Origin of the sequence: Ascidiimonas meishanensis (assembly GCF_037782385.1) — a bacterium.
Taxonomy (GTDB): Bacteria; Bacteroidota; Bacteroidia; order Flavobacteriales; family Flavobacteriaceae; genus Ascidiimonas; species Ascidiimonas meishanensis.
This window is the reverse complement of sequence record NZ_JBBEXD010000010.1, coordinates 115,343-172,265: the sequence shown is the minus strand read 5'-3', so window position 1 is coordinate 172,265 and position 56,923 is coordinate 115,343. Positions and strand designations below refer to the sequence as shown.

The 56,923-nt window shown below is 34.5% G+C and carries 58 protein-coding genes and 1 other RNA gene (2 of these 59 cut by a window edge); 22 read left to right on the top strand and 37 right to left on the bottom strand.

The features are described from left to right. Positions 1–121, bottom strand: partial view of a class I SAM-dependent methyltransferase gene (locus WBG07_RS16270; protein WP_340202765.1) — the 5' end (the start) only. Its footprint begins 611 nt before the window's first position; only the first 121 of its 732 coding nucleotides appear in the window; it begins with the start codon at positions 119–121; the stop codon falls past the left edge of the window. Between the two features lie 57 nt (positions 122–178). Between WBG07_RS16270 and WBG07_RS16265 the strand changes: the two genes are divergently transcribed. Both WBG07_RS16265 and WBG07_RS16260 read left to right on the top strand, forming a co-directional pair. Continuing rightward, on the top strand, positions 179–1,336 hold the full coding sequence (locus tag WBG07_RS16265; protein ID WP_340202763.1) for a THUMP domain-containing class I SAM-dependent RNA methyltransferase: 1,158 nt from the start codon (positions 179–181) through the stop codon (positions 1,334–1,336). Positions 1,337–1,351: 15 nt separating this feature from the next. Continuing rightward, on the top strand, positions 1,352–1,585 hold the full coding sequence (locus WBG07_RS16260) for a hypothetical protein (protein ID WP_340202761.1): 234 nt from the start codon (positions 1,352–1,354) through the stop codon (positions 1,583–1,585). A gap of 15 nt (positions 1,586–1,600) precedes the next feature. Here WBG07_RS16260 and WBG07_RS16255 read toward each other — a convergent pair whose 3' ends face one another. The 8 genes from WBG07_RS16255 to rlmD all read right to left on the bottom strand — a co-directional run bounded on the left by WBG07_RS16255 (position 1,601) and on the right by rlmD (position 9,946). Continuing rightward, entirely contained in the window at positions 1,601–2,605 is a 1,005-nt protein-coding gene (locus tag WBG07_RS16255) for a glycosyltransferase family 2 protein (protein ID WP_340202759.1), read from the bottom strand. 111 nt (positions 2,606–2,716) lie between these two features. Beyond that, positions 2,717–3,277, bottom strand: coding sequence for a hypothetical protein (locus tag WBG07_RS16250; protein WP_340202757.1), 561 nt, complete (start codon positions 3,275–3,277; stop codon positions 2,717–2,719). A 494-nt stretch (positions 3,278–3,771) separates the two neighbouring features. Beyond that, on the bottom strand, positions 3,772–4,668 hold the full coding sequence (locus WBG07_RS16245) for a hypothetical protein (protein WP_340202755.1): 897 nt from the start codon (positions 4,666–4,668) through the stop codon (positions 3,772–3,774). 236 nt (positions 4,669–4,904) lie between these two features. Beyond that, positions 4,905–5,489 carry a hypothetical protein gene (locus WBG07_RS16240; RefSeq protein WP_340202754.1) on the bottom strand — a complete coding sequence of 195 codons (585 nt, stop codon included), beginning with the start codon at positions 5,487–5,489 and terminating at the stop codon, positions 4,905–4,907. Positions 5,490–6,110: 621 nt separating this feature from the next. Then, positions 6,111–6,998, bottom strand: a complete 888-nt coding sequence (locus tag WBG07_RS16235; RefSeq protein ID WP_340202752.1) for a hypothetical protein — start codon at positions 6,996–6,998, stop codon at positions 6,111–6,113. A gap of 287 nt (positions 6,999–7,285) precedes the next feature. Then, positions 7,286–8,017 carry a DUF6048 family protein gene (locus WBG07_RS16230; RefSeq protein WP_340202751.1) on the bottom strand — a complete coding sequence of 244 codons (732 nt, stop codon included), beginning with the start codon at positions 8,015–8,017 and terminating at the stop codon, positions 7,286–7,288. Beyond that, positions 7,998–8,513, bottom strand: a complete 516-nt coding sequence (locus tag WBG07_RS16225; protein ID WP_340202750.1) for a DUF6452 family protein — start codon at positions 8,511–8,513, stop codon at positions 7,998–8,000. Before WBG07_RS16225 ends, WBG07_RS16230 begins: the two co-directional genes overlap by 20 nt. Before the next feature lie 23 nt (positions 8,514–8,536). Continuing rightward, on the bottom strand, positions 8,537–9,946 hold the full coding sequence (rlmD, locus tag WBG07_RS16220) for a 23S rRNA (uracil(1939)-C(5))-methyltransferase RlmD (protein ID WP_340202748.1): 1,410 nt from the start codon (positions 9,944–9,946) through the stop codon (positions 8,537–8,539). Between the two features lie 290 nt (positions 9,947–10,236). Here rlmD and WBG07_RS16215 point away from each other — a divergent pair, with 290 nt between their 5' ends. Beyond that, positions 10,237–11,367: an esterase-like activity of phytase family protein gene (locus WBG07_RS16215; protein WP_340202747.1), complete on the top strand. Its 1,131-nt coding sequence runs from the start codon at positions 10,237–10,239 to the stop codon at positions 11,365–11,367. Positions 11,368–11,369: 2 nt separating this feature from the next. Here WBG07_RS16215 and WBG07_RS16210 read toward each other — a convergent pair whose 3' ends face one another. Genes WBG07_RS16210 through WBG07_RS16200 form a run of 3 tightly spaced genes read right to left on the bottom strand, consistent with a single transcriptional unit; the run spans position 11,370 to position 12,554 of the window. Next, the gene (locus WBG07_RS16210) at positions 11,370–11,792 is read right to left on the bottom strand and encodes a lysozyme inhibitor LprI family protein (protein ID WP_340202746.1); all 423 of its coding nucleotides are present in this window, start codon (positions 11,790–11,792) and stop codon (positions 11,370–11,372) included. A gap of 9 nt (positions 11,793–11,801) precedes the next feature. Then, the gene (locus WBG07_RS16205) at positions 11,802–12,176 is read right to left on the bottom strand and encodes a hypothetical protein (protein WP_340202744.1); all 375 of its coding nucleotides are present in this window, start codon (positions 12,174–12,176) and stop codon (positions 11,802–11,804) included. A gap of 15 nt (positions 12,177–12,191) precedes the next feature. Beyond that, positions 12,192–12,554, bottom strand: coding sequence for a DUF1304 domain-containing protein (locus WBG07_RS16200; protein ID WP_340202743.1), 363 nt, complete (start codon positions 12,552–12,554; stop codon positions 12,192–12,194). A gap of 229 nt (positions 12,555–12,783) precedes the next feature. Between WBG07_RS16200 and rocD the strand changes: the two genes are divergently transcribed. Beyond that, complete coding sequence (gene rocD, locus WBG07_RS16195) at positions 12,784–14,067, top strand: ornithine--oxo-acid transaminase (RefSeq protein WP_340202741.1); 1,284 nt, start codon at positions 12,784–12,786, stop codon at positions 14,065–14,067. Positions 14,068–14,301: 234 nt separating this feature from the next. Here rocD and WBG07_RS16190 read toward each other — a convergent pair whose 3' ends face one another. Genes WBG07_RS16190 through WBG07_RS16180 form a run of 3 tightly spaced genes read right to left on the bottom strand, consistent with a single transcriptional unit; the run spans position 14,302 to position 16,832 of the window. Continuing rightward, on the bottom strand, positions 14,302–14,634 hold the full coding sequence (locus WBG07_RS16190) for a CCC motif membrane protein (protein WP_340202739.1): 333 nt from the start codon (positions 14,632–14,634) through the stop codon (positions 14,302–14,304). 2 nt (positions 14,635–14,636) lie between these two features. After that, positions 14,637–14,942, bottom strand: a complete 306-nt coding sequence (locus WBG07_RS16185; RefSeq protein ID WP_340202737.1) for a DUF2752 domain-containing protein — start codon at positions 14,940–14,942, stop codon at positions 14,637–14,639. A 3-nt stretch (positions 14,943–14,945) separates the two neighbouring features. Next, a complete protein-coding gene (locus WBG07_RS16180; RefSeq protein WP_340202735.1) occupies positions 14,946–16,832 on the bottom strand; it encodes a T9SS type A sorting domain-containing protein in 1,887 nt (628 codons plus the stop codon). Between the two features lie 68 nt (positions 16,833–16,900). Here WBG07_RS16180 and WBG07_RS16175 point away from each other — a divergent pair, with 68 nt between their 5' ends. Further along, positions 16,901–17,158 carry a hypothetical protein gene (locus WBG07_RS16175; protein WP_340202733.1) on the top strand — a complete coding sequence of 86 codons (258 nt, stop codon included), beginning with the start codon at positions 16,901–16,903 and terminating at the stop codon, positions 17,156–17,158. 6 nt (positions 17,159–17,164) lie between these two features. Then, positions 17,165–17,710, top strand: coding sequence for a Smr/MutS family protein (locus WBG07_RS16170; protein ID WP_340202731.1), 546 nt, complete (start codon positions 17,165–17,167; stop codon positions 17,708–17,710). Here the strand turns inward: WBG07_RS16170 and WBG07_RS16165 are convergent. After that, positions 17,707–18,213 carry a hypothetical protein gene (locus WBG07_RS16165; protein WP_340202729.1) on the bottom strand — a complete coding sequence of 169 codons (507 nt, stop codon included), beginning with the start codon at positions 18,211–18,213 and terminating at the stop codon, positions 17,707–17,709. The genes WBG07_RS16170 and WBG07_RS16165 overlap by 4 nt on opposite strands. A gap of 93 nt (positions 18,214–18,306) precedes the next feature. Between WBG07_RS16165 and WBG07_RS16160 the strand changes: the two genes are divergently transcribed. Then, the gene (locus WBG07_RS16160; protein WP_340202727.1) at positions 18,307–19,455 is read left to right on the top strand and encodes a cysteine desulfurase family protein; all 1,149 of its coding nucleotides are present in this window, start codon (positions 18,307–18,309) and stop codon (positions 19,453–19,455) included. Here WBG07_RS16160 and WBG07_RS16155 read toward each other — a convergent pair. The 3 genes from WBG07_RS16155 to WBG07_RS16145 are packed head-to-tail and all read right to left on the bottom strand — an operon-like array spanning position 19,452 to position 24,269. After that, positions 19,452–20,102 (bottom strand): hypothetical protein, encoded by a 651-nt coding sequence (locus WBG07_RS16155; RefSeq protein WP_340202725.1) that lies wholly within the window; start codon positions 20,100–20,102, stop codon positions 19,452–19,454. The genes WBG07_RS16160 and WBG07_RS16155 overlap by 4 nt on opposite strands. Beyond that, positions 20,103–22,517 carry a TonB-dependent receptor gene (locus tag WBG07_RS16150; protein WP_340202723.1) on the bottom strand — a complete coding sequence of 805 codons (2,415 nt, stop codon included), beginning with the start codon at positions 22,515–22,517 and terminating at the stop codon, positions 20,103–20,105. A gap of 60 nt (positions 22,518–22,577) precedes the next feature. Beyond that, positions 22,578–24,269, bottom strand: coding sequence for a M23 family metallopeptidase (locus WBG07_RS16145; RefSeq protein WP_340202721.1), 1,692 nt, complete (start codon positions 24,267–24,269; stop codon positions 22,578–22,580). 186 nt (positions 24,270–24,455) lie between these two features. On the opposite strand from WBG07_RS16145, the gene WBG07_RS16140 reads away from it, so the two are divergent. From WBG07_RS16140 to rny, 4 genes are all read left to right on the top strand, one after another. Further along, positions 24,456–24,746: a hypothetical protein gene (locus tag WBG07_RS16140; protein ID WP_340202719.1), complete on the top strand. Its 291-nt coding sequence runs from the start codon at positions 24,456–24,458 to the stop codon at positions 24,744–24,746. A gap of 10 nt (positions 24,747–24,756) precedes the next feature. Next, a complete protein-coding gene (locus WBG07_RS16135; RefSeq protein WP_340202718.1) occupies positions 24,757–25,047 on the top strand; it encodes a cell division protein ZapA in 291 nt (96 codons plus the stop codon). A gap of 57 nt (positions 25,048–25,104) precedes the next feature. Then, a non-coding RNA gene (gene ssrS, locus WBG07_RS16130) (6S RNA) lies at positions 25,105–25,210 on the top strand. 48 nt (positions 25,211–25,258) lie between these two features. Then, positions 25,259–26,827 carry a ribonuclease Y gene (rny, locus tag WBG07_RS16125; protein ID WP_413788831.1) on the top strand — a complete coding sequence of 523 codons (1,569 nt, stop codon included), beginning with the start codon at positions 25,259–25,261 and terminating at the stop codon, positions 26,825–26,827. Between the two features lie 600 nt (positions 26,828–27,427). On the opposite strand, the gene WBG07_RS16120 is transcribed toward rny, so the two are convergent. Then, positions 27,428–28,255 carry a hypothetical protein gene (locus WBG07_RS16120; protein WP_340202716.1) on the bottom strand — a complete coding sequence of 276 codons (828 nt, stop codon included), beginning with the start codon at positions 28,253–28,255 and terminating at the stop codon, positions 27,428–27,430. Positions 28,256–28,417: 162 nt separating this feature from the next. On the opposite strand from WBG07_RS16120, the gene WBG07_RS16115 reads away from it, so the two are divergent. Together WBG07_RS16115 and WBG07_RS16110 are read left to right on the top strand one after the other, a co-directional pair. Then, positions 28,418–29,296, top strand: coding sequence for a PPK2 family polyphosphate kinase (locus WBG07_RS16115; protein WP_340202714.1), 879 nt, complete (start codon positions 28,418–28,420; stop codon positions 29,294–29,296). Further along, a complete protein-coding gene (locus tag WBG07_RS16110) occupies positions 29,297–30,709 on the top strand; it encodes a M20/M25/M40 family metallo-hydrolase (protein WP_340202712.1) in 1,413 nt (470 codons plus the stop codon). Between the two features lie 28 nt (positions 30,710–30,737). On the opposite strand, the gene WBG07_RS16105 is transcribed toward WBG07_RS16110, so the two are convergent. Then, positions 30,738–31,091 (bottom strand): hypothetical protein, encoded by a 354-nt coding sequence (locus WBG07_RS16105; protein ID WP_340202710.1) that lies wholly within the window; start codon positions 31,089–31,091, stop codon positions 30,738–30,740. 148 nt (positions 31,092–31,239) lie between these two features. Here WBG07_RS16105 and WBG07_RS16100 point away from each other — a divergent pair, with 148 nt between their 5' ends. After that, positions 31,240–32,172 (top strand): peptidylprolyl isomerase, encoded by a 933-nt coding sequence (locus tag WBG07_RS16100; RefSeq protein ID WP_340202708.1) that lies wholly within the window; start codon positions 31,240–31,242, stop codon positions 32,170–32,172. 55 nt (positions 32,173–32,227) lie between these two features. On the opposite strand, the gene WBG07_RS16095 is transcribed toward WBG07_RS16100, so the two are convergent. Further along, positions 32,228–32,869: a peroxiredoxin gene (locus WBG07_RS16095; RefSeq protein ID WP_340202706.1), complete on the bottom strand. Its 642-nt coding sequence runs from the start codon at positions 32,867–32,869 to the stop codon at positions 32,228–32,230. Between the two features lie 113 nt (positions 32,870–32,982). On the opposite strand from WBG07_RS16095, the gene WBG07_RS16090 reads away from it, so the two are divergent. After that, a complete protein-coding gene (locus WBG07_RS16090; RefSeq protein WP_340202704.1) occupies positions 32,983–33,519 on the top strand; it encodes a YfiT family bacillithiol transferase in 537 nt (178 codons plus the stop codon). On the opposite strand, the gene WBG07_RS16085 is transcribed toward WBG07_RS16090, so the two are convergent. Then, complete coding sequence (locus WBG07_RS16085; protein WP_340202702.1) at positions 33,508–34,065, bottom strand: GNAT family N-acetyltransferase; 558 nt, start codon at positions 34,063–34,065, stop codon at positions 33,508–33,510. The genes WBG07_RS16090 and WBG07_RS16085 overlap by 12 nt on opposite strands. After that, entirely contained in the window at positions 34,053–34,610 is a 558-nt protein-coding gene (locus WBG07_RS16080) for a thioredoxin family protein (protein WP_340202700.1), read from the bottom strand. Before WBG07_RS16080 ends, WBG07_RS16085 begins: the two co-directional genes overlap by 13 nt. A gap of 105 nt (positions 34,611–34,715) precedes the next feature. On the opposite strand from WBG07_RS16080, the gene WBG07_RS16075 reads away from it, so the two are divergent. Both WBG07_RS16075 and WBG07_RS16070 read left to right on the top strand, forming a co-directional pair. Next, the gene (locus WBG07_RS16075) at positions 34,716–35,180 is read left to right on the top strand and encodes an Mpo1 family 2-hydroxy fatty acid dioxygenase (RefSeq protein ID WP_340202698.1); all 465 of its coding nucleotides are present in this window, start codon (positions 34,716–34,718) and stop codon (positions 35,178–35,180) included. Positions 35,181–35,238: 58 nt separating this feature from the next. Continuing rightward, on the top strand, positions 35,239–35,574 hold the full coding sequence (locus tag WBG07_RS16070) for a tRNA-binding protein (RefSeq protein ID WP_340202696.1): 336 nt from the start codon (positions 35,239–35,241) through the stop codon (positions 35,572–35,574). 166 nt (positions 35,575–35,740) lie between these two features. Here the strand turns inward: WBG07_RS16070 and WBG07_RS16065 are convergent, their stop codons facing one another. Then, positions 35,741–36,919, bottom strand: a complete 1,179-nt coding sequence (locus WBG07_RS16065) for an MFS transporter (protein ID WP_340202695.1) — start codon at positions 36,917–36,919, stop codon at positions 35,741–35,743. Further along, a complete protein-coding gene (locus WBG07_RS16060) occupies positions 36,909–37,505 on the bottom strand; it encodes an NUDIX domain-containing protein (RefSeq protein ID WP_340202693.1) in 597 nt (198 codons plus the stop codon). The genes WBG07_RS16065 and WBG07_RS16060 overlap by 11 nt, the downstream gene beginning before the upstream one ends. A gap of 40 nt (positions 37,506–37,545) precedes the next feature. Here WBG07_RS16060 and WBG07_RS16055 point away from each other — a divergent pair, with 40 nt between their 5' ends. After that, the gene (locus tag WBG07_RS16055; RefSeq protein ID WP_340202691.1) at positions 37,546–37,926 is read left to right on the top strand and encodes a VOC family protein; all 381 of its coding nucleotides are present in this window, start codon (positions 37,546–37,548) and stop codon (positions 37,924–37,926) included. Here WBG07_RS16055 and WBG07_RS16050 read toward each other — a convergent pair. From WBG07_RS16050 to lysA, 5 genes are all read right to left on the bottom strand, one after another. After that, entirely contained in the window at positions 37,923–40,640 is a 2,718-nt protein-coding gene (locus WBG07_RS16050) for a S9 family peptidase (RefSeq protein WP_340202690.1), read from the bottom strand. The genes WBG07_RS16055 and WBG07_RS16050 overlap by 4 nt on opposite strands. 47 nt (positions 40,641–40,687) lie before the next feature. Continuing rightward, complete coding sequence (locus WBG07_RS16045; protein ID WP_340202689.1) at positions 40,688–41,842, bottom strand: serine hydrolase; 1,155 nt, start codon at positions 41,840–41,842, stop codon at positions 40,688–40,690. Continuing rightward, on the bottom strand, positions 41,826–42,626 hold the full coding sequence (locus WBG07_RS16040; RefSeq protein WP_340202688.1) for a M23 family metallopeptidase: 801 nt from the start codon (positions 42,624–42,626) through the stop codon (positions 41,826–41,828). Before WBG07_RS16040 ends, WBG07_RS16045 begins: the two co-directional genes overlap by 17 nt. Positions 42,627–42,684: 58 nt before the next feature. Next, positions 42,685–43,215, bottom strand: a complete 531-nt coding sequence (locus tag WBG07_RS16035; protein ID WP_340202687.1) for a thioredoxin family protein — start codon at positions 43,213–43,215, stop codon at positions 42,685–42,687. 67 nt (positions 43,216–43,282) lie between these two features. Then, a complete protein-coding gene (lysA, locus tag WBG07_RS16030) occupies positions 43,283–44,509 on the bottom strand; it encodes a diaminopimelate decarboxylase (protein WP_340202686.1) in 1,227 nt (408 codons plus the stop codon). Positions 44,510–44,675: 166 nt separating this feature from the next. On the opposite strand from lysA, the gene WBG07_RS16025 reads away from it, so the two are divergent. The 3 genes from WBG07_RS16025 (at position 44,676) to WBG07_RS16015 (ending at position 47,362) form a co-directional block, all read left to right on the top strand. Then, positions 44,676–45,314 (top strand): LON peptidase substrate-binding domain-containing protein, encoded by a 639-nt coding sequence (locus WBG07_RS16025; RefSeq protein WP_340202685.1) that lies wholly within the window; start codon positions 44,676–44,678, stop codon positions 45,312–45,314. Positions 45,315–45,463: 149 nt separating this feature from the next. After that, positions 45,464–46,657, top strand: coding sequence for an ADP-forming succinate--CoA ligase subunit beta (sucC, locus tag WBG07_RS16020; RefSeq protein WP_340202684.1), 1,194 nt, complete (start codon positions 45,464–45,466; stop codon positions 46,655–46,657). A gap of 297 nt (positions 46,658–46,954) precedes the next feature. Next, the gene (locus WBG07_RS16015; RefSeq protein WP_340202682.1) at positions 46,955–47,362 is read left to right on the top strand and encodes a TerB family tellurite resistance protein; all 408 of its coding nucleotides are present in this window, start codon (positions 46,955–46,957) and stop codon (positions 47,360–47,362) included. On the opposite strand, the gene WBG07_RS16010 is transcribed toward WBG07_RS16015, so the two are convergent. Continuing rightward, positions 47,352–47,786: a DUF2214 family protein gene (locus tag WBG07_RS16010; RefSeq protein ID WP_340202680.1), complete on the bottom strand. Its 435-nt coding sequence runs from the start codon at positions 47,784–47,786 to the stop codon at positions 47,352–47,354. The two genes, WBG07_RS16015 and WBG07_RS16010, sit on opposite strands and share 11 nt — an antisense overlap. A 150-nt stretch (positions 47,787–47,936) precedes the next feature. Between WBG07_RS16010 and WBG07_RS16005 the strand changes: the two genes are divergently transcribed. Beyond that, positions 47,937–48,371 carry an Hsp20/alpha crystallin family protein gene (locus tag WBG07_RS16005; protein WP_340202679.1) on the top strand — a complete coding sequence of 145 codons (435 nt, stop codon included), beginning with the start codon at positions 47,937–47,939 and terminating at the stop codon, positions 48,369–48,371. Between the two features lie 58 nt (positions 48,372–48,429). Here the strand turns inward: WBG07_RS16005 and WBG07_RS16000 are convergent, their stop codons facing one another. From WBG07_RS16000 to WBG07_RS15980, 5 genes are all read right to left on the bottom strand, one after another. After that, positions 48,430–49,398 (bottom strand): YitT family protein, encoded by a 969-nt coding sequence (locus WBG07_RS16000; protein WP_413788830.1) that lies wholly within the window; start codon positions 49,396–49,398, stop codon positions 48,430–48,432. A 23-nt stretch (positions 49,399–49,421) separates the two neighbouring features. Further along, entirely contained in the window at positions 49,422–51,416 is a 1,995-nt protein-coding gene (gene uvrB, locus WBG07_RS15995; protein WP_340202678.1) for an excinuclease ABC subunit UvrB, read from the bottom strand. Positions 51,417–51,497: 81 nt separating this feature from the next. After that, positions 51,498–53,258 (bottom strand): T9SS type B sorting domain-containing protein, encoded by a 1,761-nt coding sequence (locus tag WBG07_RS15990; protein WP_340202677.1) that lies wholly within the window; start codon positions 53,256–53,258, stop codon positions 51,498–51,500. Between the two features lie 37 nt (positions 53,259–53,295). Beyond that, positions 53,296–56,109, bottom strand: coding sequence for a T9SS type B sorting domain-containing protein (locus WBG07_RS15985; RefSeq protein WP_340202676.1), 2,814 nt, complete (start codon positions 56,107–56,109; stop codon positions 53,296–53,298). 70 nt (positions 56,110–56,179) lie between these two features. Continuing rightward, positions 56,180–56,923, bottom strand: partial view of a T9SS type B sorting domain-containing protein gene (locus WBG07_RS15980; protein WP_340202674.1) — the 3' end only. The gene runs 2,007 nt beyond the window's last position; 744 of the gene's 2,751 nt are visible here — the last part of the coding sequence; the start codon falls outside the window, past its right edge; its stop codon occupies positions 56,180–56,182.

Here is a 56,923-nt window from a genome sequence, read left to right as displayed (position 1 = left end):
AATAACTTGTAAGGTTATCCATAAACAATTGTGCTTCTTTATGATCTCGGTCACGATAAAGTGTGTGGTAAAAAGGTGTATCAAACCAATCAGTATACCAATTTTTAATCGGTTTTTGCATGCTTCTTTATTAAAGGTGCTAAATTAATGTATTTTTGCCTCTTAAGAGAAAGTCCTTATGGTAAATAATTATACAATGGTAGCCAAAACGCTCTTTGGTTTTGAAGAACTCTTGGAGACAGAATTGCGAAATTTAGGAGCAATGAATATTAAGAAAGGAGTGCGAAGCGTATCTTTTGAAGGTGATATTGGATTTATGTATAAGGCAAATCTTTGTTTACGTACAGCCATTAAAATATTGAAACCAATAGTCAGTTTTAAGGTAAGAGATGAGCAAGAACTATATGATGCTGTTTATAAAATGCCATGGCATAAATATCTTAGTGTTAATGATACGTTCGCAATTGATGCTACCGTACATTCAGAAAAGTTTAATCATTCCAAATATGTAGCTTTAAAATCAAAGGATGCTCTCGTAGATAAATTTCGCAATATAGAAGGCAGCAGACCCAATGTAGATATTAAGTTTCCAGACTTACGTATTCATGTCCATATTTTTAGAAATGAATGTACTATTTCTTTAGATAGTTCTGGCAGATCTTTACATCATAGGGGCTATAAAACGGCTACGAATATTGCCCCTATTAATGAGGTGCTTGCGGCAGGAATACTTTTGTTAAGTGGTTGGGATGGTCAATGTGATTTTCTAGATCCCATGTGTGGTAGTGGAACTATCCCTGTTGAAGCTGCAATGATTGCATGCAATATTCCAGCAAATATTAATAGAAAAGAATTTGCCTTTGAGAAATGGAATGATTTTGATGAAGATCTTTTTGAAAAAATAATTGAAAGTAGTTTAAAAAAAACAAGAGAGTTTCATTACGAAATTATAGGATATGATAAGGCTCCTTCTGCTGTCTGGAAAGCAAAACAAAATGTAAAGAATGCAAATTTATCTGAGTATATTAAAATAGAACAGGAAGATTTTTTTAAATCTGAAAAATATACAGAAAACAAATTACACATGGTATTCAATCCTCCTTATGGAGAACGTCTGGAGGTAGATATGGAGACTTTGTATGCGACTATTGGAGATACGTTAAAACAGAATTATCCCGGCACAGATGCTTGGTTTATTACCTCTAACATGGAAGCTTTAAAGCACGTGGGGTTAAGACCTTCTCGTAAAATTAGACTTTTCAATGGTAAGCTTGAAGCTAAACTAGTTAAATACGTAATGTATGAAGGAAGTAAAAAAGCAAAATATAATGCGTAAAAACCACATTTTATTATGAAACCTAAATACAAGGCTCTAGCATATAACTTTATAGGTTTCGCAATCTTATTTCTTGCAGCAAGATTTACCTTAGGGCATTTTCTTCCTATTAATCGTATTTTTTTAGCAGTAACTTCTGCTATCATTGCAAATGTAGTTGCCCCTAAATTTGGTGTTGTCAAGAATGAGGATGGTGAAAAAATTTTAATGAAGTGGATTTTCATTAAGGGTTTACGAGAATTAAAATAGCATTCTTGTTATTAATTATCGGAAAAGGTAGAAATCAGTATTTTCAATTAGTTTGTTATTATTTAGAAAAGTAATAATTTCTTTTTGTGCGTTTCGTTGTGCTACGGTGACAATTACCTGCGGTTTTTTTTCAGTAATGATGATTTTATAAGATTCCATTACTTGGTTATATATTTCTTTGCCGTGTTTTTTTGGATTGTTACTTACCCAAATGAACTCTTGATTTAATAGTTTTAATAATTTTGCCATTATTTTTCCTTTAGGTCCCGCTCCCCAGACCACTAGGGGTCGCTCAGGATCACGATCTAATTGAAAAAAGTAATGAAGTTTTATTTTAAAAAAAGCATTTTGTTGGTAGTGTTCGTGATTTCTGCTGGTTCTGGATTGGTGATCTCTCCATAAATGTAAGGTCTCTAAGGCAGAAACTACTTTTAATCCATATTTGTAAAACCTAAACACGAGGTCATAGTCTTCTGGATATAGTGCGGAATTAAACCCTCCTGATTTATCAAAATCATCTCGGTGTACCATCCAACATGGAGATGCAATAACACATTCTTTATAAATAGATTGCCAATGGTTTTGGTTATCACATAGTGCGTTTAACCATTTTTCATAGTTACGATACCCTTCACCGATGCCATTTTTTGAAAAATAACGAACATGTCCGGTAGCTACTGTTTCTTTCCCATGTTTTTTTAAAAGATTATGAAGTGTTTTGAGCTTAGCAGGAACCATAATATCATCTGCATCCATTCTATGTATGTAGATTCCTTTGCTAGCTTTATAGCCTGTTTGCAAAGCGGAAATAATTCCATCTCCTTGGGAAGTAAGAACTTGTATTCTATTGTCCTTAGTTGTATACTGATTTAGTAATGTATTTGAATGATCATTAGAACTATCATCCACAGCAAGTAACTCCCAATTTTTGTAGGTTTGATTTAAAATACTGTCCAGACATTCTTTTAAAAATGGCATCGCATTTTTAACGGGCATTACAATAGAAACCAGTTTATCCATATGGTAAATTTAACCTGAAATTACTAAAAGTTAAAATAGATACATTTATGCGTTCTAGAATCAACTTCCAGAAGAGTTTTAAACCAGAAAATATAGTTTATAAAAATCTTTTTATCCAAACTGCATTGACCTACTTCTTGGATTTTCTCTTTGGTTCTTGGGGTTTTTAGGACTATTTGTTTTTTTCTTGGAAGTTTTTTCTTGTTGATTTTTTGGGTTTGAAACTTGGGACAGAGAATCTAATATGTTTGTTGTTTTTGTTGAATCTTCTTTCTTATTTTCAGTACTATTACTATTTGTCTTATTTGATCTTTCTTTTTTAATTGTTTTGAATCCGAATGCTTTAAAGACAGCAGAGAAGACATTACTGGAAGGTTTTTTTTCAGGGATATTATTAGTGTTTTCCGCTACAGGGTTATTCATAGAATTTCTGTAGTTTACATATTGATTATGTTTTTGAGGGGCATCTAAGAAATTTTTGAGGTATTTAAGTCCTTCTTCTTGCAGTTCCTTTGCTTTTTCTTGTAAGTCTGGTAGTTCTTCAGGATTAATATCTTCCTTGTCAAATGCCGCTGTTATTTTTTCAAGATCATTAAAGAATTCATCAGGAACCGGTAAATTACCTTTTCTTTCGGTTTCAGAATCTGTAAATTCAATTGTTTTATTTTTCATAATATTGTTATTTCAAGCTTTATTAAGTCTTAATCTAGGCTTTTGGAAAATTAGGATAGAATTCTTTAGTAACAGGGGTTTTGAAATTTTCACCGATATTCTTGTCTTATTTCCTTTTATGATTTAAAAATTGTAAAAAATTAAAATAGAAACATTAAAGCAATTCGTTAAAACAAGTTTGTCAGCCTTACTTTGTAATTGTATTCATTATCCCCTTGATGTTCTTGTAATTCTAAATTTCTTTAGTGTAAGTACTTTTATAGGTGAAATACCCCCAGAATAAAATATCACCTCTTTTTTAATCAACGCTAATTATAAAATGGGGACTCAAAAAGATCATTAAAAATTACTGCTGCTATAAGGTAAAATTAACTTGAAAATCGGATAAGTTCCTGAAAATAAATATATTGTTTTGTAACCGTTCTATTAGTGACGGCATCTGGAAGAAATTGTTTAGATAAAAATAACGTGTACTGATCTTAATTTTAAGTAAATTAAGCGATTCCTCTGCTTTTACTTTTTGCTTTTGGGAGTTTAGGTTTTGTAATTTTTACTCTGTTTGAGGTGTTTTGCTTCTCTTTATCTTTGTTTGTGACAACAGTCATACCAATCAAACTATCTTTTGATGTTTGTTTTGGCTGTTCTACTTTTATTTTTTCTAGTTGTTGGGTTAATTGAGCAACCATTGCATTGAGTTCTTTAAGTTGATTTTGGAGTTCCTGCCTGGAAGTAGTGCTCGTTTGTGGCGTAGGAGTGGTTGTATTACTGGTTTGTAAAGTAGTACTGGTGTTGTTTTGAAGGGTATTTGTATTGTTATTTTGTTGTGCAAGGGTGTTAGAATTTTCATTTTGTAGTTCTTGGCTATTTGCTTTTTTATAACCAAACTCTATATCTTCCTCTTGGATATCTGATTTAATATTGTCATACCTTTTAATAATATCTCTAGAGTCTTTTAATGTACTAGCTGTGCCTGCAATGGAAAGTGCAGATATCGCAAGTGCGGGTAGTAAAAAAGCGCCTCCAGTAGCAATGGTTACAGCCGTCATAGCAGCTACCACATATGCTGTTGATGCTACAGACAAAACAGACAGGGCTCTACTAGCAAATTTTGCAGTTTTACTTCCTTTAACATCTCCACTAGAATTAACTTTACCAAAGTTTATTTCTGCACTATGTCTTTCCGGGCGTTCCTGGTGATTTTTGGTATAGCTATTTAATTGGTTATTTAATAACGCCATACGATTTTCTAATGAACTTACCTCGGGAGAATTATTTCCTTGAGCTTTGAGCAACTTAGCGCTAGTTTTAGCGTATTCTTTATAGAATTTTTTAGGTACAGTAGTTTGAACTTCTGTGCCGTTATAATTGCTTGGAATAGTTTTTGATGCCATAAGATTTTTATTTATTCAGATAAGCTTTTCCTGCTATCAGCATTAAGGGTTTCAATTAACAATTATACTAATAATTAAATAAATACATTGATTCATATAATTTAGTGTTATGTTTTACAAAGTGTACTTCTATTTATAAGTATTCTTATCGTTAAAAATCCCCTAGTAAAGATGTTTTTTTATTTGGACAGTTACTATTAGAAATAGTGTTTGATATTCTTCAGTTTCCAGTAAGATCACATTTTTGGTCCGGTTTTAGCACTCTTTTTAGCACTCTTTTTTGGAGCTTTTTTTGGACTTCTTTTCTTTTCAGGTCTTTGACTTTCGTTTAATGGACCACTTGCTAGATCGGAAAATTCCTTTGGAATTGTATTCAATGCTACGAATGTAGCGAATCCTTCAGGAAGCTTCGTGTTAGTAGCAGCTGGTGCCTGTTTTTTATTACGAGGGTCTTTTGTCTCTTTTAGCGGTGCTGTTTCAGATTTTTTAGTTTTAGTAAAACCTGCTTTTATTGCTTCAGAAGCCGCGGAAAAGACTTTTGGACGTTTGCTTACAGTGTTGTTTTTAGCATTTGCCTTATTTACTTCAGCCGTATGTTTCTGTGGGTTTGCCAAGAAGTTTTTGAGGTAAGTAAGTCCTTGTTGTTGAACATTATTCAAATCATTAGTCAATTCCTTAATGTTACTTTTTTCATTTTTGTTAAGAAGTGCTGCCTTAGCATTTGATAAATCATTAAAGAATTTGGTGGGAACGGGCAATTTACCATCCCGTCCAGTGGCAGGATCTGTAAAAGGAATGGTTTTAATGGTTTCACTTGCCATAATAAGCTTATTTCAGGTTTTTTCAACGCTTTAAAAGATAAATATTTACAAATTAACTACATGAATTAAAATGAATAAATGTGTGGTTTTATGTAATAAATGAAGTATTTCTTTTTGGCATAATAAATAGTATGAGAAAACAAGTGCTACAAAAGTTTCATCAATAACTGGGTAGGAATGGGAATCACAGTTTTCTGTAGCTAAGAACTAAATAATTTAGACTAGAATGGGAATTAGTATAATCTTGAAGTAAAATGAACCTGAAAAACTAGATTTTATAAGAGTAATTTACTGGATTGATAATAACTTCTATAAATTTTCTTCATCAGGTATAAAAGTGGGACAGCTCCTTGTAAAAATTTCAATACTTATATTGGTTATGCGTCCTAATATATTGAGTTTGTTTATGAAATACGATTTCTTTCTTTTGGCTTATTGGAAAATTTAGAATTTCTGACTATAATATAGCATCTCACGTTATTACTGTAAATGGAATTTCTTTGGCAGTAACATTTTTAAATTATGTGGCTTGAATGGTCTATAAAATTCATTGATTTCAGTAGATATGAGTTTCAAATTAATTTGTGTAAAGACCAATTTCAAACCAAATATGAAATAAGATTAACCTGCTTTTTTACTCTTAGGTTTTTGTGTATTAGCAGTGCGTGGTGTTTTTTTAACAGTTATGCTTTTAGGAATACCATTACTTTTTAGTTTTTCCATGGAGGGAGACAATTTAGTAAGATCATTTAGGCTTTTGGTTTGTTGTGCGGAATTATTGGCATTGTTAAGTTGCTGTGTTAATAGTGCAACTGTGGCGCTAAGCTCTTTAATTTGATTTTGAAGCTCCTGCATGGTAGGAGCACTATTTTGAATAGCTGGAGTATTACTGGTTTGTATAGTAGCACTGGCGTTGTTCTGAATCGTATTCGAGTTGCTGTTTTGCTGTTCTAACGTGTTGGTAGTATTAATTTCGTTTTGTAAGGGATTTGTTTTTTTATTCCTAACCTCGGTATCTTCTTTCTGAATATCAGATTTCATTTGATTATTCATATCAATAATAGATTTTGAATCAAATAATACCCTTGTACTTGCAGTAATAGCAATAGCAGCTAAAGGAAGCGTTAATGGTGCTGCTAGACCTCCGGAAGCAAAAGTTACAGAGGTTAAAAATCCTACAAAAGCTGCGTTTGCTATTACAGCCGTTGCAGCCAGACCTCTAACTGCTAAATTAGTAGCTCTAGTTCCTTTAGGGGTGCCATTTACACTAACTTTTCCATAATTTACTTCTGCACGATGTCTTTTTGGACGTTCTTTTTGATTTTTGGTATAATCTTTTAATTGATTCCTTAAACCCTCCATTCTATTTTCTAAAACAGCAACCTGAGGAGAATTAGCATCTTTGCTTTTAGCTTTTGCTAGTTTTGCCTTAGTTTTAGTATATTTCTTGAAGAATTTTTTGGGAACCTGTGTTTTATAGTTTTCGCTATCTGTGATCGTAAATGCCATGCTTACTTGAATTTACTTTATATATAAGTTATATTGCCTATAAAATAACAATTTAGGATATATAATCTAACTGTATTTTAATAATGGATGCTATTGGTGTAATAAACGAGATTATAAGGATGCTTATTTGTTATAAGTACCTTTAAAAGTGAAATACCCCTAATGTAACTTTGTTGTTTGAATTTCACAAATACACAAATAATAGAAGAAATCATTAAAAAGAAGTGAGAGATCAAAGACATGATATAAGAACAAATAATCCTGTGATAGTAAACTAAAAATCACCATTATTCCTTTACATCTTTCACTCCTTTTGCTTTCCTATAAATTGGAATTAAGTAACTTAAGGTGTAGTTGAATCCAACTCCAATATTACTGTCGTTATTGACCCGATTAAAACCTGGAATCCATAAATTTGGAAAGGGTTCCGCTTCTTTATCAGAAACCAGAAAATTAATACGAATAGTGGCTCCAAGGTATAAATTACTAAAAAGCTCTACTTTCACACCTAGCACACCTTCTACCCATTGACCATTTAGTCCGCTATATTCCCCGAGAAGTGCTGTGTTGTTTCCGGGTAGATTGCCTTCATTAAAAAACTGATTTGTATTGTAAATATTATAACTGTTGAGGGTTTGAGAGAATGTACTAAATCCATAACGCATTCCCACGGTTACTAAATTTTGCATTCCAAACCAATTGTTGTAGGTGTTATAGTCAAATCCTAGTTTAATATAACTTCCATTCGTTGTGAAATTATAAAGATCTTCTTCGGTGGTATTTTCTTCCGTGCCTAATTCTCCAGCGATATAAAAGTTTTTGCTAATTCTGTAATCTCCAACCAGCTCAAAACCACTATAGTTATCATCAAAAAGTGTTCTTAAGGGTTTGCTTAAGTCGGCTCCAACACGTAAGCCGTATTTTTCACTGAGTTTAGTGGTGTCTTTTATAACGGTTTCCTGTGTCCATCCGATAGAGAAAAATAGCAAGCAGATACTACTAATGCAAAATCGTAACATGTGTTTGTGTTTCATCAGTTATGGTATCTTTATTCACTATAATCGTTTGAATCCAATTGTCAGAATCATTCGTTAGATTAGCAGTTAGTGTTTCATAGTTGGCTACAAAACCGCACGCTCTTGATATAAATACTTCTTTTGTTGTGTAGTCAAAACGAAGTGTATCCATGTTCCCGGTTTCAATTCCTTCAGAATCAATTTCATAATCAGATATCAGAATAAATGTGGTCTCAGAAGAGAACGATCTTAGTGGTATTGAAATGGAATCTGTTGTACTGGCTGATAACCCAGATAATGGGGTTTCAATTCCTTCAGCCAACACCCTTAAATTTGTAACAGATTTATCTTCTTCAGGCTCTTCTGAATCCTGAAATTTGAGAATAAGCATAGGTGTGGTAGGATCTGTTTCTGCACAAAGGTCATCACGCTGGCATCCTGCAACCCCAAAAATTATTAGTGTAATAATTACAATCCCGGTTAGAATTTGGTTTTTCATATACAAAATCAGCAAATGGGTATTTATCTTTTTTCCAAAAGTACAACATTTTCTACGTGATAAGTTTGCGGAAACATATCAACCGGTTGTACTCGTATTACCTGATAATCTTGATCCATTAATGCAAGATCTCTAGCTTGGGTAGCACTGTTACAACTTACATACACAATTCTTTTAGGAGCTACGTTTAAAATTTGTTGCACGACATCTTTATGCATTCCATCTCTGGGTGGATCTGTAATAATAACGTCTGCCCTGCCATGAAGTTGAATGAAATCTTCATTGAAAATATGTTTCATATCTCCAGCATAGAATGCTACATTATTTATAGTATTAACTGAGGCATTTTTTTTTGCATCTTCAATAGCTTCCGGTACGGCTTCTATCCCAATAACTTTTTTTGCTTTTGCAGCAACAAATTGAGCAATGGTTCCGGTACCTGTATAAAGGTCGTACACGAGTTCTTTACCTGTTAAATTAGCAAAATCTCTAGTCACTTTGTATAGTTCATAGGCTTGTTCAGAATTTGTCTGATAAAAAGACTTTGCGTTAATTTTAAATTTAAGCCCTTCCATCTCCTCAAAAATGTGATCTCGTCCATCAAAGCAAATAACTTCTTGATCGTAAATCGTGTCATTAGCTTTCTCATTAATAACATATTGTAATGATGTGATCTCAGGAAATACTTTTTTAATATGGGTCAACAGCATTTCAATAGCTTCTTCCTCCTTCTTAAAGAATTGAAATAGCACCATAATTTCTCCTGTAGAAGAAGTGCGAATCATGAGTGTTCTCAAAAGTCCACTTTGTGCTCTCACATTAAAAAAAGGTAATTTATGTTTGGTAGCAAATTCTTTTACCTCAATTCGTATAGCATTTGAAGGATCTCCTTGAAGATAACATTTTTTAATATCCAGAATCTTATCCCACATACCAGGAATGTGAAACCCAAGGGCATTTCTATCGGTAATTTCAAGTCCCGAATTCAATTCATCTGCTGTGATCCAACGATTGTCAGAAAATGAAAATTCCATCTTATTTCTATAAAAATATTGTTTTTTAGAACCAAGAATAGGCTCAATTTCTGGAATTTCAATCTTGCCAAGCCTAACAAGATTATTAGCTACCTCTTTTTGTTTGTAGTAAAGTTGATGTTCATAGGCCATATGCTGCCATTTACATCCTCCACAAGTGCCAAAATGTTCACATTCTGGAATAGTCCTTTTTGAAGAATATTTATGAAAATTAATCGCTTTTCCTTCGTAATATGATTTACGTTTTTTATGTGTTTGTACATCAACAATATCCCCAGGAACGGCATTACTAATAAAAACTACCTGCCCTGCATCAGTTTTCGCAACGCTTTTTCCCTTTGCTCCCGCATCTATGACTTCTAATTGTTCTAAAACAACTTTCCTCTTTTTTCTTGACATGCGGCAAAAATAGGACGTTTTTATTAACAGCACAATTAATTAGACTGCTAGCTTTAAGTCTTTGAGATGTTTTTATTTAGGTTTTCTTCATAAAATAGTACTTGAAAGAATCTCACTATTTTTACTGAATGCAGAGAAAAAATCATATCTATACGAACGCCTTAGTTAGTGTTGTGAAACTTATAAATCAGGGTGTATTGAAGCCAAAGCTTCATACAAATTTAGATACATAATAACTTTAGCGAAAAACAAGGTAATTTTATATTTGTAAACCAGCATAGTATTATCATATGAATTTAAAGACTATTTGCGTTAGATTTATTATAGGATGTCTTATGGTGTCTTGTAATTCTGTAGATGATAGAGCTGCTATTAATGTGGGTGCGTTACGTTTTATTGGAGAGAAGGTGATTCCATCTGAAGAAGTAAAAGGCACTCTTTTTGGAGGACTTTCCAGTATTGATTATGCTAATGGTTTATGGTATGCAATCTCAGATGATACCCAGGCACCAATTAGATTTTACACTTTGGAATTAGAATATACGATAAATGCATTCACTAAAGCCTCTGTTAAAAATGTGACCATTATAAAAGATGTAAATGGATTGAATTTTGAAAATGGAACCACAGATCCTGAAGCTTTGAGATTGGACCCCACAACAGGAACATTTATTTGGGCTAGTGAAGGCCGGCTAAATCAACATATAAATCCAACAATAAGGGAAATAGATATCTCTGGAACACATATTCGTGAGTTGCCCTTGCCAACCATGTTTTCTCTGGAGGAGACTACAAGAAAAGTAGGGCCAAGACAGAATGGAACCATAGAGGGGTTGAGTCTTAGTAGAGATAATAAAGGGTATTGGATAGGTATGGAGTTGCCACTAAAGCAAGATGGGAATCCACCTTTACTTTTAAATAGTAATGCGCCTGTAAGAATAACACTAATGGATAAGTTTTTGGGAACAGTGCAAAAACAATATGTTTATGAATTGGACAATGTGGTACGAGATTCTAATCCTCCAGGTGGCTTTAAAATTAACGGACTCGTAGAGTTATTGGCTTTAAGTGATCTTAGTTTTTTAGTCTTAGAAAGATCTTTTGCTACCGGATATGAAGATGGAGGAAATAATGTTAAAATTTATAAAGTTGATGCAACTGCTGCTTCCGATGTTAAAAATAGGGAACAACTAAGAGATGGGTTTTACACTCCGGTTACAAAAACATTGTTATTTGATTTTGAGTCAATAAGATCACAACTTACAAATGGAGTAGTAGATAATATTGAGGGAATTACATTTGGACCAGATTTGTCTAATGGAAACAAATCAATTGTGGTGATTGCTGATAATAATTTTAGCGAATTTGGCCCACAATTGAACCAGATCATTGCTTTTGAAGTAATGCCTCAAGAAAGATAGTTTTATCTTTCAAAAAGAGAGATTTTATTTTCAAGTTCAAGAATTCTTTTCTTTAAAAGCTTATTTTTTTCGTTTAAAACAGATACCCTAGATAGGGTTCCTCCATCATACAATTCAGTATAAAAAACTACAAAGAATTGCATTTCCGCTTGCATCCACTGTTTCCACGCCTCTTGGTTGTCTTTAAGCAACTTAGCTGTTGGGGGCTCCAATAATTTCTCTAATTCTTCAACTCGTAGCTTCATTAGTTTTTGATAACTCTCCGTAGAAGCATTGGAGCAGTCTAGTGAAGATTTGGTGGTAGGTATGTTTTGCGTGATACAGCTTTGATACTCTTGAGAAATCTGTTTGATACTTTGTCCAAAAGTAGTTTGCCAAAAGCATATAAAAAATAAGAATAGCAGGTAAGTATGAATCTTTTTCATGTAAAAAAATTAATGTTCTTTTAATTTCCAATGGGAATCTTCTTCAATAACTAATACTTTGAAGGCTTCTTTATTTCTGAAAAAAACCTGTAATTGAGAGGTTGAATCAACATACTTAAAAGAAAAATCTTGTATTTGATAATCTCCAAAACGCTTTTTGAACTTTTCTTTACCTTCATTTAAGCGTTCTTTCCATTTAGATTGCTTTATCTCTTCAGAATCAATTTCTTTACTAAAAGAATTCGCAAATAGGGCAACGGAATCCGACTTAAAGGAAATTAAAATATTCTCAAGTGGTTTGGCTTGTATTGGAATTGTTTGTTGGGCGTATACTCCCGTATATAGCAAACATGATAGCAGCATATATTTTAAATATTTCTTCATAAAAATTTATAGTTTTTAAGTAAAGAGAATAAGTAAAATAGTGATAGTAGCAGGCAATGCTTGTACAAAAAAGATTTTTCTATCTGCGCTAATAGCTCCATATATTCCAGCAATAGCAACACAGCCTAGAAAGAATAAGGAAATATTGATTCTCCATAGTTCATCTGAAATAAAAAACGTCCAGATAAGGCCTGCAGCCAAAAAACCATTGTAAAGGCCTTGATTTGCTGCCATCACCGCAGTTTGGTCAAATGATTCTTTTGGTAATTTTTTAAATACTTTTCTACCTCTTGTCTTCCATGCAAACATTTCAAGCCAGAGAATATAACAATGAATAAAGGCAATTAACCCTATCAGAATACTAATAAGTATTTTCATGATTTTTAATTAGATAGATTAAATATAGGATAAAAAAGCTATTCTGTTTTAAATGGAGCTATAGAATTACATATTTTTTTTTCAAGATGATAAATAGTAGAACAGCCTTAGATTTCAATATTCACAAATGCTTTTATATCCATAAAAAATTACTAATTTTGTCGCACTGCAATGGATGATTTCTCTCCTCAAGAAGGAATTGTAAAGTTTTATTTTAAAGAATTTCAAAATGGCAGTTTTAGAAAAATTAAGTTCTCAAGATGCAATAGCATTAGAGAATAGACACGGTGCACACAACTATCATCCCTTACCGGTTGTGCTGCATAAAGGAGAAGGAGTTTATGTATGGGATGTTGAAGGTAAGCGTTACTACGATTTCCTTTCGGCATATTCTGCGGTAAACCAAGGGCATTGTCATCCTAGGATTGTAGAGGCTATGATGAACCAGGCAAAAACGCTGACACTTACTTCACGGGCTTTTTACAACGATATGTTAGGGCCCTATGAGAAGTATGTTACTAACTATTTTGGCTTTCAAAAGATATTACCCATGAATACCGGGGCGGAAGCTGTTGAAACTGCAATTAAAATTTGTCGTAAATGGGCCTATGAGAAAAAGGGGATTGCAGAAAATGAAGCCAAAATTGTTGTATGTGAAAATAACTTTCATGGAAGAACTACAACCATAATTTCTTTTTCTAATGATGAAAATGCCCGGAAGAATTTTGGGCCGTATACAGAAGGTTTCATTAAAATTCCTTATGACAATACCGATGCCTTAGAGAAGGTATTAAGAGAAGAAAAAAATATAGCTGGATTTTTGGTTGAGCCCATACAGGGAGAGGCAGGTGTTTATACTCCGGCAGATGATTATTTGGCTAAAGTAAAACAGCTATGTAATCAATATGGAGTACTTTTAATAGCAGATGAAATCCAAACTGGTATTGCAAGAACAGGTTCTCTTTTAGCAATTTGCGGTAACTGTAACTGTAAAAATAGTTGTGAGAGACAAGATACTTACCAAAGACCAGACATTTTAATTCTAGGGAAAGCACTAAGTGGAGGAGCCTATCCTGTAAGCGCAGTACTTGCAGATGATGAAGTGATGAATGTAATAAAGCCAGGGCAGCATGGCAGTACTTTTGGTGGGAATCCAGTTGCCTCAGCTGTGGCAATGGAAGCCTTGGAAGTGGTAAATGATGAAAAACTTGCACAAAATGCGCGTAAACTAGGAAATATTTTCAGAAAAGAATTGAATACCTATATTAAAAACTCTTCTATAGTAACCTTGGTAAGAGGTAAAGGTCTTTTGAATGCTATTGTAATTAATGATCATGAAGAAAGCGAGACAGCTTGGAATATTTGTGTAGCCTTAAAAGAAAATGGTTTACTTGCCAAACCTACACATGGAAATATTATTAGATTTGCTCCACCATTGGTAATGACAGAGGAACAACTTTTAGAATGTGTATCTATAATTTGTAGCGTTCTTAAATCTTTTGAACCCGCTTAAAAAAGCGTTGTTTACTCATAAAAAAGCCATTTCTATTTCTAGAGATGGCTTTTTTATTGACATCAATTTTTTTCACCAAAATACTACTTTTATAAAATGAGGTGTTTTGTGCTAGATTAAAATAGGATATTAGGTTCTTAATAGTATTCTTGGAGAGGGAAAATAGTTTTCATAAAAAAAGGGAGTTCCATAAAACTCCCTTTCAAATCAACTTATAATATTGTTAATAGAGATTTACATATTTTGCCATTGCTCCATCATTTCTTGCTGTTGCTCCATATAAGCTCCAATTCCACCTAAAGAAATAATCCATACAATAGTTAGAATTAATGTAATTACAGCTAAGACAAGTCCAATAATAGCTACGATTCTTGCAGTTTTAAGTCCACTATAATTTTCATACAATTCGGGATTTTCTAAATAGGTTTTTTTATCCTTGTTGGCTAAAAAAAGCGCAATACCTGAAAATAATACACCTCCTAAACCAGAACTACAACAGCATGCAATAAAAGAGATGATTCCAAGAACCAAAGAAATAGTAACATTAGGTAATTTTTGTTTTTCCATAATTATGTTTGGTTGATAAGTTTTAAAATGTAATTTCCAATAATAAATAGTACGGTCATCGTTGCAAGTACGATTATAATTTTATTACTGTATTTTACTTTGAAAAAAGATGTATATAAGACAAAACCCAATAATGAAAGTAATGGGTAGATACCAGGGTACATCTTAAAAGCAGCAATAAATTCTCCTTGTATTAAAAGCGAAAATGCTCTTTGTATACCGCAGCCCATACATTCAAATCCAAAGAATTTTTTGTTAAGGCAGGGAAGCATATAATCTTCAATCTTTAAAAGGAAAATAATGTTCATGAGTTAATTAGACACTGCAAATTTTTGAGTTGTACTTTTATTTTCATCCGTGGTCAATGTAACAAGGTACACACCATTGCTATAGGATGAGGTGTTGTAACGAAGTTCGTCATTTGAAGTGGTAAGATCTTCTGTGAAAATTCGCTTTCCGTTGATATCAAATACAGTAACATTATTGATATTTTGAGCCTCCAAATTGCGAATAATTAATTGTCTTTCTTGATTTGCGTGTAAAATTTCAAAAGAGCTATTAAAAAGAAGTTCTTCTTCTGTGTTTTGGTCTTTTTTGTTCACAAATGTGATCACAAATCGGTCTTGATAAAGTCCTGGATCAAGGGTAACAGGCACAGCCACATTTGTAACATTATAATAGATGTCATTTTCTTTATCTAAAAGAAATATAGCTTGAGTTTCATCAAAATTTTCTTTTTCTATAAGCCTAATACGATATCTTGTTTTTACTATATTTTCCATGGCTAATGGAATTTCTTTTTCTACCTCAAAATTAGTAGATTGGATGACAAATTTTTCTTTTTCAATTGGCCAATAAACATCATTTTCTAGGGGATTAAAATCTTTGCCATCTGTTCCCCAGTCAATACCATCCGTAGAATAATTGGTGTCAAAAGCTAATAGAATCTCCTTATAAAGTGTTCTTTCCCCGTTACTAATACCAATTTGAAATCTCAGTGAGGATCTTTTAGGAGCTTCTGCTTCATCATCATTGGTTTCATCATCTTCACTCAAACTCACTTCTCCTTTAGCACGATTGAAACTAGAGGTATCTGAGCTTCCGGTAATTTCAGATTCCTTTACAAAAACGCGTTGTGAATTTGAAAAAGTAGCTGAAGGACTAACTTGGGTACTGCCGTCAGCTCCAACTAGCATAAAGCCTTGACCAATGGGCGCATACCTAGGCACTCCGTCTACAAGATCATTATTGGTGAAAGCTCCTGGAATTTCAGTATTCCCAGTGGCATCATATTGTACAAAGGTGGCCTGAGTGAAAGCTCCATTATCATTATTATCTAATGGATTTCCAGGAACGTAGGTTCCGTATCCTCCAACATAATCAGTTATTTTGTGTGAATCTACTGTTGGGTCTTGTTGCCAAAAATAAGCACCTCCTGCAAGATTATCTTGGTTATCAACCAGAAATGTCTTGAGGTCTAAAGCGGAGGGGTAAGGGTTTCCTGCCAAAGTAACCAAATCAGGTTGTACGGAAATAGTAATATCTCCAGTATTAGGCACGCCCCTGAAATCGTAGCGCTGTGCACTACCGGTATTATTAGGGCCAGTACCACTAGTACCTTTCATACTAAATCCGAGTCCTTGTTCCACTTCTCCTCCTGTATTTCCAACAAAAACCCAATTTTCATAACCAACGGAACCGGGATATTTAAATAACCATCTGGTAGCAATATTCAAATCGGTACCGCCAACTTCGCCATCACCTGTTGCCCCATCTTTATTTGAAGATAAAACAGCGGGTATGGGTTCAATAGAGGTTAGTACATCTGGATCAAATAATTGAGTAAATCTAAAATTTAAGGAACCAGGAAGGTGAACGGGAACCCCCCAATAGTTATAATCAAAATTATCTGATGTGCCTTCCTGATAAACAGACACTTTTCCAAGCCCCGTATTATCTGTGGTATTGGCAGATGAAGTTTGAAAAATCATAGCTTCATTTCTCAAAAATATATATCCGTTATTTTCCAGGGAATAATCATCTAATGTCCCTTCAAGATTTATATCTGTAGCAGTATCATTAAAATCGCCAACAAAAAGCTGTTCACCCTGTACATATATAAAAGTATCATTACTAACATGAAGTTGTGCAAAACCAAAAGTAATAGTAAACAGGGCCGGTAGTACTAATTTTTTCATGGTTGAATAAGGTTAAATTCAATTCTCTTAATTTTGTAAAAATACAAATTTAATGTTAACATTATAATATGAATCGATCATCGGAAAAAAATCCCGCCAAACTAATGTATTTTCTTAGTATTGTTATAGGAGCACTGGTACTTTTTTCGGCTGATAGTTGGGATGAGCAATATACATCCTATATTACCATCTTTGGTTTCGCCTTATTAATGTTTGGTCTTTACAAATCTACTACCTCATGGGTAAGTGATAATCCGCATCCAAAGAATGATAAAGCACCCTATGAGTTTTATGAAGAAGAGGACCCCTTAAAAAAAGAAGAGTAAAGAAGTATGAGTTTACAAAAAGGTGATAGAGTGGAAACGATAGATGATGCTTTAAAAGGGATTGTTATATCGGTTAATGATTTGGATGCTCTGGTAGAAACCGAGGAAGGTTTTAAACTGGAACTACCTATAAAAGAATTGATAAAAATTGAAAATGAAGATACGTTAAAGGTAAGTAATTATGAAGTTTTCAAGGTGCTATCAGAAAAGGAGGCTCCAAAAAAAACAAGGGCAAGCAGATTAAAAGTAAAAGATCGCAATGCTCCAAGAATGGAAGTAGATTTGCATATTCATGAGCTTACCAATAGTACCCGCGGAATGAGTAATTACGATATGTTGACAATTCAACTGGATACCGCAAAAAGACAATTAGAGTTTGCCATGAGTAAACGTATTCAAAAAGTAGTTTTTATTCATGGAGTAGGGCAAGGAATTTTAAAAACTGAGTTAGAATATCTCTTTAAGCGCTATGAGAATGTAAGCTATTATGATGCTGATTATCAAAAATATGGTTTAGGAGCTACGGAAGTGTATATATATCAAAATCCTTAATCAGTAGTAGTGGTAATTGTGCCAAATTCAAAATCAGTATCAATAATACGTTCCCCGTTACTATTAAGTAATACTAAACCTTCAATGTTAATGGTATGTTCATAGCGGGTAATTTCATTTTCAGTGATCTCCACGGTAGTGACAAAAACGGTACCCGCAGTGGCTTCTAATTCATCATTAACAACAGGGGTAGCGGGAGGTAACGAGCTACAAAAATAAGCATTGTTCACATTGTCGGAGAAAAACCGATACGAAAACTGAGAGTTTCCTGGAATCGCACTACTGCGAGGATCTTCTGTATCTGTAACTTCATTGATAATCAAATTTTCGGCGGCTTCAAGTATGATGGCTTCATCACCACTAATTTTAAAATAGAGTGAAGTATCCCCAGAACAGGAGTCAATAGAGATGGAGGTGAAATCTATAGTTTCAACTTGTAAATCGCCATCACTACATGCACTTGTCAAGACTATTAATGCGAAAATTATAAAAATTCTTTTCATCCTTTAAATTTACCTTAACAAAAGTACGGCAAATGATGCTTTGTTCTAAAAATCCTATAGAAAATAATTTTATTTCAACTAATTTTGCTGCTTATGAAAAAAGTATATTTTGACAATGCCGCTACCACCTGCCTGAGAGATGAGGTAGTAGACAAGATGAAAGAAGTACTTTCAGAATGTTACGGAAATCCTTCCTCTACCCATAGTTTTGGAAGAACTTCAAAAACCCGAATTGAAAAAGCTCGTAAAACCATTGCACAGCAAATGGGAGCTCATCCTTCGGAAATTATTTTTACTTCAGGAGGAACAGAGGCTGATAACATGATTCTAAGAAGTGCCGTTAGGGATTTGGCGGTGACTACTATAATTACTTCAAAAGTAGAGCACCATGCTATATTACATACGGCAGTGCAATTGGAAAAGGAGTATAATATTCAACTTAAATATGTAGTGCTTGATCCTGATGGCACGCCAAATAATGAACATTTGGAATGGTTGTTAAAGGCAGATAATTCAAAGAAACTGGTCACATTAATGCATGTGAATAATGAAATTGGAAACCGAATTGATATAGACCACGTAGCTGATATCTGTAAGGAAAATGACGCTTTGTTTCACTCAGATGCGGTACAGTCTATAGGACATTGGGAATGGGATGTACAAAAAACGAAAGTAGATTTTCTATCTGCTGCTGCGCATAAATTTCATGGGCCAAAAGGAATTGGCTTTGTGTTTATTAGAAAAAACACGGGTTTAAAACCACTAATTTTTGGCGGGGAACAAGAGCGAGGGTATAGAGCTGGAACAGAGTCTTCTCATAATATCGCGGGTATGGAAGAGGCTTTGATATTAGCATATAAATATCTGGATGAAGAACGCACGTATGTGAATACACTCAAGGAATATTTCATACAGAAATTAAAAAGCAATTTACCAGATGTGTTTTTTAATGGAAGTTGTGAGGATTCTAATATGAGCACGTACACATTAATTAATGTGGGTATTCCTATGGATGAGGCTAAGGCGCAATTACTTTTGTTTCAAATGGATCTTAAAGGTATTGCTTGCTCTAAAGGAAGCGCATGTCAATCAGGAAGTAATCAAGGGTCTCATGTTTTACAAGCTATTTTACCTGCGGAGAAACTTAAATATCCTTCCATTCGGTTTTCCTTTTCTAAGTTTAATACCAAAGAAGAAATAGATTATACTATAGAAGTATTAAAATCATATCTGGAAGATTAATTCTTTTTCTTTTTTTCTTTGTCGTAAGGAAATTTTCTCGCCGCGGTTTTCATCATTATATCAATAATAGATTGGGTATTTTTACCTGATTTACGATTGATTATTTTTTCGTATTTCCATAGCAGTTTTCCACTACCTCCATCACTTATTTTTACTGCAATTCTGCCAAAATCCGATTTACCGAGAATAATGGAAATAAAATCAACTTCGGGTACTCCTTTGGAAATCAGAGTGCTTAATGTCAAATTTCCACTCACAAGTGCATCTACTTTTAAAATTTCGCAAAGCTCTTGAGTGGTGTATATATCAATATTATCTAAAGTAATATTATTTCTTCCTAGAATAGCATTGGTGTTTTGAACATCTTGAAACTCAACTTGAAACTTTTTTTTATTTTTTCGCTTTAAAAAATAACTTTCAAGCGCATTTTGAACAGCTAAACCTTCCTGTTTTTCTAGCGATTTAAGCTCCTCACGAGAAACGTTATATTCTTCATTATCCAATTCCAATGTAGCGATAAATGGAATAATGGCAATTAACTTATGCTCTTTGCTTAATTTTTCAAAATGAACGCTCTCGTAAATTGTTTTTTGTGAATAAACGCTTGAGGTGATAAGTAAAAATAGAAAGTAAATAATTTTTTTCATTTAGAATCTCATTCCGAGTTTTACATTAAAAACACGTCCTGTAAGGAAATTAGGTATTCCAAATTGATTGCCAGACTGTACATCTCTTACAAAAGTGCTAGTTATGGTATTTTGATTGTCAAAAATATTAAATATTTCTATGCCTACATTAAGCTCTTTGAACTTATGTAACCAGTGGCCTTTCCCAAATTGCTTATTTTGATCTGCAAGTACATAAGAAACACCTAAGTCTGCTCTTCTATAATCCCTGAGTCGGTTTTGAAAATCATACGGATCTGCAAAACCTGGAACCCCAGAAGGAACCCCAGTATTATAAACCAGATTAAGATACATTTTTAGATCGGGTATATTAGGTACATAATCTTGAAATAAGATAGCAAATTTTAAGCGTTGATCAGTAGGTCTAGCAATATAGCCACGATCATTAATATTTTCTTCGGTTTTGAGATATCCTAAACTAATCCAAGACTCAGTACCCGGCACAAATTCGCCATTTAGTCTTAAATCTAATCCGTATGCATACGCTTCTGCATTGTTATTTGCACGATACCGAATTCTTACATTTTCAAGCGTATAAGTATTTACATCGGTCATGCTTTTATAGTAGGCTTCAGAGGTAAGTTTAAAAGGGCGATCCCACATTTTAAAACTAAACTCATTTCCCGCTACGAGATGAATAGAGCGCTGTGCTTTTACCGAAGGATTTACACTTCCAGTAGAATCTCTTAATTCTCTATAAAAAGGAGGTTGGTAATAAAATCCACCAGAAAGTCTAAATAGCATATCTGCTTTCCAGTCTGGTTTAATAGCAAATTGAGCTCTTGGGCTAACTACAGTTTGAGAAACACTTTGTGTGTTTTCAGGGTTTACGGTCCAATGATGCCCTCTAATGCCTGCATTCATCCAAACTTCGTGTTTTCCCCAAAAATCTCTTCTACTCCATTGCAGATAACCAGAAAAACGATTTGTTTTCACAAAATTTGTAGCTCTTATGCTCTCAAATGCTTCCAGAGGTACATCAAAGGGTTCATAAGGTTGGTCGTTGTCAAATTCTTCAAATGGTGGGCGAATAGAAAATCCTGCGGAATCAATGATCTGGAATTCTCTAAGACGATCTCTAATATCTTCATGAGTATATTTAATTCCCCATTCTATAAGATCTTCATTCTTTCTATAACTTCCTTTTTGCTCAATATTTATTATTAATGCATCAAGATCGTTTCGTGCATGAGAAAACTGTGAACCAGCACCCCCTGAGAAGGATACCTCTCCCAAGTCTTCATCACCAATGTTACTATTAACACTACCCAGACGGTATCTTGCAAGAATATCAAAATATTCTTCTTCTGTTGCATGGTATGCGGCACCAATAAGTTTGAGTGTCAGATTCTCATTTACAAAATAGTTCGCTTTAAAGGCTCCCATACTCGTAAAGTATCTGTCTTTCTCCTGTCCTTCATAAAAGACTAACAAAGCTCTTGGTTCTGAAACTGTTCCGAAATTAGTTTGGCGAGTTTGTGGCCTGAACTGATAATCGTTCAAACCAAAATATCCTAAAAAATTTAGATGAAGTTTTGAAGATATTTTGTAGGTAATATAAGATTGAATGTCTGCAAAGATAGGAGTAAAGTCTGCTCTGGTTTCTCTATTATTTACAAAGAGCGCATTATTTCTATACCTAACACTATTGATAGTGGCTAATTTTCCATTTCCAGATCTGGTTTCAACAGAGGCGGTAACCCCAAGTAAACTTGCGTTTACTGAAGCACCAAAAGAAACAGGTGTTTTATAGGTAACATCTAATACAGAAGACATTCTATCTCCATATTTAGCTTGAAAGCCACCTGCAGAAAAAGCAACATTTTGGGTCATATCAGAATTGACAAAGCTAAAACCTTCTTGCTGACCTGAACGAACCAAAAATGGTCTGTAAACCTGAATTTCATTTACATAAACCAAATTTTCATCAAAATTACCTCCACGAACGGAATATTGAGTACTTAACTCGTTATTAGCATTTACACCAGGCAGTGACTTTAAGATGTTTTCTACCCCCGCATTTGCCCCTGGAATTCGTCTAATAGCTTCAGGAGAAATATTTGTAATACCCTCTACTGCCTTTCTCCCAGAATTAGTAACCGTAACTTCATCCATTTGAGATACATTTACCTTTAAGATAGGATTGAACTCAAAATCTTCACCACTATCTAACTTAAGAGTGAGTAGTACGTTTTTATGAGCGAGATGAGTAAATTCTAGTTTTACTGTTTTATTTGAAGGTATGGTTATTGTATAAAAGCCGTTTTCATTGGTTTGTGTGCCTGTATTTTCAAAAGAGATATTTACGCTTGGTAATGGAGTATTGTTTTCATCAAGGATTACTCCTCTAACGGTTGCTGTCTGTGCAATAGCCATAAAGCAAAAGAGAGAAAAGACAACTGAAAATAGAAAATAACGGATATTCAAAATGATAAATTATTTCTTTTTATAAAAAGTACTTGTAAATGTAGTATTATTTCCCACATTATCTGTAACTATAAGTTTTAAATAATGTTTTGTTTCTTTAAAATTAAGATCTTCAAAGTCGTATACAAGTAACTTTGTTTTTGGATCGTATTCCATTAAAATCCATTGATTGTTAAGTGTTGCTTTAAAAGTGTCAATTCCGCTTAAATCATCATAAATACGAATTTTTAAATATCTATAATTGGAAAGCCATTTGCCTTCTTTATAATTAAAAGATTTAACCACAGGAGGAGTAGTATCTTTTGCTATCTTAAAGTTTCCTAAGCTTCTGGTTTTTGCAATTAGCTGATTTCCTTTTCGTTTAGTAGACTCATAGTAAAGATCTCCTTCTTCTGAAATATGGGCTACAAATAATTTGTTTTTTTCTGCTTCGGGATACTCAGAAATATCCATCTTGATTTGATATTTCTTATGCACAGGTATTTTATGATGATGTATTTGAAGTAAAGAATCTGAATCCTTTAAATCAATATAGAAATTTTCATAAAAAGTATGGGCTGGAAAGTATATTGATGCTTTATTTAATTCGTAAATATTATCAATAGAAGATCTCAAAAATCGATCTGTTATAAGAACATCCGTGGGTCTTTTAATTTCCAAATTTTTTCCTTGAACGGGTATTTTTATCACACTTTTGTTTCCAGCAAAATCTGTAATTTTAATTTCTATATCGTAATTTTCTCCTTCTTTAAGAACTATAATACCATCGTTTTTAGTTAGCCTATAAATGCTAAGCGGATTCTTTGGCCATTTAAAAATCTTCTGAATTCTATTTTTATTGGTTTTATAAAAATTGTAATCTATATGTGCATTAATATAACGTGTCTCAGTAAAAGAAAACTTTTCAAGATCATAACTAAAATAAGGAATGTCATTAACTTTCATTTCAACACGATAGATTCCGTTTTTATTATAGGTGCCATCTTGTCTGTCAAAAGTATTGATTCCAAAACCTATTTTCCCAGAGGCAATCACTTTATCGGCTTGAAATTCATTAGGCTTGATTTCATTTAAATTAATTCTTATAGGAAGATTTGATTGATTTATGTGTGATTTTTGATCAAAAGTATAGCCAAATAATGCATTAACAGTAGGGGCGATTTTATCTTTAACAGCTATCCCAAAATGGAGCGGATTTATGGGCCGTTGTGAACTATCACGGATTTCAAAATGCAGATGCGGTCCTCCACTGCTGCCCGAATTACCGCTATAGGCAATAATAGTTCCTTTTGCTACTTTAAAAGTAGTAGCCTCGGGATAGATTTCTACAGCATACGATTTCTGCTCGTATTGTAATTTTTTAATGTATTCTTGTAATTCTGAGTTTAGCTTTTGTAAGTGCGCATACACAGATGTATAATTTCCGTTTGGGTGTGTTATATAAACCGCTTTTCCAAAGCCCCAAGGAGATATTTTTATTCTGGAAATATATCCATCACCTATAGCATAAATGGGAAGTCCTTCTCTTTGTTGTGTTTTGATATCAATACCAGAATGAAAGTGGTTAGATCTGAGTTCGCCAAAGGTGCCAGATAAGTAAACAGGCACATCCAAAGGTGAACGAAACAGATTTTTAGGATAGGTGCTTTGCGCTAATAAAAAATGGGAAACAAAAAAAAAGAATACAAATAATTGCCGCATATAAATAAATCATTCAGCCGCTAAAATAACTAATTGCAATAAAACAACGAAGCACCATTGGCAAAAAGACTTGGGTTTAAGGCTAAGATTTTTTTAAGCGATTGGTTAACAATTTTTTTAACAAAATATTGCGAAGTATTCAGAGGTGTGTTACATTTGTAGATCACGTATTGAATTTTAAGCTGTATGAGTACTATAGTACAGATTGTAGATTCATTGGAAAATAGGATAAGTAAACTTTTACATAAATACAGACTGTTAAAGCAAACAAATCTTAAATTAACCAATCAATTAGCAATATCTGAGAAAACCATAAGGGATCAAGAAAAAAAGATTACTGAATGGGAAGAAAAGTATAATTCACTCAAAATGGCAAATTCAATGCTTGGCAGTAACCAAACCAAAACAGAAGCTAAGCTTAAGATAAATACTTTAATTCGGGAAATAGATGCATGTATTGCTCAGCTTTCCGAATAATTCATAAAGCATGAGTGAAAAGCTCAAAATAAAAATTTCTATTGCTGACAGGGTGTATCCTTTAACAATACAGCCTAATCAGGAGGAAGGTATAAGAAAAGCGGCGAAGAAAATAGAGACGCTTATCAAACAATTTGAGCAAAGTTATGCTGTTAGAGATAAACAAGATGTGCTCGCAATGTGTGCACTTCAGTATGCCTCTCAAGTGGAACAAAAAAGTATTATAAGTGAAAATATAAATGAAGAAGTTATTCATAAGTTGATTATGCTTGACAAGACTCTTCAAGATGAACTTAGTTAATAGACGTTCTTAAAATAATAGAAAGTTACTGCCTACATTGGTTTAATTTTTTGACAAACTCAACAAGTATTAATTAAAAAGGGTGAGTTTAGATTGTAAAAGCAAGCCGCTTCGAGCGGATCCTTGATCAGTCTGTTAGCCCTAAACCTGTTTTTTGGAGTTTGTACAAAACATCCAGTCCAATGTAGGCTTTTTTTATACAAATATATAGATGATGGATAGTACAGCATTAATTGTAATTGCAGTAATTGGAGGAGTAATAGTAGGTTTTCTGATTTCAAAATTTCTGGATAAAACTTCAGGTTCAAAGCTCATTTCAAATGCGAAGAAAGAAGCAGCTTCTGTTTTAAAGGAAGCAAAACTGGAAGGTGAAAATATCAAGAAAGATAAAATCTTGCAGGCGAAGGAGAAGTTTTTGGAATTAAAGACAGAACATGAGAAGGTTATAAACTCCAGAGATAAAAAGATTGCAGACATAGAAAAAAGAACTCGTGATAAAGAATCTCAAATTACTGGAGAATTAAATAAAAATAAAAAACTCAATACGGAAATTGAGTCTAAGATAAAAGATTATGATTACCGAGTTGATTTTCTAGAAAAGAAACAAGTAGAACTTGAAAAACTTCATAAAAGTCAGGTAGAACAATTAGAGGTAATATCTGGTCTTTCTGCAGAAGAAGCAAAATCTCAATTGGTTGAGTCTTTAAAAACCGATGCAAAGAGTGATGCCATGGCGTATGTTCAGAATAAAATGGAAGAAGCCAAACTCACTGCGCAACAAGAAGCTAAAAAGATTATTGTAAATACAATTCAGCGTATTGGTACAGAAGAGGCGGTAGAAAACTGTGTTTCTGTATTTAATTTAGAGTCTGATGATGTCAAGGGGCGCATTATTGGTAGGGAAGGTAGAAATATACGTACTTTGGAATCTGCCACTGGTGTGGAAATTATTGTAGATGATACTCCGGAAGCTATTATTCTTTCTTGTTTTGATTCTGTAAGACGTGAAATTGCACGTTTATCCCTTCATAAGTTAGTTACGGATGGACGTATTCATCCTGCAAGAATTGAAGAGGTAGTTAAGAAAACGACCAAACAGATAGAGGAAGAAATTATAGAGGTAGGTAAAAGAACAGTTATTGATTTAGGAATTCATGGATTACATCCAGAATTAATTAAGATGGTAGGGCGAATGAAATACAGATCTTCCTACGGTCAAAACCTTTTGCAGCATTCTCGTGAGGTAGCAAAGCTTTGTGGTGTTATGGCTGCAGAATTAGGAGTTAATGCGAAATTGGCTAAACGTGCAGGACTACTTCATGATATTGGCAAAGTGCCAGAAACAGAAACCGAAATGCCCCACGCCATATTAGGTATGGAACTAGCAGAAAAGCATGGAGAAAAACCTGATGTGATTAACGCTATTGGAGCTCACCACGACGAAATAGAAATGAAATCATTATTAGCACCTATAGTTCAAGTATGTGATGCCATTAGTGGTGCTAGACCTGGAGCCAGAAGACAGGTGCTGGATTCTTACATTCAACGTTTAAAGGATTTAGAGGATATAGCTTTTGGTTTTAACGGAGTTAAAAAAGCATATGCAATTCAAGCGGGGCGTGAATTGAGAGTGATTGTAGAAAGTGAAAAGGTAACCGATGAGAAAGCCTCTGAGTTATCATTTGAAATATCACAGAAAATACAAACCGATATGACCTATCCTGGGCAGGTTAAAATTACGGTAATTAGAGAAACCAGAGCCGTAAACATAGCTAAATAGAGCACTATCATTAAAGCGTATAAGTATTAAAAAAACTGGGGCACACCCCAGTTTTTTGTTTCCTTGTAAATAGATGTACTTTTTAAAAAAAGATGAGCATTTCCTTTGGAGAATCTGAAATATGCGTAATTAACCTTAGTTCGATGTAAAAAGAACTATTTTTTCTATGGATTTTTTTCTTTTCCGCAGTGTAGCAGGCCTTTTCCGTTAAAAATTTTTGAAGCCCCTATCGTTCGGGGGAGAAATGTAAATTCATGAACTCCTTTATACAAAATAAAATTTAGTGAACTAAAATTTAGGAAAATGAATGCGGTTTTAGCCTTTTCGGCTAAAAACACCTCTGGAAATCGAAGATTCATGAATTCCTTAAAAAAGAGTTCATCTCCATTCATTCTGAAGTCTCCTTAAGGGGTATCATTTTGAATCATTCATTTCCCAACGATCTATAAAAAAAGGTTAGACTTTATTTAAAGTCTAACCCTTGATATATTCAAGATACGCACTTATTGGGATTGTTTCCTAAAAAGTGTAGTAACTGTTTTTTTATATAGTGTATTTAAAATTCTCAATCTATTTTAAGAAGACTGCAAAGTTAATGTATTATTTTGTTGATTGTTGGCAGCGTTCTAAAGCTTCCAATGCTTTTTTAGAAATGGCTTGTGCCTTCTCCGTATAATAAAGTCTTGTGCCCGTAAGCGATTCAGATTCAAGTGTGTTTTCTGCTCTTAAATAATTATCATAAATAATATTATAGGCTTCAGAACAACCCAGTACTTCAGAAAGTTCAGTAATTGCTTTTTCAAAATTTTGTAGCGCTTGTTCTGCCTTTACCTTTAATTTTATTTGTTGCTGCATCTCTCGCTGTCGCTCAATATCTCTTTTCTCTTTGAGTTTTCGTTGCGCTTCTAGTGCTTCCGCCAATCGCTTTTGTTCTTGTTCAAGGCGTTGTTTTTCTGCTTCCAATTTTTGTTGTTGCTCCAGAATCTTTTGCTCTTGAGCTAGTGTGGCAGTGTCATTGTTTGTTCCCTGTAAATAAGCGGTATCAGTATAAGACGATGTTTTACCAGAATTACACTCTTCAATAGCTCCAATTAGGTTTTGAACTTCTGCATACGCTTTCTTAGTATAATATCTTCCTTTATCCCAATCTTCAGGATTTGCTCCTTTATTAAGGCTTTCTAGCCCTAGATCAATATTTATTTTGGCGTTTTCACAACCACATGCTTCCACAAAACCTTGGGTTTTTTCAAGTGCTTCAATGGCACGTTCCGCATAATAACGTTGATGATCAAAATTATCTGCTTTAAGTGATTTGTTGGTGTGGAAAATAGCATAGCTCGCGGAGGAGTGAGCGTTTTCGCAGTCATTCTGAAAAGCGTTTACGCTAATTGAAATCAGTAACGACCATAGAAAGAGGGTAATTTTCATGGCATTTAATAGGTTATATTCGTAATTCGGGTTATACAATAATACAATAATATCCGCTAAAATGAAAATCAGAGACTTACTTTAACGGAATTTAATCTTTAACGGAATATAGCAATTCTTAGTATCTTTAGACGTTAATAAATAAAACTCTTAATAATAACTATGAAAGATGTTAATCCGGAGCAGTATAAAATTACCGAAAGCATTTCTTTAAATCAGTTTTCCTCTTATGAGGATTTTGGCCTTTCCGAAAAGAAGTTAAAAAAAGAATTAGAAAAAGTTAGAGAAAAGTTAGGCAAGTTTCAAGACACAATTTATGCACATTCCAAATATAGCGTTTTGATATGCATACAGGGAATGGATACTGCGGGTAAAGACAGCTTAATTAGAGAAGTTTTTAAAGATTTCAATAGTCGCGGTATTGTAGTTCATAGTTTTAAAGTACCTACTGAACTTGAATTAAGTCATGATTTTTTATGGAGACATTATATAGCGCTGCCAGCAAAAGGCAAATTTGGTGTTTTTAATAGAACTCACTATGAAAATGTTTTGGTGACTAGAGTTCATCCAGAATACATTCTTTCAGAAAATCTTCCTGGTATTGAATCCGTTGATGATATAAATCAGGAATTTTGGGAAAAAAGATTTGAACAAATCAATAATTTTGAGCGGCATATAGCAGAGAATGGTACTATTATTTTTAAATTTTTTCTACATCTTTCAAAAGAAGAACAGCGACAGCGTTTGCTGAGGCGGATTGAATTAAAAGAAAAAAACTGGAAGTTCTCGCCTGGCGATTTAAAGGAGCGCAAACTTTGGAATACGTATCAAGAATACTATGAAGAAACAATCAATAATACCTCTAAGCCAGATGCTCCATGGTATATAATTCCAGCAGATAATAAACCAGCGGCAAGACTTATACTAGCCAAGATTTTATTGGAGACACTTACATCATATAAAGATATTGAAGAACCAGAACTAGATGAAGAAGTGAAAGCAATGTTAGATGATTTTATGAACCAGTTAAAAGTAGAATAAATGAGATTTCAACATTTATGTGTTATATTCTTCCTCACTATATTAAATCCAATTAAAATTGGAGCTCAAAATGAAGATGAGAAACAATTAAAAAATATATATAAAACTGCATTAACACAAGGGAAAGCTTATGATTGGCTTTCTTACCTTTCTATACAAATTGGAGGAAGACTCTCCGGTTCAATTAATGCAGAACGTGCGGTAAAGTATACAAAAAACCAATTAGATAGCTTAGGTTTTGATAAAGTATGGTTGCAACCAGTAATGGTGCCAAAATGGGTAAGAGGGGCACCTGAGTATGCATATATTGAAACAAAACCTGGAAATACAGTAGACGTACCTATTTGCGCACTTGGAGGCTCCGTATCAACTTTGGGAGTAGGCTTAAAAGCAGAAGTTGTTGAAGTAAAATCAATTGATGAACTTTCTTTTTTAGGCACGGAGAAGATAAAAGGAAAAATAGTATTCTTTAACAGACCCATGCAAGCAGATCTTATTAGAACTTTTGAAGCCTATGGAGGTTGTGTAGACCAACGCTATGCTGGAGCCATGGAAGCCGCCAAATTTGGTGCTGTTGGGGTCATAGTGCGTTCTATGAATCTTAGGTTAGATGATTTACCTCATACAGGATCAATGACCTATGGTGATTTACAACCAGAACGAAGAATTCCTGCTGCTGCCATTAGCACAAATGGAGCTGAGATGTTAAGTACGATGCTCACATTAAATCCCAGTACTAAATTTTTCTTTAGACAACATTGTAAGCAATTCAAAGATGTGCCATCTTATAATGTTATTGGTGAGATCAAAGGTTCAACTTATCCTGATGAGATTATTATTGTAGGAGGACATTTGGATTCATGGGATCTTGGAGATGGTGCCCATGATGATGGAGCTGGTTGCGTGCAAAGCATGGAAGTATTGAGATTACTTAAGCAAACCGGTTATCAACCAAAGCGAACCATAAGAGTAGTATTATTTATGAATGAGGAAAATGGACTTAGGGGAGGTAATAAATATGCAGAAGTAGCCAGGCAGAAAGGAGAAGAGCATATTTTTGCTTTAGAAAGTGATTCTGGCGGATTTACACCAAGAGGATTTTCATTTGACTGTAGTCCAGAAGATTTTGAAACAATAAACAATTGGAAACCTTTATTTGAACCTTATTTAATTCATTCTTTTATGATGGGAGGAAGTGGAGCAGATATAGGACCTCTAAAAGATCCAGGCATTGTTCTGGCAGGTTTGAGACCAGATTCTCAACGTTATTTTGATCACCATCATGCTTCTAATGATACCTTTGAGCATGTAAATAAACGGGAACTAGAGCTAGGAGCCGCTACAATGGCTTCTTTGATATACTTAGTAGATAAATATGGCTTTAAGTCCTCAAGGCGAAAAATTAAAAACTAATTTTATGGCTACTTATTAATTTAAATGGTTATTTAGAGGCTTCAATAAGTGCTTTGAATTCTTCTGTGCTAATTTTTGTAAGTTGATTTTGATCGTTTAATAAATGTACCATAGAGTTAACTCCTTTGTTTGCTGTAATTCTAAGGCGGGCTATTCGCTGAACAAAGTCGTTAATAGTAATTTGTTCTTTGTGATTGAGCTTGGGTAATATATTATTAGCATAATCAAGAAAATCGTCTACAATACTCTCATGTGTAAGATTTTCCTGTGCCAGTTCTTCAAGAATTGAACTTATTTTTCTGCTCGTTTCATTATAGTTTTTTGCGATTTTTTCAGTGTAGGCAAGTTTTACCAAAACCATCTCATTATGCTTTATATCCATAGCTGAATTAATTTAGGTTATTTAGAATTAGGGCTTAATTACGAGTAAATATAATAATTTTAAATCAGTTACCCTCTTATAACGCAAAAGTGCTTTGGTTATTGGGAGAAGTAATTAGTATCTTTGCGCCTTATAAAAAAATATCAATATGCAAGACGGTATATACGCAAAATTTAATACGAGTAAAGGCGAAATCTTATTGAAATTAACGCATGATAAAACCCCTGGCACCGTGGGGAATTTTGTAGGATTAGCAGAAGGTAAGCTAGAAAACAACATAAAACCGAAAGGAACTCCTTATTATGACGGACTCATTTTTCATAGAGTAATTCCAGATTTTATGATTCAGGGTGGCTGTCCTCAGGGCAAAGGTTCAGGAGGCCCGGGGTACAATTTTGATGATGAATTTCATCCAGAACTACGTCATGAAGGGCCAGGAGTATTGTCTATGGCCAATGCAGGCCCAGGTACTAATGGGAGTCAATTTTTTATTACTCATGTAGAAACTGCATGGTTAAATGATAAGCATACTGTTTTTGGTTTTGTGGAAAGCGGGCAGGATGTAGTAGATGCCATAGCGCAAGGAGATACTATTGAAACCCTAGAAATTATTAGGAAAGGAGCAGAAGCGGAAGCATGGGATGCGGTTGCAAATTTTGAGAACTTTAAAAAATCTGCTACCGATAGATTAGAAGCTGAAAAAAAACGTGCTGAAGAACAGATGAAATCAATTGTGGACGGATTCACCAAAACAGCTAGTGGTTTGCACTATAAGATTTTGGAAAAAGGAAGCGGAGCGAAAGCAGTAAAAGGACAAAATGTGTCTGTTCATTACGAAGGTAAATTGCTAAACGGAATGGTTTTTGATTCTTCTTTTAAAAGAAATGAACCTATATCTTTCAATGTAGGTACAGGTCAAGTAATTTCTGGATGGGATGAAGGAATTCTGTTGTTAGAAGAAGGAGATAAGGCACGCTTTGTAATACCTTCTCATTTAGCCTACGGCAGTAGAGGAGCGGGTGGCGTAATTCCGCCGGATGCTACATTAATTTTTGATGTTCAATTAGTGAAAGCTGGATAAAAAAATAATTTATAAAACAAAGCCTGATATAATTTTTAATATCAGGCTTTGTTTTTTAGTCTACATTTGGTTGTGGAGTAAGTCTCAAATAAGGCTTTACCTCTTTAAAGCCTTTTGGAAAAATTTCTTTAGCATCTTCACTGGAAATAGCAGGACTAATAACTACTTCTTCACCATATTTCCAATTTGCAGGAGTAGCTACTTTATGATACATAGTGAGTTGGAGGGAATCAATAACTCGTAATAACTCATCAAAGTTACGTCCTGTAGAAGCAGGATATGTAATTATAAGTTTGATGGCTTTATCTGGTCCTACAATGTAAACAGAGCGCACTGTTAATGTGGCGTCTGCCTTTGGATGAATCATATCGTATAATTCTGAAACTTTACGATCTTCGTCTGCAATAATAGGAAAATCTACCTCAGTGTTTTGTGTTTCATTAATATCGGTTATCCAGCCCTTGTGAGACGCTACTCCATCTACACTTAAGGCCATTACTTTTACATTTCTTTTTGCAAATTCTTTTTGGTATTTTGCTACGGTGCCCAGTTCAGTGGTGCATACCGGAGTATAATCTGCCGGGTGCGAGAATAGAATTCCCCAACCATCGCCTAAATATTCATAAAAATTTATTTCACCCTCAGAACTTTGAGCTGTGAAGTCAGGAGCTTTATCTCCTAATCTTAGCGTTGCCATGTTTCTGTTTTTTTAAAATTAGTATTCTATAAAGTTACTATACTAAAATTTGTTTTTCAGACTATTTTCTTAAAAATATTTAAAATGTTGAAGTAAGTTGTATAAATTTGATCATGACGAATACTAACCTTGAAAAATTACAATACCCTATAGGGCAATTTGTTTGCCCTCAAACGATTCATCAGGAACAATTGCAGAAGTGGATCAGTCAATTGGAAAAATTTCCATTAAAGCTTGATGAGTTAGTGCGTAACTTGAATGAAGATGAACTTAGGCTTCAGTATCGTTCTGGCGGATGGAATATAAGAGAACTAGTTCATCATTTAGCCGATAGTCACCATAATAGCTATACCCGGTTCAAATGGACACTTACTGAAAGAACACCTGTTATTAAGGCATATAATGAAAGAGACTGGGCATCACTTTTTGATACTCAAAAAGCACCCATAAGACTGTCTTTAGATTATTTATATAGCCTTCATGCTAAATTAGTTTACCTTATTAAAGGTCTTAATGAGGAACAACTTGAGTTAGCTTTTATTCACCCAGAAGATAATAGTAGAGTGACGTTAAAGGAAAATATTGGTAAATATGCATGGCATGGTGAGCATCATTATACACATATTAAAATTGCTTTATCAAATTTGTAAAGGTTTAATCTCTAGGTTCATGATAAGCATTTCGCGATAATCATCTTTAAGATTGTCAAAATCAAGGAACCAATTTGAAACAGATACGAAGTTTTGCTTCTTATAAAAAGAGATAGACTTACTACTCGTCATTACACTTAACCATATATTTGAAATATTCTTGTTGACAGCAATATGTTTTAAAAAAGAAATGGTTGTAGCCCCAATTTTCCTACCCGTATATTCTTTTATGATGTAAATTTTCTCCAATTCCATCATATAAGGATTTTCATTACCTCTAAAATCTTTGAAAAGATTTATTTTAATAATCCCAACTGGATATTCCAAATAGTAAATCAAATAAAATTCAATAGTATCTCGGGTCAACTCCTCTAAAAATACGTCTCTGGAAAAACTTTTGTTTAGGTAAAACTCAGGACCATCTTTCCAAATATGTGAATAATGCTCAATGTAGGCTTTTTCAGCTATCCTCTCCATGAGAGCGATATCTGCAATAAAACATTTTTTGAAACCAATATTGTTTTCTATTTGATTTACTTTTTCCATTTGATATTACACCCAATACTAGGCTTTTGTTCTAGATCAATTTCTTTTTTATCTATTAATGCAGTTAGTGTTTTTCTAATATCTCTTCCAGTCACTGGAATACCATTCCCTGGTCTAGAGTCATCTAATTGACCTCGATAAACAAGTTTAAGGTTTGCATCAAACACATAAAAATCAGGAGTGCAGGCTGCATCATATGCTTTTGCAACCTCCTGACCCTCGTCATATAGGTAAGGGAATGTAAAGTTTTGTGAAATTGCATTTTCCTTCATTTTTTCAGGACTGTCTTCTGGGTAATTCACTGCATCGTTACTGGAAATTGCCACAAAACCAACTCCTTTTTTTTCATAATCTTGTCCAAGTCTAGAAAGTTCAGGATTGATATGTTTAACAAACGGGCAATGATTACATATAAACATAATCACAGTAGCTTCACTTCCTTTAAGCTGGTCAAGATGAAGATTCTTTCCACTTACGGTATCCAGAAGATTAAATTCTGGTGCTATTGTTCCTAAGGGGAGCATGGTACTTTCTGTTCTCGCCATTTTTTCTATTAATTTAATACAAATATGATATGAAATTAAAAAATTTCAAATATTAAAAATTTTGTAAATTGTACGGAGTCATTTTATCCAAATTCTAAGAAAATTATGAAAACTCTGGATCAATGGTTTGAAGAATATGGTGTTAGCCATCAAAATAAAACCAATAAGGCCATACATTACATCTGTGTTCCGGCCATTTTTTTCTCAATTATAGGCTTAATATTAAGTATTCCTTCAAAGTTTTTAGAGAAACTATTACCGTTCAATAGTCCATTACTTGAAAATTGGGCTAGTCTGGTAGTTATATTATTGCTTATTTTTTACATAAGACTTTCTGTAGCAATGGCATTAAAAGTGTTAGTGTTTTCTGTACTTTGTATTATTTTGAATTATTGGATAGCTACTATTGCTCCATTGTGGCTGGTTTCTTTATTAATTTTTGCAGTCGCTTGGATAGGTCAATTTTACGGTCATAAAATAGAAGGAAAGAAACCTTCTTTTCTTAAAGATCTTCAATTTCTTCTAATTGGTCCGGCATGGGTATTAGATAATATTTTTAAAAAATCTTGAGGAAGAAACTTTTTAGAAATGGAATTTTATAAAATCACCAACGTCTTATAATTTTTTTATGGAAACAATCCACTGGAATGATTTTTCAAAAATCGATATGAGAGTTGGAACTATAATTGAGGTATTAGATTTCCCCGAAGCTCGTAAGCCTGCATTTAGACTTCTTGTGGATTTTGGAAAAGAAATTGGAATTCTAAAATCTTCGGCACAAATTACTACTAAGTATGAAAAAACAGCACTCATTGGGAAACAAGTTATAGCAGTAGTTAATTTCCCTGAGAAACAGATTGCTAATTTTATGAGTCAATGCTTGGTTTTGGGAGCTGTAGATACTAATGATGTGATTCTAATTCAACCGGAAAGAAATGTTGAAAACGGATTAAAAATAGGCTAAGTTACCGTACATTGTTTTCTAATAATTAAAACTCATTACTTCTATGTATAGGGCATTAAAAAATTAAAGCTAGTCAAAACAGTTAAAAAGGCTAGAGGGCGAGATGATTTTTCTGCTATTCATGAATCTTATTAAAATTAAACGGTTACTTATAAAAGTTCGAATTTTAGGCTTTAGGCTTTTTTAATAATGCCCATAATCCAAAAACAGGCCCCGGTAGTAATACTAAGAAAATGTATGGAGAACTTGGGGCAACTTCATTTAAGAAACCAATAATTTCAATACTAATAATAGTCATAGAAAATCCTATACAATTAACTATGGTAAGTGCAGATCCTTTTATTGCGGCGGGGGCGTTTGTGGCAACCATAGCTGAAAACATGGGAGAGTCTGCAATCACACTTGCCCCCCATACTAAGAGAAATACAAAGAATATGATTTCAGTGCTAGAAAATAGAAAAGGAGACAGCAGGCAACAGCAACCAGAAATTAGTAAGGCTGTTAAAGCTGTTTTTTTTATGGTTATTTTTTTTGAGATCCAACCGGCAAAAAAACAACTCAAACTGCCTATGCCAATTATATAAAAGGATAAAAGCGAATTTGAACTGTCTAAGATAGTTTCTTGATGGCTATATAATTGAATCATAACAGGTACAAATGCCCAAAAGGCATACAGTTCCCACATGTGTCCGAAGTACCCGAAAGCTGAATTACGGAATCTCCGATTCGCAAAAAGTGCTTTCAAACCTGCAAAATGAAATTTAGCACCTTTCTTTCTAAACGGACCATCTTTTACAAATAAACCAATGGTAAGTCCACCAACTATACATAGAGAGGCGGATGCAATAATTACTATTTTCCAAGAAAAGTTAATTGAAAAAGCTCTTATAAAATGTGGAAATGCCGTGCCAAGAACTAAGGCCCCTACCAAAAATCCAAGTGCTTTACCTAAACTTTTATCAAAATAATCTGCTGCTATTTTCATTCCTACTGGATAAATGCCAGCTAAGAAAAAGCCTGTAAGGAAACGAGAAGTTAATATCCCAGAAAACGTTTCCATCGGTACCAGCATAGCCAGTGTACTGAGTGCTCCTAAAAATGCACTTAGCATGAATACTTTTGAAGGTGAAAACCTATCAGGAATTGCAAAAATGGCATAGGTCAACGTACCCAGAATAAATCCAAATTGAACAGCAGCAGTAAGATGGCCAAGTGCATTGTTAGTGTTTTCAAATAACAGCAATAGCTCTTTGCTTACTGCATTGCCAGCAAACCAAAGTGAGGTGCAAAAGAATTGTGCCAAAACAATAGCCACCAAGACACCCGATGCATTTTTAATTTTCATTGCCTTCTAACGCTAGTTGAAGTTGCGCATATTGAAACAACATGATGGTCTTGGCATCTTTTATTTTACCTTCTGATATATAGGTAAGGGCTTCACTAAAACCAATTTCTAGTACTTCAATATTTTCAGTTTCTTCTGGATTACCTCCTCCTTCTGTTATTTTCATACTTTTATTATATTCAGCAACAAAAAAGTGAAGTATTTCGGTGACCGCCCCAGGAGACATATAGGCCTCAAAAACCTTAGTTACCTTTGGCACTCTATAACCAGTTTCTTCTTCAATTTCTTTAATTATACAGGCTTCAGGATCTAGTTCATCTAATAATCCTGCACAGACCTCAATCATCATCCCGTCAGGATTTCCATTGAGATATGTTGGCATTCTAAATTGATTGGTAAGAATTACTTTTTTCTCTGTCTCATTATAAAGAAGCACGGCAGCTCCATTTCCCCGATCATAAGATTCACGTTTTTGATTTTGCCAAGTACCATCATCTAATTGGTAATTAAAATCAATCTTCTTTAAGGTATACCAATTATCTGAGAGTATTTCTGTACTTTTAATTTGAATGCGTCTATTCTCCATTAGTTTAAATAAAAATTTTAAGATTCGGAAGATATAAAAAATGAAAGCACAAGGCTATATAAAATCTGTACATCCTGTATTACCAGTGCAAGATGTACAACAAGCCATAAGGTTTTGCGTAGCTAAATTAGGTTTTAAGCTATCATTTCAAGATCAACCTAAAAATCCTTTCTACGCTGGAGTAACAAGAGATGGTATAGAATTACATTTACAACGGCATGATAGTAAAGAATGGGAATCTATTACCCACCGCCCAATGCTGCGTTTTGTTTGTGATGCTATTGAGCAATTGTATAATGAGTATGAAGCTAAAGGGATTTTTCATGCCAATACAAGTCTAAAAATAACTTCTTGGAATACTAGAGAATTTGCTTTTTATGATCTTTATAAAAATGGATTAACATTTTATGAGGATCTCTAGTTTTTTTTCTCCAAAACAACACGAAGCCCATTATATGCACTCCTTGCTGGTTTCTTGTGTACAGAATCTACGAAATCGTAGGCACTAAAACCATAAGAGCTACCATTAGTACAATATTCAGCCACATTGCCTCCTAGATCGTAAACTGCCGCATTTTCTATTTTGATGGAGGAAAAACGGCCTACTTCCATAACGAGCTCGTTTGTTAACTCAATTAGCTTTTCTCTTAAAATGGGAACCTCGTCTAATGTGATATCATAGCCTGCCCAATAGGAAAGCGTATTTTCTTTCTTTCCTACTTTCAACGCTTTTTCATGGAGTTTTTTTGCTTCTTCAGGGGTTGGGAGTCTATATTTATCACCTGTAATTTTACTAAGCCATGCGGTATATGCTTTTGCTTCTTCAAACTTTAATAGAACGGGATAATTATCTTGCCCAATTTTAAAACCGTGTGTGTCTCTGTATGCCTTGAATTGAGCGTTGGTAACTTCAAATCTTCCCAAAGAAATAGAATCTTTTTTAATGAGTACTGTTTCAGGGATGAGTGTGTTATTAATTGGAATACCGTACAATCCATTTGCTGTCTTTACTTCTTGTTTTTTAAGTAAGATTGCTAAAGGACTATCTTTTTTGAAAGCTTCATTTTCTTTTTTCGGGTTATCAAATAAGTAGGTGTCAATCCATGCCATCTCCTCTTTCATTTTTCTCAACTGATGAGAAATTTTTTGAAGTCCGTGGGGCTGTCCTGGAAACCATAAAAATCTTACTGGTGCCTTCCCTATTTGTTGAAGTGCTCTATAATATTCCCAGCCTTGATCTCTAGGTACAGCGCGGTCTTCACTGCCATGAAAAATAATGGTAGGGGTAATTACCTTATCCAGTTCAAATAAGGGTGATTTAATAATATAATTCTCGTTATAGAAAGTTCCGTTAACATCATCCCAGGGAGCACCTCCAAAATAGCTCTGGTCAAAACTTACTCCAAATCTACAGGTTCCAAAATCAGAAGTCCAATTTACATCACCCGCTCCGGCGGCAGCAAATTTAAATAGGTTAGGATACTTTACGGTAAGCATAGTGCTTATAATTGCACCATTAGACCACCCTGTAGTTCCTAGTCTATCCATATCAATCATTCCTTTAGTTTCCAGCATTTGAAGGCCTTTAAGAATATCTTCCATTTCTGGAATGTAATAGTTCTTTTTAATGCTTTCAACATACTTTAATCCATGATTGGAAGAACCGTGGTAATTAGGCTTTAAAACAAACGCACCTTTTTGGGAAAGAATATTTGGGTAAGTACTCCAACGTTCTGACCATTCATCTGTATCTACTCCAGACGGCCCTCCGTGAATTGAGAGTATGAGCGGATATTTTTTTCCAGCTATATAATTTTCGGGATAATACAATATCCCGGTGACCTCTTCGTCTTGATACCCATTCCAGGTAATCACTTCACTTTTGGTTATTTTTTTTTGAGAAAGGTTGGTATTTAATTTAATAAATTCTGATATATTTTTTAATTGATTCCCTTTTCTGTCTGCTGTAAAATAAAGTGGGAGGGAAGAAGCAGTGGAGTAACCGTATACTATCTTATTGCCTTTTTTTGAAGTTGCAATAGGCGTACAATGCTCATTGGAATCATTAAAACTAACAGCTTCCTTTTCCCACCCAGCTTTTGTACGCTTGTAAATCACATTTTTAAAAGTAGCTTTATTGGCTAAGGAAACCAGCACATCGTTTCCTAACATCCAATAACCACGTCCAATCCCTTTTTCCCATTCTAAATTTACTTTTTGTTCTTTTCTCTCCGCTAGATTATAATAGTATAATTCCTGAATTCCAGCTCCGTTCCATTCTGGATCTGAGGAAAAAGAAGATACAAAGTAAAAGCCACTATCTATGTTATTAAATTGAAAATTAGAAGAAGGAAATTTTAACTCGCTCAATATTTGAATCACTTCATTTGTTGCGAGGTTTTTTAAGAAGTAAGTTGGGTCTGGTTGTGCATCGGCTGAGAAATGCGGACTCATTTGCATTGCATATACCAACCATTTTCCATTGTTTGAAACCTTGTAGTTATTTAAAGGTTTGGTATTGGTGGTAATGCGCTCTATTGTTTTATTTTTTAAGTCAAAGCCAAAAATGCGGGAAGGTTTCCAATGTAAAGAATCTTCAACCACCTTCACATCATCTTTTTTCTTTTTTAGGGTTTCTTCACGCAGCGTTTCTCCTTCCTTACTAACGAACAATAAGATATTCTCGTTTTTCCATTGAAGATTTGAAATGCCATTTTTGAATTCGTGAACAGCAATTGCCTCTCCACCATAAATACTTAATTTCCATAATTTTTTACCTTTTTCTCTTGAAGATAAAAAGTAGATATGGTTGTTATCTTTAGAAAAAATAGGAGAATAATCGTTCTCATCCTGATTTGTAAGTCTAACCGTAAATGGCATTCCATCTTCCATTTTGTTAAGTCTGGTTAGGTAAAGATTGGATATAAACTTGTCTTTTTCTTTGAGTGCTCTACTTTTAGCCCATACCACCATACTGCCGTCTGGAGAAAATACGGCATTTCTCAAAAACGCTGTATGAATCACATCTTCTGGTGTCCATTTATGTGGGTCTTCTATTTCTTGTGCTAAAGCTTTAACAGGTTGCAGAATGGTGATAAGTAAAACGAAAAAATTAACTAGAAAAGAATATTTCATAAAAATCAATTAAAAAGGGATTACAAGAAGTTTCGGTTTATGAGTTCTTATTTTTGTTTGCGTTCAAGTTCAATTTGGTATAGTTTTCTACCTAAAGTAGCTAGAAATGGAATTCCAACCGTATCATATTCGTAGACGTCATCATTGAAGATTTCATTTTTGTTGACAAGAATAGTAGCCGTTAGTAAAAATTCAATATTATTTTTTGTGTCTTCTATATAAGCGCAATCAGTAAGAGTTCCATAAGCATAACCAACTTTATTGTATATTTTAATGTAAGAAGGAATAGCCTCTTTACGATCTCCATACATAAAAAATTTACCATAGCTATCATAATAGATTGCAGGATTGTATCCGGCTTCTTTAGGAAGTGTATGCATGGCTTTTAAAAGAAAATTTTCGTTTTCTTTGCCAAGCTTGAAGGTTTCATCAGGGCTGTATTTTTCGGGGAAAATAACTCTTTTCATCAACGAGTGAAGGGTGGTTATGGGGAGATAATTCTTTTCTGAAAAATCAAAGGGCTGAGGAATTAATGAGTCATCTTCATAAAATCCTTTTCCCTTCATAATCCCCTTCATTTGCAATCTTTCAGGATTTTTATTAACGGTAGCTTCCGTTTGTTTCATCGTACTATCATTCAAAAAAACAACCAAAGGTTTTGTGGTAATATTTCCAGCATCATCTGTTGAAAGGCGATGAGATAATCTTGCCGGGAATAAACCTTTACTTTGAAGCTGTTCATTGATATAATCCGGCCCTAGAAATTCAAAAAGACGGTTATAAGCATCATTATCACTTACTGCAAAAATTTTACTAACTTCTTTAAAGAAACTGGTTTCAATGGAGTCTCCTTCCACATAAAAATGAGTGTTTCCATGGTATGTGTCCTCCTTGTTTAATTTTTCAAGGGCTAATATCGCTACTGGAAATTTTACGGTACTTGCTGGATAAAAATAGCTGCTATCATTTACCTGAAACTTAAAATCGGTAAAAAAAGGGCTATTACTTTTATCTCTATTGATTCTGGTAAACAATATCTGTACGTTGTATTGTGCTATCCTATCCGTCACTTTTTTGATATTTGGGTCTGAATCCTGAAGTGCCTCAAGAAGCGGATCTTTTTTTTCAATAGGCTGCGCGCAGGAGGTCAACAGAAGTATACACCCTAATATTTTTAGAAGTAAATTATTTTTTACGAACATATTTTTTACCTGATTTGAGATATTTCTTTTCGTAACCTTCAAAAAATACAGGTACAGATTTATCATTTCCTTCCCTTACCACAAAATGCAAATGCGGACCTCTGGTAAATCCAGTAAGTCCAGATATTCCTATGGGTTGTCCACGATGTACAAAGTCTCCAGGTTTTACAAGAACACCCTGATAGTCTAAATGAACATACGCGGCTAAGGTTCCATCTTCATGAAGAATAGTTATTAGATTTGCTTTGTCTATAAAATCTCTTCCCCCATGCACCTTAAATTTATCTCTAATTCTTACAATAATACCTTCTCGTGCTGCATAAATGGTATCGCCTACAGCTAAATTAAAATCAATCGCATATTTTGATTTGATACTATTATGGGTAAACTTTCCATTGAATCCTTGTACCACTTTATAAGGTTTATCTTTCGAGTACGGTAAAGAATAGGAATAAGTGGAATCATGTTTAGCAGTTTTAGAATCACCAAGCATTGCTTTAATATTGAAAAAACGTTTCAGCTGTATCTTGGAAGTATCTTTTATATGCTTTAGAGGGATGGAGGCCAACCACATTGAATCTCTGGCATTAATTAAGAATTTTGGATGAATATGTATACTATCTTGAAAGTAAACATGAGGAAAAACGGAAACCTCTACGGGGCCATAGGTAAGATTTATAATACCAATTCTGGCAGAGTCTTTTGTGAATTCTTTGTATGCACTAAGTTCTTGTGCTTTGACTACACAAAAAGGAAGTAAAAGTGCCAAAAAGAAGTGTTTCATCCCAGGGATTTAAATGAGAGATGAATAAAGTTACAAAATGTTGGGCAATTAAAAAGGATTATTTTTTAGAGCGACTGTATTCCTGCCAGCTGGTATTTTTGAAAATATTTTCACCAACATAATTGGCAACTTTTAGAAATTCATTTGGTTGTCTAAATCCGGGAACTACGGTTACAATTTTAACTTTTTCATCAAGAAAAACAACGCTTGGATAACTCAATTTCCCTTTAAGCAATTGAGCGGCTAACTCGTGATAGCCTCTTCGCCCGCTTGCCACGTATTTAAAAGTTCGGTTGTTATAAACAATATCCTGCTTCTGTTCTGCATTTAATTTTACCATATAAAAATTACTTTTCATATAAGCTGCTACCTCAGGATTATTAAAAGTTACGGCATCCATTCTTTTGCACCAACCACACCAATCAGTGTAGACGTCAACAAATATTTTTTTCGGGTTTTTGTCGGTTTTAGATTTAGTAATCGCTTCTTCCCAACTCATCCATTCAATAGCCTCTACGGGAGGGTTAAAAGATGCAGTTATAGCGACTAAGCAAATCAATAACAGGGGGCGAAGAAGTATTGTTTTCATAACTTTCATAAATAGGTTTATAAGGTAAATATAATAAAAAATGCGCCTTTTGGCGCATTTCGTATCTTTAAGCAGTTACATTTACATTAAATTTAACAGCATCTACTTGATTTCTAATTAGATCGTCAAATGTTTCCCTTTTCCTGATTAAATAGGATTTCCCTTCATGCCAAAGCACTTCCGCGGGTCTATATCTTGAATTGTAATTACTGGCCATAGTGTGGCAATACGCACCTGCATTATGAAAACACAACACATCACCCTCTGCTATTTCAGTTATTCTTTTATTGGTTGCAAAGGTATCTGTCTCGCAAATATAACCTACAACAGAATAGAATCTCTCTCTGCCTTTGGGGTTAGAAATATTAATAATTCTGTGGCTGGCTCCATAAAGCATAGGTCTTATCAAATGATTAAAACCAGAATCTATACCAGCAAAAACGGTTGAGGTTGTTTGTTTAACCACATTCACAGAAGCCAGAAAGTATCCTGCTTCGCTTACCAAAAATTTACCTGGTTCAAAGCAAAGCGTAAGTTCTCTACCGTATTCTTTAGAAAATTGGTTAAATCTTTTCGTTAATTTCTTACCAAGTTCTTCTACATTTGTCTCAATATCTCCTTCCCTATAAGGAACTTTGAAACCACTTCCAAAATCAATAAACTCCAGTTGGTTGAAATTTTTGGCTGCATCAAACAAAATTTCCGAAGCATACAAAAATACTTCAATATCCAAAATGTCACTTCCGGTATGCATGTGAATTCCATTGACCTTCATACTAGTGTTTTCAACGATGCGAATTACATGTGGCATCTGGTGAATACTAATACCAAATTTAGAATCAATATGACCTACGGAAATATTTGAATTACCGCCAGCCATTACGTGGGGGTTAATCCTAATGCAAACAGGTACATCGGGATGTTTGGAACCAAACTGCTCTAATATGGATAAATTGTCAATATTAATTTGTACCCCAAGAGCAGCTACTTCTTCAATCTCTCTTAGAGAAACTCCATTGGGCGTATATATTATTTTTTCAGGTTTAAAACCAGCTATCAACCCTAACTTCACTTCTTGTATTGAAACTGTATCTAGTCCAGAACCTAGTGAATTCATAAGTTTCAGAATCGCTATATTAGAAAGTGCTTTAACTGCGTAATTCAAGCGTAAATTAGGCACATTCTTAAAAGCAGAGGTAAGCCGGCTGTATTGGGAGATAATTTTTTCTGTATCGTACACATAAACCGGACTGCCAAATTCCTTCGTAATATTAAGAAGATCTTTAGTATTCATAACATGAAATTTTAAGTAACAAATCTAAAGTATAATTTCTTTAAATCAATTATTTTGAGGTTTTTTTATAAAAATAAAACAATAAGTTATATTTAAAACAATCTGTTTTTTGTGTTAAATCTCCTTCAAACTTAAATTATTCGTATTTTTGTCCTAAAAGAATTCTATGTCATTGTTGCCATTATTTCCCCTTCAAATTGTTGTTTTTCCGGATGAAAAGCTTCCATTGCATATTTTTGAGAAGCGTTATCGCGAACTTCTAAAAGATATTGAAATTAGCAATGGTAAGTTTGGAATTCCAACTTTGGTAAACGGAAAAATGACTTATGGAACAGAAATTGAACTTGTGGAGACTGTAAAGAACTATGAAAATGGCTCTTCTGATATACTTTGCAGAGGTAAACGTGTTTTTTTCATAAATGAATTTAAGAATCCTATGGACGGAAAGCTTTATGCAGGTGGTGATGTCAAATTTTTTAATAATATTTATGATGGGAATCCGTCTACTAAAGAAAAAGTATTAGCCTTGATTTCTGAGCTATATGAAGTTATGAATGTAGACATACCGGATATAGACACTCAAGAATTTAACAGTTTCACATTAGGGCATAAAATTGGAATGTCTGTTGTTCAAGAATTGGAATTGCTACACCTAATTTATGAGAGTGAACGTTTAAAGTACATTAAAGAGCATTTAAAAAAGATTATTCCGGTAGTTAAGGAAGTGAACCGCACCAAGGAAATCATAAAAATGAATGGTCATTTTAGAAGTTTTGATCCATTAGATTTTAAAAAGATTAGATAATATTATTAATTTCTTTATCCTTTTTATTCTTGCCTTTGGTTGGTTTGACTTTCCGAACTTTTCTTCTCTCTTATCAGCCACCAAATTAAATTGGTTTTATAATTCTTTGTTTCCTATTTTTGCATCGCTTAAATAAAGAATGTTCAGTTATGAATTTACACGAATATCAGGGAAAACAAGTATTAGCAAATTTTGGCGTTCGTATCCAAAGGGGTATTGTGGCGCATAATGCACAAGAAGCGGTTGAGGCTGCTAAACAACTCACACGGGAAACAGGTACAGGTTGGCACGTAATAAAAGCTCAGGTTCATGCTGGTGGTCGTGGAAAAGGGGGAGGAGTTAAACTTGCTAAAAACTTGCAGGAAGTAGAATCTATAGCTGAAAACATTATTGGAATGAATCTGGTTACCCCTCAAACTTCAAAAGAAGGAAAGAAGGTACATCAGGTATTAGTTGCCGAAGATGTTTATTATCCAGGAGACTCTGAAACTTCTGAGTTTTATATGTCTGTATTACTCGATAGGAGTAAAGGACGAAATATGATTATGTATTCCACTGAAGGGGGAATGGATATTGAAGAAGTTGCTGAAAAAACACCACACCTTATTTTCACGGAAGAGGTGGACCCTGCTATAGGGCTTATGCCTTTTCAAACGCGTAGAATTGCTTTTAATCTTGGACTTTCTGGAACAGCTTTTAAGGAGATGACTCGTTTTGTGGCATCTTTATACAAGGCTTATGTAACAAGTGACGCTTCTTTATTTGAGATAAATCCGGTATTGAAAACGTCAGATGATAAAATTATGGCAGTTGATGCCAAGGTTACACTAGACGACAATGCCTTGTTCCGTCACAAAGATTACGTGGAAATGCGTGATTTAAGAGAAGAAAATCCTATTGAGGTAGAAGCGAATGCTTTAGGGCTTAATTATGTAGACCTTGATGGTAACGTAGGTTGTATGGTAAACGGTGCTGGCTTGGCAATGGCTACTATGGATCTTATCAAACAGTCAGGTGGGGAACCGGCTAATTTTTTAGATGTTGGAGGTACAGCAGATGCAAAAAGAGTAGAGGCAGCTTTCCGTATTATCTTAAAGGATGCCAATGTGAAAGCAATATTGGTCAATATTTTTGGTGGCATCGTTCGTTGTGATCGTGTAGCTCAAGGTATTGTAGATGCTTATAAGAATATGGGAGACGCTATTAATGTACCTATTATAGTGAGATTGCAAGGTACAAATGCAGAAATTGCAAAAGAGCTAATCGATAATTCTGGGCTAGCCGTGCATTCTGCGGTTCAGTTTCAAGAAGCTGCCGATAAAGTAAAAGAATTACTCAATTAAAAGAATATTCGTTTTAACAAGATAGACTCCAGAACTATAGCTTATGTTTTGGAGTCTTTTTTATTTAATGAAGTGTAACATATTGTTTTATGAATCGTCTTTAGTATAGGTATCAGGTTTGACGGAAGCATTTTGCCGATTGCTTTTATTTGGTATCTTACTTAAATCAATAGTGTTGGAAAGCTAGTTTTGAGTGAAATGGTTTATAATGTACTCCTAGAATTTTATTCTGGGAGTTTTTTTATGTTTTTTCACAGTCTTAAGATTTTTTTTAAATTGAACAAAATTTATGGAAGTATGGATACGGAATCTGAAAAACTGAGCCTGTTGGCAGATATGATTACATTTGCTAAATCTGATCAAGAGGTTAAAGATTCTGAATATAATTTTTTACTTGCGGTAGCTTCTCAATTAGGGGTAACCAAAAGAACTTTTGATCATTTATTTGGTACAACCGCAAAAAGAACACCTATTAAACCAGAGTCTGAACGTATTTTACAGTTCCACAGACTGATCCTATTAATGAATGTTGACGGCCATCAACACCCTGAAGAGTTGCGTGAACTTAGGAATTACGGATTAAAAATGGGACTGCACCCTCAGGCTACGGAAACGGTTTTGAAAATAATGGATCAATACCCCAACAAAATAATTCCACCAGACATACTATTTCAATTTTCAAAACGCACTATAATTAAAAGGTAACCCCAAAAGCCATCAATTCTGCAAAAAACGGAATAATGAGTAATAAGGCTGCTTCTATTCTCAATACCATAATTAGTTTTTGAGGAATATGAATGAGCGCTGTTTTTGCCTTTTTGCTTTTAAAATAGAATAGGCTAGGGTATAAAGATAATATACCTACGATGATAAACAGACTCATTTTGATCCAGAAGGTATTGCTATTTGAATAGAATTCTGGAGGCTTTCCTACTACAAACCACAAGATCATACCAAAAGTTACTGTCAAAACCGATGCAATCCCGTAAATAGCATCAGTAAGTAAGATACGTTTAAGTAATTGTTTGTCCACTGCTGTCTTTACAAGAAACTGCTGTGCAAAAACACTTCCTACCACTATAAAGATGGAGACTAGGTGAAGATATCTAAAGAGAATATAGTAATTCATGAGTTCATTTTGACAGTAAACAACTCAATAAGCGACAAAAAGTCATCTATATAGGTGTAAAAAGCGACAAAATGTCTCATTTTTATAGATGGAATATAATTTGCCATATACTAAGCGTAAATAAAAAGTTTAACTAAAAATACATAAAAAATGAACCTAGTAAGAAAAAATAACAACGTTTGGTTTCCTTCATTATTGGATGAGTTTTTAAAGCCTGATTGGATGGGTGGATTAGAGCATAGCCACAATGTATTACCCGCTGTAAATATCAAAGAATCTGAAGATCATTTTGATTTAGAGCTTTCAGTACCAGGATTTAAAAAAGATGATATTCATATAGAGGTAGATGACAATGTATTAACTATTTCATCAACCGTTGAATCGTCTTCTGAAAACAAAGATGAAAAAGGTAATTATACTAGAAGAGAGTTTAGTCGTTCTTCTTTTAAGCGCTCTTTTACCTTACCAGAAACGGTTAATGAGGATGCAATCAATGCAAGTTATGAAGATGGTATTTTGGTGTTAACATTTCCAAAAAAAGAAGAGGCACTTCCAAAGCCAAAAAGATTGATAGAAATTTCATAATGTTAAGTTTGGTTAGTAATGTTGAAAAAAGAGGAATCTGGAAACAGATTTCTCTTTTTTATTTATGAGCCCTTTTCTTAATCATTCCTCCTTTAGTGTCTTTAATACTACTCATAATTACAAATGCATTTGGATCAATTTTATCTATTTCCGTTTGTATTTTAGCCACTTCCAGACGTGTAATAACGGTATAGATGATATCTGTACGATCTAGATTTGCTCCTTTTTTTCCATAACCACGCTTTCCTTCATAAATGGTAACTCCTCTTCTCATTTTTTCAGTAATCATTGTCCGGATTTCTTCACTGTAGACGGATATAATGGTAATACCTGTGTATTCTTCAACTCCTTCTACTACAAAATCTACGGTTTTAGAGGCGGCTAGATAGGTAAGCATAGCATATAAAGCGGTTTCTATAGATAAAAGATAGGCTGCTGCAGCAAAGATCACTACGTTAAATAAAAGAATCACATCGCCAATAGTAATACCAGTTTTTCTGCTTAAATAAATGGCAAGCAATTCTGTGCCATCTAAAACACCACCACCTCTTATGGATAGTCCAATACCTGCACCTAAAAAGAATCCTCCAAATGTAGCAACAAGTAATCTGTCTGTAGTCACAGTTGGGTACTCTATAAAAGCAACCGCCAAAGCCAGTCCTGCAATGGCAAAAAAACTTTTAAGTGCGAATGATTTACTAATCACCCGGTATCCCAGATATATAAATGGCAAATTAATGAGAACGATCAATAGCGGTAATGAAAAACCAGAAACTTTCGCTACGATAAGAGATATTCCCGTAACGCCCCCATCAATAAACGAATTTGGGATTAGAAAACTTTCCAAACCAAAGCCAGCAGAAAAAATACCTATAATGATAAAAAGAGAATCCCGAAGCAAATGAAAAAAACCTGTTTTTACACGAATAAATTCTCTGGCCATTGCGTATTCGCTAGCACCTTTGGTGCGGTCTTTTCGAAGGCTATGCCGCACCCATTTATATGCTTCTTTGTAGGCACGTCTCATTGTTTTATTTCTTTTCAGGTAAGTTACACGTTTTTCCCTTGGAGTTCCTTGATTTCATCTCGTAATTTGGCTGCTTCCATAAAATCTAGTTCTTTAGCCGCTTTTTCCATAGCCTTTCTTTTGTTTCTTATTAGCTTTTCAAGCTGCTCCTTGGTCATGTAGGCTACTTCTGGTTCTGCGGCCTTCGGCATTTTCTTTTCATATGGATTGATATAGTTGTTTCCTCCACCTTCAAAAGCACTGTCTAATGCTTTTTTTAAGGCTTTGGGCACAAGGTTATGATCTTTGTTCCATTTTATTTGTTTCTCTCGGCGATAATTAGTTTCATCAATAGTTTTTTGCATGCTATTCGTAATCTTATCTGCATACATAATTGCGCGACCATTTAAATGACGAGCAGCTCTTCCCACGGTCTGAGTAAGCGATCTGTTACTTCTTAGAAAACCTTCCTTGTCAGCATCCAAAATAGCAACTAAAGATACTTCTGGCAAGTCTAGACCTTCTCTTAATAAATTTACACCAATAAGCACATCAAAAATTCCTTTACGCAGGTCTTGCATGATTTCTACTCTTTCTAAAGTATCTACATCACTATGAATATAGCGACATCGGATAGAAATTCTGGAAAGGTACTTGGTGAGTTCTTCCGCCATTCTTTTAGTAAGGGTAGTAACCAGTACTCTTTCATCTTTCTCTACCCGTTGATGAATTTCTTCTACCAGATCATCTATTTGATTTTTACTTGGTTTTACCTCAATTATGGGATCCAAAAGCCCTGTTGGACGAATCACCTGTTCCACATAAACGCCTCCGCTTAGTTGTAATTCATAATCTGCAGGCGTAGCACTTACATAAATTACCTGATGTTGTAAAGCTTCAAACTCTTCAAATTTTAGCGGTCTGTTATCCATAGCAGCAGGTAATCGGAATCCGTATTCTACCAAATTCTCCTTTCTGCTCCGGTCACCTCCATACATGGCATGTACTTGCGGTATAGTTACATGACTTTCGTCAATAATCATTAAATAGTCTTCCGGAAAATAATCTAGTAAACAAAAGGGTCGTGTACCGGGATCTCTGCCATCTAGGTATCGCGAATAGTTTTCAATACCAGAACAATACCCCAATTCTTTAATCATTTCAAGATCAAAATTAGTGCGTTCTTCCAATCTTTTAGCTTCCAGAGGTTTTCCAATTTCTTTAAAATAATCTGTTTGTTTTACCAGATCTTGTTGAATCTGCCAAATGGCATTTTGTAAAATATCTGGCGAAGTCACAAAGATATTCGCTGGATAGATATTAAGCTTTTCATGACGCTCCAATACTTCTTTGGATTGCGGATCAAAAGCTTCTATTTCTTCTATTTCATCTCCAAAAAAGTGAATTCTATAAGCTTCATCAGCATAACCCGGATACACATCTATTACATCACCCTTCACTCTAAAATTTCCATTTACAAAATCCGCAGTAGTTCTGGAGTAAAGACTTTGTACTAATTTATGCATAAACTGCGTACGTGATAAGATTTGGTCTTTTTCAATAGTGATCACATTCTTTTTAAACTCCGTAGGGTTTCCAATACCATATAAACAAGAAACAGAGGCTACTACCAATACATCTCTTCTCCCAGAAAGTAAGGATGAGGTGGTACTCAGGCGAAGCTTTTCAATTTCTTCATTTATAGACAGATCTTTTTCTATATACGTTCCTGTTACGGGTAAGTATGCTTCAGGTTGATAATAATCGTAATAAGAAACAAAATATTCAATAGCATTTTCTGGGAAAAACTGTTTGAACTCAGAATATAATTGAGCTGCAAGTGTTTTGTTATGTGCCAATACCAAAGTAGGACGTTGAACCTCTTCTACCACATTAGCAACCGTAAAGGTTTTTCCAGATCCAGTAACTCCCAAAAGTGTTTGGTAACGCTCAAATTCATTAATTCCTTTCGATAATTGTTTAATAGCCTCAGGTTGATCCCCAGTAGGTTTAAACTCAGATTCGATTTTAAATTTCATTCTGCAAAATTAACAAACAAAGGCTTAGAAAAGTGTTTAGAAATTTATAAAATTAAAAGGTATTATGTCAAGGTAAAGTTTTCATCTTTTAAGCGCAAAATGCCCCTTAAGAATCTCTCCATTTTCTAGAATGGCGGCAAACCAATAATCAGAGGCGGGCATAGGTCTCCCATTAAAGGTGCCATCCCAACCAGATTCCTGAGGACGAATACGGGTTAATAGCTTCCCATATCTATCAAATATTTGCAAACCAGTTACGGGAATATCATTCACACGATCTTCTAGGATATTCCAAAAATCATTAATAGTATCACTATTTGGTGTAAAGAATTTTGGAAAGAGAATGGAAACGGGATTAAAAAAAAGTTGTCTAGAGATAAGACCGCAACCACTTTTTTCTCTGGCATATACCGTAATATTTCCAACATCAGCAAGATCAAAAAAATTTGCATCTTGATAAGGTCCGTTTGGATTGTTAATAGCATATTCATAGTCACCACTACCACTGGTTTCTATGATGATTCTTGTTAAGTCGCCAATGGGTTCAATTCTAATATTTTCAAATCTGGGACCCTCTGTGGTAATTACTTCAATTAGTTTTGAATTTTCACATCTGTATTCTTCACCACTAACATCTATTATGGTATAGGCTACCAGTCTATAAGTTCCTTCAATTTCAAAATCTATAGAACGCGTTGTGGTAAGTTCAACTTCATCGCCATTAGGGTCAAAACCATACCAAACATATCCATCTGCATTGGTATCTGCCACATAGTTAAAAGGAATTGCTTCAGAACAAAGGCCTATGGTATCTGGATCTGTAATCACAGGGTTAAGATCTACAATGAGCCCTGTGTTAGGATCAAAATAAGGACCGCAACCCGCACTAGTTGAAAAACTTTCTTCGTCGCAACCTGTAGCTAAACCTGCGTCATTATAGGGAGTAATGGTTACAAAAATGGTAACGTTAAACAGAAAATTTACGACTACTGTAGACGTAGTGTTACCTGCATCAAAATTATTAAGAATATCTTTCCCACCAGGAGTGCTTCCCATATTAATAATATAGCCCGTAGCGTTGGTAACGGGACTCCACCTAAGTTCTGGCGTGAGCGGAACATCAATCGAACCATCTAATGGCGATATAAGGTTTGTACATTCAGGCGCTTGCCCAAGAGACCCTGTAGTAAAAGATTGTGAATTACAATTTATGGCGCTTCCATTAGAATTATAGGGAATCACGGTCACATATATGATTGTACTCGCCGGGAAATCTAGTAAAGGATTGTAGCTTAATATATTCCCAACGTCTGTGGTAGGAAGTATTTCATTTCCTCCCGGGGTGGTTCCAATAGTTAGTAAATAGCCTTCAGTTCCAATAGATACATTCCATTGCAGATTTGCATTAATGGCGACATTTACAGCACCAGCCAACGGACTTGTTAAATCTGTACAGAGGGGAGGTGTTGTAATATTTTCGGTTGTAAAACTGGATACAGGACATGGAATATTTTCATTATTAAAAAAAAACAGTGATATACTTACGTAGATAGTAGTGTTATTTGGTAACCCTAGAGGAGGTAGGAAGGAGGTAGAAAGTCCTACAGATCGGTTACTCACAATGTCTGATCCTCCTGGAGTAGTGCCTAAAGAAATAATATATCCTGTAACACCTGCAACGGGTGTCCAGGTAATTGTAGCGTCTAAAGGTACATTTACAGCGCCATTAGCCGGACTTAATACGGAGGTACAGCTCTGGGCAGTGGAATACGTTCCAATAGATACGAATATTAGGAACAGGCTCCATGTTATAACAGCGAGTTTTCTTGCGTTTGAAAACATTTTAAAATTTAAAATTTATAATTAATTTTTTAGATACCTAGCGTTTCAATGCAAAATGACCATTGAATTGCCTGCCGTCTTCAAGGACTATTCTAAACCAATAATCACTTGACGGAAGCTGTCTACCATTGAAGAGACCATCCCATCCACTCCCAGCAGCATTTAGTTGAGTGATGAGTTTTCCATATCTGTCATAAATATAAACAAAAGTATTAAGACTTCTCAACTGATCACCGCCAATTAATTGCCACGTATCGTTAATTCCATCTCCATTTGGTGTAAAAAAATTAGGATAGCCTAAAATGGAAATACCTTGCTGGGTAATACCACATCCATTTTTATCTCTTACGTAAACGGTTACAAATCCCGGAGGAAGATTACTAAATTTATTACTGTCCTGATATGGCCCGTTACTATTTTCTAAAGCATATTCATAATTTCCAGAGCCGGTAACTAGGATTGTAATATTATTATTTTGTCTTAGATCCCGAATTTTTATATCGTCAATAACTGCAATATTAGAACTGTTTACTCTTATTGTTCTTTCCACAGAACAACCACCGCTATTGGTCACAATTACCCGGTAAGAACCAGCATCGGTGATTTCAATTGCAGGTGTATTTTGCCTTTCATTCGTTTGCCATTCATAGGTGTAATCTCCAGTTTCACTAATAGGGATTCCTGCAGAAATGGTATAGGTTGCAGCAGAATTTTCACAGATAAAAACATCTTGCTCTTGTTGTATATCTGGTAATTCATTTACTTGTAGATTTACCACATTGATTCCTGCACATTGATTGTTGTTTTCTGCCCTAGCATAAATAGTCTGGTTAAAGGGAAGCGTATTTTCAAAATTGGTATCTAATGCATTGGTTTCATTTAGCGCTTCATTTTCTGTTAAGTAATACGTAAGCGTTATTCCGGGGCCTAATGTTAATGCTGCTGAAGCCTGATTGAGGTCAAACAGTGCAAATCCTTCTACTCCGCCATCAGCACATGCAGAAATATTTACAGTTAGAGGTGGAGTGAAACTAGTGCTAAGTTCTAGCTCTGCTACAGAAAAACATCCCTTTTGTTTATTTTCTACACGAACATATACTATTTGTGGGTTCGCAATATTTGAGTAAGATTCACTATTTACCGCATTGAGTTCATTCTGCGCATCATTAAGATTTTCATGAAATGTATACTCAAAAGTATTGATGAGATCTATATCTGTAACAATTTGACCTATAGACTGCTCCAGATTGAAAATAGTAGAACCATCACCATCAAAATCACATTGGGTTAAAGAGGTGTTTTGAACCACTGGAAGCGGAATCACATCAACATCTGCAGTACCCTCCAATACAGGGTCTCCATTATTAGGTTCTACGCGAACCGTATAAAAACCAATAGCTGCGGCAGAAGCATTTGTGATGGTAAGTGTATTTCCAGTTTCAGCTAGCGGAACTTCATCTTTTTCCCAGAGGTAAGTGGCTCCGGGAATATCATCTGCCACTAAGGTATAAGTATCTCCTGTACATAACTCTAAAAAGGTGTCACTAATCCCATTTCTGATGATATCAATTTTATTGAGAAAAAAGGATTGAATAAAGGGAGGAAGTCCGAGCCTTACTTCATTACTACCATCATTATTAACATCTAGGTAAATAGCTTGCGGATTGTAGATTACATTTGCTGCGGTAGCTTCTGGATTTTCAATTACACCAAGATATTTTCCAGTGGTACCAGCTCCTACCTGTAAAAAATCAATTTGAGAACGGTAAATTTTACCATCCAATCCTAATTGCAAGGCTCCATAATTATAATCTGAAGACTCATCAATAATAGTCATAGAGTTTTTAACATCTGCCCTTCTTAAGTCGTATTGAATTAGGAAACTATTTCCACCGCCACCACTACCACGACCAACTACGGCATAGAGTTTACGTGTTTCTAAAGAAAACTCAATACCATAAGGTGCATCACCGTTATACAATTCAGTAGAGTTATTTACTCTTCCTGTGATATTGTCAAAATCAAAAAGCGAAATATTTCCAGGGGCATCTGCACCCGGAATTTCAGAAATACTAAAAAAGGCGGCTGCTATTTTTGTTCCATCAGGTGATGCTTTTAAATATCCCAGTGCATTTCTTCTATAGCCTGAAACGGGTACTTCGGGTTCGGCAAAACTTGTGACGGGAGTTTCATTTACACCGTTGCTATCAATTTTAAAGGCATAAAAATTTTCTGTAAAATGCGTGATTACCCAAAAAGTATTCTCTTGACCACCTTCAACGGCTGTTATTTTTTCTGAACATTTATACCCATTTTCAAATCGGTCTCCAGGATTATATGTGATGAGTGGAATATTTTTTTGCCCAGGAATTATATCACCTAACCCACCATTTAAACTCATGTCTATTACAGAATAGTTTAATCCATTGTTAAAGCCATCACCATCTCCGGAAACATCTATGATATCTGATACGGAAAAATTGGCATTATGCGGTTCATCAACGGTGAACAAATAATAAATAGAGGTAAGTGTAGGGTGTGGAACAATTAATCCGGATTGCGTACTAGATTCATCTCCTTTCAATTCGGTACCATTGGGCATGATATTGTGGTTTCTATCCCAAACGGTCACTCCATCAGAGTAAAACTGTAAGTTTCCATTTTCATCAGAAATGGTAGAGCATCCTTCAAACGTATTGAGTACCCCATCAGTTAATACAGAAACATCTTTGGTAACGGGATCAAAATAAACACCTGCGTTTTTCCCAAAATACCAATAAGCAGCTTCCCCTTGAGACCAACTCTGAAAAATGGTAAAAAATGCCACTATGCAAAAAATTGCTTTTTTCATTTTTAATCTTTTTCATTTTTTTACTAGAGTAGGAAAAGTCTATAATGCTGGGGCATTTTTATGATACGGATTACCTTTTTAAGGTAAAATGACCTTTGAATTGTCTGCCATCTTCCAGGATAACCCAGAACCAATAGTCAGCGGATGGTAATAAGGTTCCATTAAAGGTTCCATCCCATCCACGATCATTTAACCTCATTTCTTTAATGGGTTTCCCGTATCTATCAAAGATATATAATTTTGAGTTAGTATCGAAACCAGAACGAGCTCCTACAATTTGCCAGAGATCATTAAAGCCATCACCGTTGGGAGTGAAGAACTTAGGATAGCCCAGTACAAATATTTCAGTATCTGCTATCCCGCAATTGTTTTTATCTCTTACGTAAATTATGACTGCCCCTGGAGTTATATTATCAAATACGTTAGCATCTTGATAAGGGCCATTTATATCATTAATCGCATACTCATAATCACCTTCTCCAGAAACTTCTATAGTTATGCTATTGTTATCAGAGAAATCACGAATAACAACACGGTTAATGGTTGCAACGTCAGAGCCTATTACCTCAAAAAATTTAGAGTTTGAACAGCTTCTTACAATTCCGCCATCTGTATAGTTTCGGGTGAGTTGTAGTCTATACCTACCTGTTTCTGTAACGGCTGCGGTTTGTACATTTGATACTTCTGATTCTGTATTCCCTTCAATTTTATACCATCTGTAATTTTCAAACCCCGGTTCTGCTATTAAAACCCCGGGAAGTTCATTCAAGCAAACAAATACTTCATCAGGATAATTAACCACTGGAAGCGGATC

What these genes read in the sequence shown, in the direction of transcription:
- WBG07_RS16265 (WP_340202763.1), top strand. Translation starts at nt 179, where the DNA reads ATGGTAAATAATTATACAATGGTAGCCAAAACGCTCTTTGGTTTTGAA.
- WBG07_RS16260 (WP_340202761.1), top strand. Translation starts at nt 1,352, where the DNA reads ATGAAACCTAAATACAAGGCTCTAGCATATAACTTTATAGGTTTCGCA.
- WBG07_RS16255 (WP_340202759.1), bottom strand. Translation starts at nt 2,605, where the DNA reads ATGGATAAACTGGTTTCTATTGTAATGCCCGTTAAAAATGCGATGCCA.
- WBG07_RS16250 (WP_340202757.1), bottom strand. Translation starts at nt 3,277, where the DNA reads ATGAAAAATAAAACAATTGAATTTACAGATTCTGAAACCGAAAGAAAA.
- WBG07_RS16245 (WP_340202755.1), bottom strand. Translation starts at nt 4,668, where the DNA reads ATGGCATCAAAAACTATTCCAAGCAATTATAACGGCACAGAAGTTCAA.
- WBG07_RS16240 (WP_340202754.1), bottom strand. Translation starts at nt 5,489, where the DNA reads ATGGCAAGTGAAACCATTAAAACCATTCCTTTTACAGATCCTGCCACT.
- WBG07_RS16235 (WP_340202752.1), bottom strand. Translation starts at nt 6,998, where the DNA reads ATGGCATTTACGATCACAGATAGCGAAAACTATAAAACACAGGTTCCC.
- WBG07_RS16230 (WP_340202751.1), bottom strand. Translation starts at nt 8,017, where the DNA reads ATGTTACGATTTTGCATTAGTAGTATCTGCTTGCTATTTTTCTCTATC.
- WBG07_RS16225 (WP_340202750.1), bottom strand. Translation starts at nt 8,513, where the DNA reads ATGAAAAACCAAATTCTAACCGGGATTGTAATTATTACACTAATAATT.
- rlmD (WP_340202748.1), bottom strand. Translation starts at nt 9,946, where the DNA reads ATGTCAAGAAAAAAGAGGAAAGTTGTTTTAGAACAATTAGAAGTCATA.
- WBG07_RS16215 (WP_340202747.1), top strand. Translation starts at nt 10,237, where the DNA reads ATGAATTTAAAGACTATTTGCGTTAGATTTATTATAGGATGTCTTATG.
- WBG07_RS16210 (WP_340202746.1), bottom strand. Translation starts at nt 11,792, where the DNA reads ATGAAAAAGATTCATACTTACCTGCTATTCTTATTTTTTATATGCTTT.
- WBG07_RS16205 (WP_340202744.1), bottom strand. Translation starts at nt 12,176, where the DNA reads ATGAAGAAATATTTAAAATATATGCTGCTATCATGTTTGCTATATACG.
- WBG07_RS16200 (WP_340202743.1), bottom strand. Translation starts at nt 12,554, where the DNA reads ATGAAAATACTTATTAGTATTCTGATAGGGTTAATTGCCTTTATTCAT.
- rocD (WP_340202741.1), top strand. Translation starts at nt 12,784, where the DNA reads ATGGCAGTTTTAGAAAAATTAAGTTCTCAAGATGCAATAGCATTAGAG.
- WBG07_RS16190 (WP_340202739.1), bottom strand. Translation starts at nt 14,634, where the DNA reads ATGGAAAAACAAAAATTACCTAATGTTACTATTTCTTTGGTTCTTGGA.
- WBG07_RS16185 (WP_340202737.1), bottom strand. Translation starts at nt 14,942, where the DNA reads ATGAACATTATTTTCCTTTTAAAGATTGAAGATTATATGCTTCCCTGC.
- WBG07_RS16180 (WP_340202735.1), bottom strand. Translation starts at nt 16,832, where the DNA reads ATGAAAAAATTAGTACTACCGGCCCTGTTTACTATTACTTTTGGTTTT.
- WBG07_RS16175 (WP_340202733.1), top strand. Translation starts at nt 16,901, where the DNA reads ATGAATCGATCATCGGAAAAAAATCCCGCCAAACTAATGTATTTTCTT.
- WBG07_RS16170 (WP_340202731.1), top strand. Translation starts at nt 17,165, where the DNA reads ATGAGTTTACAAAAAGGTGATAGAGTGGAAACGATAGATGATGCTTTA.
- WBG07_RS16165 (WP_340202729.1), bottom strand. Translation starts at nt 18,213, where the DNA reads ATGAAAAGAATTTTTATAATTTTCGCATTAATAGTCTTGACAAGTGCA.
- WBG07_RS16160 (WP_340202727.1), top strand. Translation starts at nt 18,307, where the DNA reads ATGAAAAAAGTATATTTTGACAATGCCGCTACCACCTGCCTGAGAGAT.
- WBG07_RS16155 (WP_340202725.1), bottom strand. Translation starts at nt 20,102, where the DNA reads ATGAAAAAAATTATTTACTTTCTATTTTTACTTATCACCTCAAGCGTT.
- WBG07_RS16150 (WP_340202723.1), bottom strand. Translation starts at nt 22,517, where the DNA reads ATGGCTATTGCACAGACAGCAACCGTTAGAGGAGTAATCCTTGATGAA.
- WBG07_RS16145 (WP_340202721.1), bottom strand. Translation starts at nt 24,269, where the DNA reads ATGCGGCAATTATTTGTATTCTTTTTTTTTGTTTCCCATTTTTTATTA.
- WBG07_RS16140 (WP_340202719.1), top strand. Translation starts at nt 24,456, where the DNA reads ATGAGTACTATAGTACAGATTGTAGATTCATTGGAAAATAGGATAAGT.
- WBG07_RS16135 (WP_340202718.1), top strand. Translation starts at nt 24,757, where the DNA reads ATGAGTGAAAAGCTCAAAATAAAAATTTCTATTGCTGACAGGGTGTAT.
- rny (WP_413788831.1), top strand. Translation starts at nt 25,259, where the DNA reads ATGATGGATAGTACAGCATTAATTGTAATTGCAGTAATTGGAGGAGTA.
- WBG07_RS16120 (WP_340202716.1), bottom strand. Translation starts at nt 28,255, where the DNA reads ATGAAAATTACCCTCTTTCTATGGTCGTTACTGATTTCAATTAGCGTA.
- WBG07_RS16115 (WP_340202714.1), top strand. Translation starts at nt 28,418, where the DNA reads ATGAAAGATGTTAATCCGGAGCAGTATAAAATTACCGAAAGCATTTCT.
- WBG07_RS16110 (WP_340202712.1), top strand. Translation starts at nt 29,297, where the DNA reads ATGAGATTTCAACATTTATGTGTTATATTCTTCCTCACTATATTAAAT.
- WBG07_RS16105 (WP_340202710.1), bottom strand. Translation starts at nt 31,091, where the DNA reads ATGGATATAAAGCATAATGAGATGGTTTTGGTAAAACTTGCCTACACT.
- WBG07_RS16100 (WP_340202708.1), top strand. Translation starts at nt 31,240, where the DNA reads ATGCAAGACGGTATATACGCAAAATTTAATACGAGTAAAGGCGAAATC.
- WBG07_RS16095 (WP_340202706.1), bottom strand. Translation starts at nt 32,869, where the DNA reads ATGGCAACGCTAAGATTAGGAGATAAAGCTCCTGACTTCACAGCTCAA.
- WBG07_RS16090 (WP_340202704.1), top strand. Translation starts at nt 32,983, where the DNA reads ATGACGAATACTAACCTTGAAAAATTACAATACCCTATAGGGCAATTT.
- WBG07_RS16085 (WP_340202702.1), bottom strand. Translation starts at nt 34,065, where the DNA reads ATGGAAAAAGTAAATCAAATAGAAAACAATATTGGTTTCAAAAAATGT.
- WBG07_RS16080 (WP_340202700.1), bottom strand. Translation starts at nt 34,610, where the DNA reads ATGGCGAGAACAGAAAGTACCATGCTCCCCTTAGGAACAATAGCACCA.
- WBG07_RS16075 (WP_340202698.1), top strand. Translation starts at nt 34,716, where the DNA reads ATGAAAACTCTGGATCAATGGTTTGAAGAATATGGTGTTAGCCATCAA.
- WBG07_RS16070 (WP_340202696.1), top strand. Translation starts at nt 35,239, where the DNA reads ATGGAAACAATCCACTGGAATGATTTTTCAAAAATCGATATGAGAGTT.
- WBG07_RS16065 (WP_340202695.1), bottom strand. Translation starts at nt 36,919, where the DNA reads ATGAAAATTAAAAATGCATCGGGTGTCTTGGTGGCTATTGTTTTGGCA.
- WBG07_RS16060 (WP_340202693.1), bottom strand. Translation starts at nt 37,505, where the DNA reads ATGGAGAATAGACGCATTCAAATTAAAAGTACAGAAATACTCTCAGAT.
- WBG07_RS16055 (WP_340202691.1), top strand. Translation starts at nt 37,546, where the DNA reads ATGAAAGCACAAGGCTATATAAAATCTGTACATCCTGTATTACCAGTG.
- WBG07_RS16050 (WP_340202690.1), bottom strand. Translation starts at nt 40,640, where the DNA reads ATGAAATATTCTTTTCTAGTTAATTTTTTCGTTTTACTTATCACCATT.
- WBG07_RS16045 (WP_340202689.1), bottom strand. Translation starts at nt 41,842, where the DNA reads ATGTTCGTAAAAAATAATTTACTTCTAAAAATATTAGGGTGTATACTT.
- WBG07_RS16040 (WP_340202688.1), bottom strand. Translation starts at nt 42,626, where the DNA reads ATGAAACACTTCTTTTTGGCACTTTTACTTCCTTTTTGTGTAGTCAAA.
- WBG07_RS16035 (WP_340202687.1), bottom strand. Translation starts at nt 43,215, where the DNA reads ATGAAAACAATACTTCTTCGCCCCCTGTTATTGATTTGCTTAGTCGCT.
- lysA (WP_340202686.1), bottom strand. Translation starts at nt 44,509, where the DNA reads ATGAATACTAAAGATCTTCTTAATATTACGAAGGAATTTGGCAGTCCG.
- WBG07_RS16025 (WP_340202685.1), top strand. Translation starts at nt 44,676, where the DNA reads ATGTCATTGTTGCCATTATTTCCCCTTCAAATTGTTGTTTTTCCGGAT.
- sucC (WP_340202684.1), top strand. Translation starts at nt 45,464, where the DNA reads ATGAATTTACACGAATATCAGGGAAAACAAGTATTAGCAAATTTTGGC.
- WBG07_RS16015 (WP_340202682.1), top strand. Translation starts at nt 46,955, where the DNA reads ATGGATACGGAATCTGAAAAACTGAGCCTGTTGGCAGATATGATTACA.
- WBG07_RS16010 (WP_340202680.1), bottom strand. Translation starts at nt 47,786, where the DNA reads ATGAATTACTATATTCTCTTTAGATATCTTCACCTAGTCTCCATCTTT.
- WBG07_RS16005 (WP_340202679.1), top strand. Translation starts at nt 47,937, where the DNA reads ATGAACCTAGTAAGAAAAAATAACAACGTTTGGTTTCCTTCATTATTG.
- WBG07_RS16000 (WP_413788830.1), bottom strand. Translation starts at nt 49,398, where the DNA reads ATGAGACGTGCCTACAAAGAAGCATATAAATGGGTGCGGCATAGCCTT.
- uvrB (WP_340202678.1), bottom strand. Translation starts at nt 51,416, where the DNA reads ATGAAATTTAAAATCGAATCTGAGTTTAAACCTACTGGGGATCAACCT.
- WBG07_RS15990 (WP_340202677.1), bottom strand. Translation starts at nt 53,258, where the DNA reads ATGTTTTCAAACGCAAGAAAACTCGCTGTTATAACATGGAGCCTGTTC.
- WBG07_RS15985 (WP_340202676.1), bottom strand. Translation starts at nt 56,109, where the DNA reads ATGAAAAAAGCAATTTTTTGCATAGTGGCATTTTTTACCATTTTTCAG.